Source organism: Streptomyces sp. NPDC058373, assembly GCF_042723275.1.
In the GTDB taxonomy this organism is placed as follows: domain Bacteria; phylum Actinomycetota; class Actinomycetes; order Streptomycetales; family Streptomycetaceae; genus Streptomyces.
Window position 1 is genome coordinate 57,672 of the sequence record NZ_JBHXJE010000011.1, and the last position, 55,467, is coordinate 113,138.

Annotated in this window: 52 protein-coding genes (2 of these 52 running past the window's edge); 33 read left to right on the forward strand and 19 right to left on the reverse strand. The window is 74.1% G+C overall.

Translation table 11 applies throughout. The features are described from left to right. From ACFWMZ_RS09900 to ACFWMZ_RS09925, 6 genes are all read left to right on the forward strand, one after another. A protein-coding gene (locus ACFWMZ_RS09900) for an ABC transporter substrate-binding protein (protein ID WP_383182909.1) crosses the window boundary here: on the forward strand, positions 1–1,128 show its 3' portion. Its footprint begins 504 nt before the window's first position; 1,128 of the gene's 1,632 nt are visible here — the last part of the coding sequence; its start codon lies beyond the left edge, outside the window; its stop codon occupies positions 1,126–1,128. An 85-nt stretch (positions 1,129–1,213) separates the two neighbouring features. Beyond that, positions 1,214–2,137, forward strand: coding sequence for an ABC transporter permease (locus ACFWMZ_RS09905; protein WP_383182907.1), 924 nt, complete (start codon positions 1,214–1,216; stop codon positions 2,135–2,137). Continuing rightward, positions 2,130–3,116, forward strand: a complete 987-nt coding sequence (locus ACFWMZ_RS09910) for an ABC transporter permease (protein WP_383200641.1) — start codon at positions 2,130–2,132, stop codon at positions 3,114–3,116. The genes ACFWMZ_RS09905 and ACFWMZ_RS09910 overlap by 8 nt, the downstream gene beginning before the upstream one ends. A gap of 13 nt (positions 3,117–3,129) precedes the next feature. Next, a complete protein-coding gene (locus tag ACFWMZ_RS09915) occupies positions 3,130–4,110 on the forward strand; it encodes an ABC transporter ATP-binding protein (RefSeq protein ID WP_383182903.1) in 981 nt (326 codons plus the stop codon). Next, entirely contained in the window at positions 4,097–5,314 is a 1,218-nt protein-coding gene (locus ACFWMZ_RS09920) for an ABC transporter ATP-binding protein (protein ID WP_383182901.1), read from the forward strand. Before ACFWMZ_RS09915 ends, ACFWMZ_RS09920 begins: the two co-directional genes overlap by 14 nt. A 211-nt stretch (positions 5,315–5,525) precedes the next feature. Further along, positions 5,526–6,509: a hypothetical protein gene (locus ACFWMZ_RS09925; RefSeq protein WP_383200644.1), complete on the forward strand. Its 984-nt coding sequence runs from the start codon at positions 5,526–5,528 to the stop codon at positions 6,507–6,509. Between the two features lie 12 nt (positions 6,510–6,521). Here ACFWMZ_RS09925 and ACFWMZ_RS09930 read toward each other — a convergent pair whose 3' ends face one another. Further along, positions 6,522–8,663, reverse strand: coding sequence for a prolyl oligopeptidase family serine peptidase (locus ACFWMZ_RS09930; protein WP_383200647.1), 2,142 nt, complete (start codon positions 8,661–8,663; stop codon positions 6,522–6,524). 214 nt (positions 8,664–8,877) lie between these two features. Here ACFWMZ_RS09930 and ACFWMZ_RS09935 point away from each other — a divergent pair, with 214 nt between their 5' ends. The 5 genes from ACFWMZ_RS09935 (at position 8,878) to ACFWMZ_RS09955 (ending at position 13,936) form a co-directional block, all read left to right on the forward strand. Then, entirely contained in the window at positions 8,878–9,072 is a 195-nt protein-coding gene (locus ACFWMZ_RS09935) for a hypothetical protein (protein ID WP_383182895.1), read from the forward strand. Between the two features lie 86 nt (positions 9,073–9,158). Beyond that, complete coding sequence (mshB, locus tag ACFWMZ_RS09940; RefSeq protein ID WP_383182893.1) at positions 9,159–10,097, forward strand: N-acetyl-1-D-myo-inositol-2-amino-2-deoxy-alpha-D-glucopyranoside deacetylase; 939 nt, start codon at positions 9,159–9,161, stop codon at positions 10,095–10,097. Beyond that, positions 10,094–10,561 (forward strand): DUF6113 family protein, encoded by a 468-nt coding sequence (locus tag ACFWMZ_RS09945; RefSeq protein ID WP_383200649.1) that lies wholly within the window; start codon positions 10,094–10,096, stop codon positions 10,559–10,561. Before mshB ends, ACFWMZ_RS09945 begins: the two co-directional genes overlap by 4 nt. Before the next feature lie 222 nt (positions 10,562–10,783). Continuing rightward, entirely contained in the window at positions 10,784–12,871 is a 2,088-nt protein-coding gene (locus ACFWMZ_RS09950) for a hypothetical protein (protein ID WP_383182890.1), read from the forward strand. Between the two features lie 201 nt (positions 12,872–13,072). Then, positions 13,073–13,936, forward strand: coding sequence for an ABC transporter substrate-binding protein (locus ACFWMZ_RS09955; protein WP_383182888.1), 864 nt, complete (start codon positions 13,073–13,075; stop codon positions 13,934–13,936). An 81-nt stretch (positions 13,937–14,017) separates the two neighbouring features. Here the strand turns inward: ACFWMZ_RS09955 and ACFWMZ_RS09960 are convergent, their stop codons facing one another. Continuing rightward, complete coding sequence (locus tag ACFWMZ_RS09960) at positions 14,018–16,396, reverse strand: AbfB domain-containing protein (protein WP_383200651.1); 2,379 nt, start codon at positions 16,394–16,396, stop codon at positions 14,018–14,020. Between the two features lie 885 nt (positions 16,397–17,281). Between ACFWMZ_RS09960 and ACFWMZ_RS09965 the strand changes: the two genes are divergently transcribed. From ACFWMZ_RS09965 to ACFWMZ_RS09990, 6 genes are all read left to right on the forward strand, one after another. Next, complete coding sequence (locus ACFWMZ_RS09965; RefSeq protein ID WP_383182885.1) at positions 17,282–18,364, forward strand: ABC transporter substrate-binding protein; 1,083 nt, start codon at positions 17,282–17,284, stop codon at positions 18,362–18,364. A gap of 102 nt (positions 18,365–18,466) precedes the next feature. Continuing rightward, positions 18,467–20,110 (forward strand): sugar ABC transporter ATP-binding protein, encoded by a 1,644-nt coding sequence (locus tag ACFWMZ_RS09970; RefSeq protein WP_383200654.1) that lies wholly within the window; start codon positions 18,467–18,469, stop codon positions 20,108–20,110. Further along, a complete protein-coding gene (locus ACFWMZ_RS09975) occupies positions 20,107–21,123 on the forward strand; it encodes an ABC transporter permease (RefSeq protein WP_383200657.1) in 1,017 nt (338 codons plus the stop codon). Before ACFWMZ_RS09970 ends, ACFWMZ_RS09975 begins: the two co-directional genes overlap by 4 nt. Next, positions 21,120–22,190: an ABC transporter permease gene (locus ACFWMZ_RS09980; protein WP_383182879.1), complete on the forward strand. Its 1,071-nt coding sequence runs from the start codon at positions 21,120–21,122 to the stop codon at positions 22,188–22,190. The genes ACFWMZ_RS09975 and ACFWMZ_RS09980 overlap by 4 nt, the downstream gene beginning before the upstream one ends. Positions 22,191–22,254: 64 nt before the next feature. Then, the gene (locus tag ACFWMZ_RS09985; protein ID WP_383182877.1) at positions 22,255–23,286 is read left to right on the forward strand and encodes a LacI family DNA-binding transcriptional regulator; all 1,032 of its coding nucleotides are present in this window, start codon (positions 22,255–22,257) and stop codon (positions 23,284–23,286) included. Next, positions 23,283–24,386, forward strand: a complete 1,104-nt coding sequence (locus tag ACFWMZ_RS09990; protein ID WP_383182875.1) for an aldose epimerase family protein — start codon at positions 23,283–23,285, stop codon at positions 24,384–24,386. The genes ACFWMZ_RS09985 and ACFWMZ_RS09990 overlap by 4 nt, the downstream gene beginning before the upstream one ends. 68 nt (positions 24,387–24,454) lie before the next feature. On the opposite strand, the gene ACFWMZ_RS09995 is transcribed toward ACFWMZ_RS09990, so the two are convergent. Both ACFWMZ_RS09995 and ACFWMZ_RS10000 read right to left on the reverse strand, forming a co-directional pair. Then, positions 24,455–25,288, reverse strand: coding sequence for a tetratricopeptide repeat protein (locus ACFWMZ_RS09995; RefSeq protein WP_383200660.1), 834 nt, complete (start codon positions 25,286–25,288; stop codon positions 24,455–24,457). Continuing rightward, on the reverse strand, positions 25,288–26,346 hold the full coding sequence (locus ACFWMZ_RS10000; protein ID WP_383200663.1) for a GNAT family N-acetyltransferase: 1,059 nt from the start codon (positions 26,344–26,346) through the stop codon (positions 25,288–25,290). The genes ACFWMZ_RS09995 and ACFWMZ_RS10000 overlap by 1 nt, the downstream gene beginning before the upstream one ends. A 113-nt stretch (positions 26,347–26,459) precedes the next feature. Here ACFWMZ_RS10000 and fdxA point away from each other — a divergent pair, with 113 nt between their 5' ends. Both fdxA and dapC read left to right on the forward strand, forming a co-directional pair. Next, positions 26,460–26,780 carry a ferredoxin gene (fdxA, locus tag ACFWMZ_RS10005; RefSeq protein ID WP_003950669.1) on the forward strand — a complete coding sequence of 107 codons (321 nt, stop codon included), beginning with the start codon at positions 26,460–26,462 and terminating at the stop codon, positions 26,778–26,780. Positions 26,781–26,925: 145 nt separating this feature from the next. Continuing rightward, entirely contained in the window at positions 26,926–28,047 is a 1,122-nt protein-coding gene (dapC, locus tag ACFWMZ_RS10010) for a succinyldiaminopimelate transaminase (protein WP_383200666.1), read from the forward strand. A gap of 104 nt (positions 28,048–28,151) precedes the next feature. On the opposite strand, the gene ACFWMZ_RS10015 is transcribed toward dapC, so the two are convergent. From ACFWMZ_RS10015 to ACFWMZ_RS10025, 3 genes are all read right to left on the reverse strand, one after another. Next, on the reverse strand, positions 28,152–28,565 hold the full coding sequence (locus ACFWMZ_RS10015; protein WP_383181610.1) for an ATP-binding protein: 414 nt from the start codon (positions 28,563–28,565) through the stop codon (positions 28,152–28,154). A gap of 362 nt (positions 28,566–28,927) precedes the next feature. Beyond that, entirely contained in the window at positions 28,928–29,335 is a 408-nt protein-coding gene (locus ACFWMZ_RS10020) for a pyridoxamine 5'-phosphate oxidase family protein (protein ID WP_383181608.1), read from the reverse strand. Positions 29,336–29,416: 81 nt separating this feature from the next. Then, complete coding sequence (locus ACFWMZ_RS10025) at positions 29,417–30,340, reverse strand: hypothetical protein (RefSeq protein ID WP_383181607.1); 924 nt, start codon at positions 30,338–30,340, stop codon at positions 29,417–29,419. Positions 30,341–30,410: 70 nt separating this feature from the next. Between ACFWMZ_RS10025 and dapE the strand changes: the two genes are divergently transcribed. Together dapE and ACFWMZ_RS10035 are read left to right on the forward strand one after the other, a co-directional pair. Continuing rightward, entirely contained in the window at positions 30,411–31,487 is a 1,077-nt protein-coding gene (dapE, locus tag ACFWMZ_RS10030; protein WP_383200669.1) for a succinyl-diaminopimelate desuccinylase, read from the forward strand. 166 nt (positions 31,488–31,653) lie between these two features. Further along, positions 31,654–32,445: a TIGR00730 family Rossman fold protein gene (locus ACFWMZ_RS10035; RefSeq protein WP_383181602.1), complete on the forward strand. Its 792-nt coding sequence runs from the start codon at positions 31,654–31,656 to the stop codon at positions 32,443–32,445. Between the two features lie 61 nt (positions 32,446–32,506). Here the strand turns inward: ACFWMZ_RS10035 and ACFWMZ_RS10040 are convergent, their stop codons facing one another. Beyond that, entirely contained in the window at positions 32,507–33,313 is an 807-nt protein-coding gene (locus tag ACFWMZ_RS10040) for an AraC family transcriptional regulator (protein ID WP_383181600.1), read from the reverse strand. Positions 33,314–33,362: 49 nt separating this feature from the next. On the opposite strand from ACFWMZ_RS10040, the gene ACFWMZ_RS10045 reads away from it, so the two are divergent. Continuing rightward, on the forward strand, positions 33,363–33,797 hold the full coding sequence (locus tag ACFWMZ_RS10045) for a DUF2000 family protein (RefSeq protein WP_383200671.1): 435 nt from the start codon (positions 33,363–33,365) through the stop codon (positions 33,795–33,797). A gap of 15 nt (positions 33,798–33,812) precedes the next feature. Here ACFWMZ_RS10045 and ACFWMZ_RS10050 read toward each other — a convergent pair whose 3' ends face one another. Next, positions 33,813–34,742, reverse strand: coding sequence for an arylamine N-acetyltransferase (locus ACFWMZ_RS10050; protein WP_383200674.1), 930 nt, complete (start codon positions 34,740–34,742; stop codon positions 33,813–33,815). Positions 34,743–34,962: 220 nt separating this feature from the next. Further along, on the reverse strand, positions 34,963–35,823 hold the full coding sequence (gene folP / locus ACFWMZ_RS10055; protein WP_383181592.1) for a dihydropteroate synthase: 861 nt from the start codon (positions 35,821–35,823) through the stop codon (positions 34,963–34,965). A 137-nt stretch (positions 35,824–35,960) separates the two neighbouring features. On the opposite strand from folP, the gene ACFWMZ_RS10060 reads away from it, so the two are divergent. The 3 genes from ACFWMZ_RS10060 to ACFWMZ_RS10070 all read left to right on the forward strand — a co-directional run bounded on the left by ACFWMZ_RS10060 (position 35,961) and on the right by ACFWMZ_RS10070 (position 37,864). Further along, positions 35,961–36,362: a DivIVA domain-containing protein gene (locus ACFWMZ_RS10060; protein WP_383181589.1), complete on the forward strand. Its 402-nt coding sequence runs from the start codon at positions 35,961–35,963 to the stop codon at positions 36,360–36,362. Further along, on the forward strand, positions 36,359–36,982 hold the full coding sequence (locus ACFWMZ_RS10065; protein ID WP_383181587.1) for a DNA-3-methyladenine glycosylase I: 624 nt from the start codon (positions 36,359–36,361) through the stop codon (positions 36,980–36,982). Before ACFWMZ_RS10060 ends, ACFWMZ_RS10065 begins: the two co-directional genes overlap by 4 nt. A 177-nt stretch (positions 36,983–37,159) precedes the next feature. Next, complete coding sequence (locus tag ACFWMZ_RS10070) at positions 37,160–37,864, forward strand: hypothetical protein (RefSeq protein WP_383200677.1); 705 nt, start codon at positions 37,160–37,162, stop codon at positions 37,862–37,864. Between the two features lie 93 nt (positions 37,865–37,957). Here the strand turns inward: ACFWMZ_RS10070 and ACFWMZ_RS10075 are convergent, their stop codons facing one another. Next, positions 37,958–38,758 (reverse strand): enoyl-CoA hydratase/isomerase family protein, encoded by an 801-nt coding sequence (locus ACFWMZ_RS10075; protein WP_383181581.1) that lies wholly within the window; start codon positions 38,756–38,758, stop codon positions 37,958–37,960. Between the two features lie 342 nt (positions 38,759–39,100). On the opposite strand from ACFWMZ_RS10075, the gene ACFWMZ_RS10080 reads away from it, so the two are divergent. Next, a complete protein-coding gene (locus tag ACFWMZ_RS10080) occupies positions 39,101–39,268 on the forward strand; it encodes a DUF3117 domain-containing protein (RefSeq protein ID WP_003966491.1) in 168 nt (55 codons plus the stop codon). Between the two features lie 88 nt (positions 39,269–39,356). Here the strand turns inward: ACFWMZ_RS10080 and ACFWMZ_RS10085 are convergent, their stop codons facing one another. After that, the gene (locus tag ACFWMZ_RS10085; RefSeq protein WP_383181628.1) at positions 39,357–40,130 is read right to left on the reverse strand and encodes an O-methyltransferase; all 774 of its coding nucleotides are present in this window, start codon (positions 40,128–40,130) and stop codon (positions 39,357–39,359) included. Positions 40,131–40,332: 202 nt separating this feature from the next. Between ACFWMZ_RS10085 and sigE the strand changes: the two genes are divergently transcribed. The 5 genes from sigE to ACFWMZ_RS10110 all read left to right on the forward strand — a co-directional run bounded on the left by sigE (position 40,333) and on the right by ACFWMZ_RS10110 (position 46,410). After that, entirely contained in the window at positions 40,333–41,139 is an 807-nt protein-coding gene (gene sigE, locus ACFWMZ_RS10090) for an RNA polymerase sigma factor SigE (protein ID WP_383181576.1), read from the forward strand. Then, positions 41,136–42,032 (forward strand): zf-HC2 domain-containing protein, encoded by an 897-nt coding sequence (locus ACFWMZ_RS10095; RefSeq protein WP_383200679.1) that lies wholly within the window; start codon positions 41,136–41,138, stop codon positions 42,030–42,032. Before sigE ends, ACFWMZ_RS10095 begins: the two co-directional genes overlap by 4 nt. A gap of 1,038 nt (positions 42,033–43,070) precedes the next feature. Further along, a complete protein-coding gene (locus ACFWMZ_RS10100) occupies positions 43,071–44,837 on the forward strand; it encodes a S1C family serine protease (protein ID WP_383200711.1) in 1,767 nt (588 codons plus the stop codon). Positions 44,838–45,020: 183 nt separating this feature from the next. Continuing rightward, positions 45,021–45,464 carry a sec-independent translocase gene (locus ACFWMZ_RS10105; RefSeq protein ID WP_383181570.1) on the forward strand — a complete coding sequence of 148 codons (444 nt, stop codon included), beginning with the start codon at positions 45,021–45,023 and terminating at the stop codon, positions 45,462–45,464. Positions 45,465–45,621: 157 nt separating this feature from the next. Further along, positions 45,622–46,410 carry a hypothetical protein gene (locus tag ACFWMZ_RS10110; RefSeq protein ID WP_383200682.1) on the forward strand — a complete coding sequence of 263 codons (789 nt, stop codon included), beginning with the start codon at positions 45,622–45,624 and terminating at the stop codon, positions 46,408–46,410. A gap of 90 nt (positions 46,411–46,500) precedes the next feature. On the opposite strand, the gene ACFWMZ_RS10115 is transcribed toward ACFWMZ_RS10110, so the two are convergent. From ACFWMZ_RS10115 to ACFWMZ_RS10125, 3 genes are all read right to left on the reverse strand, one after another. Next, the gene (locus ACFWMZ_RS10115; protein WP_383181566.1) at positions 46,501–47,634 is read right to left on the reverse strand and encodes an Mrp/NBP35 family ATP-binding protein; all 1,134 of its coding nucleotides are present in this window, start codon (positions 47,632–47,634) and stop codon (positions 46,501–46,503) included. Positions 47,635–47,837: 203 nt separating this feature from the next. Further along, positions 47,838–48,455 carry a DUF1003 domain-containing protein gene (locus tag ACFWMZ_RS10120; protein ID WP_383181563.1) on the reverse strand — a complete coding sequence of 206 codons (618 nt, stop codon included), beginning with the start codon at positions 48,453–48,455 and terminating at the stop codon, positions 47,838–47,840. Further along, a complete protein-coding gene (locus ACFWMZ_RS10125; RefSeq protein WP_383181560.1) occupies positions 48,448–49,719 on the reverse strand; it encodes a magnesium transporter MgtE N-terminal domain-containing protein in 1,272 nt (423 codons plus the stop codon). Before ACFWMZ_RS10125 ends, ACFWMZ_RS10120 begins: the two co-directional genes overlap by 8 nt. Positions 49,720–50,171: 452 nt before the next feature. Here ACFWMZ_RS10125 and ACFWMZ_RS10130 point away from each other — a divergent pair, with 452 nt between their 5' ends. Continuing rightward, positions 50,172–50,930, forward strand: coding sequence for a hypothetical protein (locus ACFWMZ_RS10130; RefSeq protein ID WP_383181623.1), 759 nt, complete (start codon positions 50,172–50,174; stop codon positions 50,928–50,930). An 18-nt stretch (positions 50,931–50,948) separates the two neighbouring features. On the opposite strand, the gene ACFWMZ_RS10135 is transcribed toward ACFWMZ_RS10130, so the two are convergent. The 3 genes from ACFWMZ_RS10135 to ACFWMZ_RS10145 form a co-directional block, all read right to left on the reverse strand. Beyond that, positions 50,949–51,476 carry a hypothetical protein gene (locus ACFWMZ_RS10135; protein ID WP_383181557.1) on the reverse strand — a complete coding sequence of 176 codons (528 nt, stop codon included), beginning with the start codon at positions 51,474–51,476 and terminating at the stop codon, positions 50,949–50,951. A gap of 53 nt (positions 51,477–51,529) precedes the next feature. Beyond that, on the reverse strand, positions 51,530–52,348 hold the full coding sequence (locus ACFWMZ_RS10140) for a methyltransferase domain-containing protein (protein WP_383200685.1): 819 nt from the start codon (positions 52,346–52,348) through the stop codon (positions 51,530–51,532). Between the two features lie 87 nt (positions 52,349–52,435). Beyond that, positions 52,436–53,551 (reverse strand): magnesium and cobalt transport protein CorA, encoded by a 1,116-nt coding sequence (locus ACFWMZ_RS10145; protein ID WP_383181551.1) that lies wholly within the window; start codon positions 53,549–53,551, stop codon positions 52,436–52,438. Between the two features lie 568 nt (positions 53,552–54,119). On the opposite strand from ACFWMZ_RS10145, the gene ACFWMZ_RS10150 reads away from it, so the two are divergent. Continuing rightward, on the forward strand, positions 54,120–54,737 hold the full coding sequence (locus tag ACFWMZ_RS10150; RefSeq protein WP_383181548.1) for a suppressor of fused domain protein: 618 nt from the start codon (positions 54,120–54,122) through the stop codon (positions 54,735–54,737). 82 nt (positions 54,738–54,819) lie between these two features. Here ACFWMZ_RS10150 and ACFWMZ_RS10155 read toward each other — a convergent pair whose 3' ends face one another. Continuing rightward, positions 54,820–55,467 carry the 3' portion of an MFS transporter gene (locus ACFWMZ_RS10155; protein WP_383181545.1) on the reverse strand. The gene runs 630 nt beyond the window's last position, so 648 of the gene's 1,278 nt are visible here — the last part of the coding sequence; its start codon lies off the right edge, out of view; it ends in the stop codon at positions 54,820–54,822.

The window sequence follows — 55,467 nt, forward strand, 5'->3', positions numbered from 1 at the left end:
ACCTTCACCGTCAAGCTCAACCAGAAGTTCTCCACCTGGCCCGAGACGCTCGGCTACGCCGCCTTCGCCCCGCTGCCCACCGCCTTCTTCGAGGACCACGACAGCTGGCTCGCCAAGCCGGTCGGCAACGGCCCCTACCAGGTGGACAACTACGCCAAGGGCTCCCAGATGTCGCTGCGGACCCGGGCCGACTACCCGGGCGACGACAAGGCGCAGAACGGCGGCGTCGACCTCAAGGTCTACACCGACAACAACACCGCCTACACCGACCTGACCGCGGGCAACCTCGACCTGGTCGACGACATCCCGGCCTCCCAGCTCAAGAACGCCGCGAGCGACCTCGGCGACCGGTACCTCAACACCCCCGCCGGCATCATCCAGACCCTCTCGTTCCCCTTCTACGACGAGAAGTGGGACACCCCGGACGGCGCCCAGCTCCGCAAGGGCATCTCCATGGCGATCAACCGGGAGCAGATCACCAAGACCATCTTCCAGAACACCCGCACCCCAGCCACGGACTGGACCTCACCGGTCCTCGGTGAGGACGGCGGCTACAAGGCGGGGCTCTGCGGCGAGGCCTGCGAGTACAACCCGGCCGAGGCCAAGCGCCTGGTCCGGGAGGGCGGCGGCATCCCCGGCGGGACGATCCGGCTCGGCTACAACGCCGACACCGGCAGCCACAAGGAATGGGTCGACGCGGTCTGCAACAGCATCAACAACGCGCTGGGCCAGGACCGCGCCTGCGTCGGCGACCCCACCGGCACCTTCGCCGACTTCCGTAACAAGATCGGCGAGCGGAAGATGCCCGGCCCGTTCCGCGCCGGCTGGCAGATGGACTACCCGCTGATCCAGAACTTCCTCCAGCCGCTCTACTACACCAACGCCTCCTCCAACGACGGCGAGTGGTCCAACGAGCAGTTCGACAAGCTGGTCGACGAGGCCAACGCGGAGTCCGACACCGCCAAGGCGGTGGAGAAGTTCCAGCAGGCCGAGGAGGTCCTGCGGGACGAGATGGGCGCCATCCCGCTCTGGTACCAGAACGGCAGCGCGGGCTACTCCGACCGCATCTCCGATGTCGAGCTGAACCCCTTCAGCGTCCCCGTCTACAACGAGATCAAGGTCGGCTGAGCGCGCCCGGCCGGCCCGCAGCCCCTGACGGGCGCCGGGCCGGCCGCTCCGTACCGCCCGCCCGATCCGAACCCCGGAGCCGTCCATGGGACGTTATGTGATCCGGCGCCTGCTGCAGATGATCCCCGTCTTCATCGGTGCCACGCTGCTGATCTTCCTGATGGTCAACGTGATGGGCGACCCGGTCGCCGGACTCTGCGGCGACCGGCAGTGCGACCCCGCCACCGCCCAGCGGCTGCGCACCGACCTCGGCCTCGACAAGCCCGTCTGGCAGCAGTACCTGACGTACATGGGGAACGTCTTCACCGGCGACTTCGGGACGGCGTTCAACGGCCAGAAGGTCACCGAACTGATGGGCACGGCCTTCCCCGTGACGATCCGGCTGACCCTCGTGGCGATCGTCCTGGAGATCATCATCGGGATCGTCCTCGGCGTCGTCACCGGCCTGCGCCGGGGCAAGCCGATCGACACCGGCGTCCTCGTCCTCACCCTCGTGGTGATCTCGGTGCCGACCTTCGTCACCGGCCTGCTGGTGCAGCTGCTCCTCGGCGTCCAGTGGGGCTGGATCAAACCGGCCGTCTCCTCCGAGGCCACCTTCGGTGAACTCTTCGTCCCCGGCCTCGTCCTCGCCTCCGTCTCCCTGGCGTACGTCACCCGGCTCACCCGCACCTCCATCGCCGAGAACCGGCGCGCCGACTACGTCCGCACCGCCGTCGCCAAGGGGCTGCCCCGGCGCCGCGTCATCACCCGGCACCTGCTGCGGAACTCGCTGATCCCCGTCGTCACCTTCATCGGCACCGACATCGGCGCGCTGATGGGCGGCGCCATCGTCACCGAGCGGATCTTCAACATCCACGGCGTCGGCTTCCAGCTCTACCAGGGCATCCTGCGGCAGAACACGCAGACCGTCGTCGGTTTCGTGACCGTCCTCGTCCTCGTCTTCCTCGTCGCCAACCTCATCGTCGACCTCCTCTACGCCGTACTCGACCCGAGGATTCGCTATGCCTGACCCGCAGCAGCCGGGCCTCCCGGACGACAAGTCGGCCATCTCGGCGGCCGGGGCGGGCGCCGCCACCGACATGGCGATGAGCGAGGGCATCAGCCTGGAGGGGCAGGACCCCCAGGGCGGCGGGCCGGACACCAGACCGCGCTCCCTGTGGTCCGACGCCTGGCGCGACCTGCGCCGCAACCCGGTCTTCCTGATCTCCTCGCTGATCATCCTCTTCCTGGTGGTCATCTCCATCTGGCCCTCGCTCATCGCCTCCGGCAACCCGCTCTCGTGCGACCTCGCCAAGTCGCAGGAAGGCTCCCAGCCCGGCCACCCCTTCGGCTTCAACCAGCAGGGCTGCGACGTCTACACCCGCACCGTCTACGGCGCCCGCACCTCGGTCACCGTCGGCGTCCTCGCCACCCTCGGCGTCGCCGTCCTCGGCAGCGCCCTCGGCGGCCTCGCCGGGTTCTTCGGCGGTTCCTGGGACGCGGTCCTCTCCCGGATCACCGACATGTTCTTCGCCATCCCGGTGGTCCTCGGCGGGCTCGTCCTGCTCTCCGTCGTCACCTCCACCACCATCTGGCCGGTCATCGGCTTCATGGTGCTGCTGGGCTGGCCGCAGATCTCCCGCATCGCCCGCGGCTCGGTCATCACCGCCAAGCAGAACGACTACGTCCAGGCCGCGCGGGCGCTGGGCGCCTCCCACAGCCGGATGCTGCTGCGCCACATCACCCCGAACGCCGTCGCCCCGGTGATCGTCGTGGCCACCATCGCGCTCGGTACGTACATCGCGCTGGAGGCGACGCTCTCCTTCCTCGGCGTCGGGCTGCGGCCACCGACCGTCTCCTGGGGCATCGACATCTCGGATGCCTCCGCCAACGTCCGCAACGCCCCGCACATGCTGCTCTGGCCGGCCGGGGCGCTCGCCATCACCGTGCTGGCGTTCATCATGCTCGGCGACGCCGTCCGCGACGCCCTCGACCCCAAACTGCGCTGAGGAGCTGCTGCCGATGTTGCTCGACGTGCGCGATCTCCACGTGGAGTTCCACACCAGGGAAGGCGTCGCCAAGGCCGTCAACGGCGTCACCTACTCCGTCGACGCGGGGGAGACCCTGGCGGTCCTCGGCGAGTCCGGCTCCGGCAAGTCCGTCACCGCCCAGGCGATCATGGGCATCCTCGACACCCCGCCCGGGCGGATCGCGGGCGGTGAGATCGTCTTCGAGGGGCGCGACCTGCTGACCCTCAAGGAGGACCAGCGGCGCAAGGTGCGCGGCGCCGAAATGGCGATGATCTTCCAGGACGCGCTCTCCTCGCTCAACCCGGTGCTCACCGTCGGCGACCAGCTCGGCGAGATGTTCACCGTCCACCGCGGCATGTCCCGCAAGGCGGCCAAGGCGAGAGCGGTCGAGCTGATGGACCGGGTCCGCATCCCGGCCGCCACCGAACGCGTCAACCAGTACCCGCACCAGTTCTCCGGCGGCATGCGCCAGCGCATCATGATCGCCATGGCGATGGCGCTGGAGCCCAAGCTGATCATCGCCGACGAGCCCACCACCGCCCTCGACGTCACCGTCCAGGCCCAGGTCATGGAGTTGCTCGCGGAACTCCAGCGCGAGTACAACATGGGGCTCATCCTCATCACCCACGACCTCGGTGTCGTCGCCGACGTCGCCGACAAGATCGCCGTGATGTACGCCGGGCGGATCGTCGAGACCGCCCCCGTCCACGACATCTACCGCGCCCCCGCCCACCCCTACACCCGCGGCCTGCTCGACTCCATCCCGCGCCTGGACCAGAAGGGCCGGGAGCTGTACGCGATCAAGGGGCTGCCGCCCAGCCTGCTGGCCATCCCGCCGGGTTGCGCCTTCCACCCGCGCTGCCCGCAGGCCCGCGAGGTCTGCCGCACCGACGAGCCGCCGCTCTACGAGGTGGACCCGCGCCGCCGGAGCGCCTGCCACTTCTGGAAGGAGACGCTCGATGGAGCCCGATGAGCGGCCCGGCCCCGCCGGCGGCCCCGACGGCACCGACGCACCCGGTGCCACCCGCGACGACCAGACCGTCCGCAACCAGCCCCCGTCCACCGAGGAGCTGCTGACCCGCTCCCGCCTGGAGTCCACCCGCGCCGCCGGGGAACCCATCCTGGAGGTCCACCACCTGGTCAAGCACTTCCCGTTGACCCAGGGCATCGTCTTCCGCCGCCAGATCGGCGCGGTCAAGGCGGTCGACGGGGTCTCGTTCACCCTGAACCAGGGGGAAACCCTCGGCATCGTCGGCGAGTCCGGCTGCGGCAAGTCCACCGTCGCCCGGATGCTGGTCCACCTGGAGCGCCCCACCGGCGGCGAGATCCGCTACAAGGGCGAGGACATCTCCCGGCTCTCGGGGCGGGCGCTGAAGGCGGTCCGCCGCAACATCCAGATGGTCTTCCAGGACCCGTACACCTCGCTCAACCCGCGGATGACCGTCGGCGACATCATCGGCGAGCCGTACGAGATCCACCCCGAGGTGGCGCCCAAGGGCTCGCGCCGCAAGCAGGTGCAGGAACTCCTCGACGTGGTCGGGCTCAACCCCGAGTACATCAACCGGTACCCGCACCAGTTCTCCGGCGGCCAGCGCCAGCGCATCGGCATCGCCCGCGGCCTCGCCCTGCGCCCGGAGATCATCGTCGCCGACGAACCGGTCTCCGCCCTCGACGTCTCCGTCCAGGCCCAGGTCGTCAACCTCCTCGAACGGCTCCAGAGCCAGTTCGACCTCTCCTACGTCTTCATCGCGCACGACCTCTCCATCGTGCGGCACATCTCCGACCGGGTCGCCGTCATGTACCTCGGCAAGATCGTCGAGACCGGCACCGAGGAGGAGATCTACCAGCACCCCACCCACCCCTACACGCAGGCCCTGCTCTCCGCCGTCCCCGTACCCGACCCCCGCGCCCGCGACCGCCGCGAGCGCATCATCCTCACCGGCGACGTCCCCTCGCCCGCCCACCCGCCGTCGGGCTGCCGCTTCCGCACCCGCTGCTGGAAGGCGCAGGACCGGTGCGCCCTGGAGGAGCCGCTGCTCATGGTGCCGCCCGTCTTCCGGGGCCTGGAGGGGCCCGAGGCGCACCCCTCGGCCTGCCACTTCGCCGAGGAGAAGCAGATCGTGGAGCCGGTGGAGGAGGAGCCGGACGGGGAGGGCACCGGTTCGGAGGAATCCTGATTCAAGACGACAAACCCGGATCAACCGCGTTAACGCGGCGGCAACTTGACCGAAGCGGCTCCGATATACGGACGCGCCAGAGTGAACAACGTACGGCCGTGCGGGTGCCGTAGACCAGCCGGGGCGCACCATGTCGCCCCGGCTGGTTGTGCTTCTCCGGGGCGGGGCGCGCCCCCTTGTGGGTGGGTGGGGTTGCCGGGAGGATCGCGGGATGGGGGACATACAGATACTCGGGCGGGGCGGGCGTGTCGCCGGATCCGTCGTCAGTGCCGTGCTCGCCGCGGTGACCCTGGGGTGGATCGTCCGGGATCTCGCTCGCGGGAGCGGGCCGGACGACCTCTGGTGGCAGTGGGCCGGGTGGCCCGGGAGGTACGGGCTCCAGGAGGTGGCCTACACCGCCGGTCAGGACGTGCTGCTGCTCCTGGTGTACGCGGTGGTGGCCGTCAAGGTCATGCGGTCGGCCTCGGCCGCCGTGATGCTGGCCGCCACCGGGGCGCTCACCGTGGCCCTGCGACTGCCCGCCGTGGTGGCGCTGGTGGGGGAGCCCGAAGGGGTCGAACTGTTCGGCGGGCCCACGCCGGGGGCGCTGCTCACCACCGCGGGCTCCGTGCTCGGCGGGGCGGCGCTGATCGTGGTCGCGGCCGCCGGGCGGCGGGCCGCCGGGCCGGAAGAGGCGGTGGTGCCGCCGGGACGCGGGGCCGCCGGGTGGTCCGGTGTGCTGCTGCTGGTCAGCGGGGCGACCATGCTGGCCTGGCCCGCGTACACGGTGGTGGACCACGGCTGGGAGCGGTACGCGGCGATGTACCTGGACACCGGGAGCGCGCCCCGCTCGGCGCTCCTCGGCGGCGTCGGCTGGCAGACGGCGGCGGTGGCGGGCCTCGCGCTGGCGGGCGCCGCCGTCTGCTTCCGGCGGGGCCGGGGCGCCCGGACGCTGGGGCTGTCGGCGGCCGTCCAGATCGGCGGAGCCCAGGTGTTCGTCCTCAGCGCCTACCTCCAAGGACAGGTGTACGTGCAGTTCCGCCACCTCGACACGCACACCCAGCTCATGCTGGTGACCCCGCCGGTCCTCTGCGCCCTCGCGGCCGTCGTGCTCGCCCTGCTCCTGCCGCGGCCGGCCGCCGCGGAGCCCGGGCCCGGCGGGGCGCCGTGGCAGGCACCCGCGCCGGAGCCGTACGGCGCTCCCGGGCCCCGGTAAACACTTGCCGGCTCAGGCGACGCCCAGCGACCGCTTGAGGAAGTCGACCTGGAGCAGGAGCAGGTTCTCCGCGACCTGTTCCTGCGGGGTCATGTGGGTGACCCCGGGGAGTGGCAGCACCTCGTGCGGGCGGCCCGCCGCCAGCAGGGCGCTGGAGAGGCGCAGGGTGTGCGCGGCCACCACGTTGTCGTCGGCGAGGCCGTGCACGATCATCAGCGGCCGGTGCTGCTCGGCGGCGCCGGACAGGCCCTCGTCGGTGACCAGCGAGTTGCGGGCGTAGACCTCGCCGTCCGCCTCCGCCGGGTCGCCGAGGTACCGCTCGGTGTAGTGCGTGTCGTACAGCCGCCAGTCCGTCACCGGGGCCCCGGCGACGCCCGCGTGGAAGACGTCGGGGCGGCGCAGCACGGCCAGGGCCGCCAGGTAACCGCCGTACGACCAGCCGCGGATGCCGACTCGGGCCAGGTCGAGCGGGAACTCCTCGGCCAGCGCGTGCACCGCCTCCACCTGGTCGTCCAGGGTGGCGGTGAACTCGCGGCGGATCGCCTTCTCCCGGGCGGGGGAGTGGCCGGGGGTGCCCCGGCCGTCGGCGACGACCACGGCGAAACCCTGGTCCGCGAACCACTGCGAGGTCAGGTACGCGTTGTGGGCGGCGAGGACCCGCTGGCCGTGCGGGCCGCCGTACGGGTCGAGGAGGACGGGGAGCGGGCCGTCGCCCTCCTGGTAGCCGGTGGGGAGCAGCACGGCGGCGGGGACGCGGCTCTTCCCCGCCTCGGTGAGGGCCGGGCGAGGGGCGATAACCGGACTTTGTGCGTGCGAGGTGACGACGGCGATCTCCTCGCCGTCCCGCAGTACGCGGGCCCGCTGCCCGGGGGTCTCCAGTACCGAGGAGACCAGTACCGTCACCGGGCCGCCGCGGACCGCGCCGTGCACGCCGGGCTCGGTGCTCAGCCGCTCCGTGCCCAGCTCGTTGACGCGCAGGACGTGGATCTGGCCCGTCTCCGCCTCCTTGGCGCCCGGTCCCGCCGAGACCGAGACCAGCAGGTCGTCGGCGCCCACGTCGAGGAGGGCGCGCACGTGGAAGGCGTCCCCGGTCAGCGGCCGGTCGCCGACGGCCAGCACCCGCGCGCCGCCCTCGTCGGCGATCCGCACCAGCCGCCCGTCCGGGGTGCGCGCCGGGGCGCCCGCGTGCAGGTCGAGCCAGCGCGGGTCCTCGTCGGCGTGGATCATCCGGGTCGCGCCGGACTCCTGGTCGGCGGCGAGGTAGAGCTGGCCGCGCTGGTCCCGGGCCTGCACCAGCAGCAGCGGGCCCGTCGCGTCCCACCGGACCCGCGCCAGGTACGGGTAACGGTCCCGGTCCCAGGTGATCTCGGTGCGCTCCGCGCCGTCCAGCGGGTACGCGAAGAGCCGCACCTCGGCGTTGGGGGTGCCCGCCGCTGGGTAAGCCACCCGCGCCGGTTCGGCCGCCGGGCGGGCCGGGTCGGCGATCCACCAGCGGGCCACGGCGGCGTCGTCGGCCCGCTCCACCAGCAGCGCCGTACTGTCCGGCGCCCACCAGAAGCCGCGCGAGCGGTCCATCTCCTCGGCCGCCGCGAACTCCGCCAGGCCGTACGTCACCGACTCCGACTCCGGCTCGGCCACCGGCCGGTCGCCGCTGCCGTCGGCCGCCACCACCCGCAGGGCGCCGCGCACCGTGTACGCGACGTACCGGCCGTCGGGCGAGGGGCGCGGGTCGATCACCGGCCCGGGAACGTCGAGTTGGCGCACCGGTGCGGGGGAGTCCCCCTCGGCGCGCAGGTCCGCCACGTACAGCCGCCCCGAGAGGGTGAACGCGGCAGTCTCCACCGCCTCGTCCACGGCGTACCCGACGATGCCCGCGCCGCCCTCGCGGCTGCGCTCCCGGCGGGCCCGCTCGGCCGCCGACAGCTGCTCACCGGCGCCCGCCAGCAGTGCCGCCGGGTCGGCGACGGGGCGCTCGTGCGGGGCCTGGTCCAGCTCCAGCACCCAGAGAGCCTGGGCCCGTTCGGTGCCGGAGGAGGAGCGCAGGAAGACGACGCGGGAACCGTCGGGGGCCACCGTGAAGGCCCGGGGCGCCCCGAGGGTGAACCGCTGGGTCCGCGCGTGCTGCCGCGGGAAGCTGAGGTGTTCGGTAGACATGCCAGGAGACTATGGCTCAAGCGCCCCCTTGTGCTGCCGTGCGCCGATCCATGCGCGTGTACGGATAGTTATGATCCGTAGCGCCCGGTGGGTATGCATCTCCTGACCGGGCTGTTCCGCCCTGCCCGCACACGAGTTGACCGCGTCGCCCCGCCGGGGACGGCGCCGCAGATTTAAGAGATCGGTCCACCGAGGAAACCGGAGGTGATCCGCCGTGGCACTCTCGATTTCGGCGGTGGTGCTGCTGCTGATCGTCGTCGTCCTGCTGATCCGCAAGTCGGGTCTCAAAGGCGGCCATGCCCTGGTCTGCGTCCTGCTGGGCTTCTACCTGGCCAGCTCGTCCGTGGGCCCGATGATCGGGGACTTCACCTCGAACGTGGCGGGCATGATCGGCGGCATCAAGTTCTGACCCGCGCGGCGGCGCACGGGCCCCGGCCCGGCGCCGTCCACGTGGCCTGCTCCGTCGTGCGCCCGGCCGCCTCGTAGGGTGGGCGCATGACGGATCTGCCCGCCCGCCGACTCCTGCTCGTCCACGCGCACCCGGACGACGAGTCCATCAACAACGGCGCCACCATGGCCCGCTACGCCGCCGAGGGCGTCCACGTCACCCTGGTGACCTGCACGCTCGGCGAGGAGGGCGAGATCATCCCGCCCGACCTGGCGCGGCTCGCCGCCGACCGGGACGACACGCTCGGCCCGCACCGGGTCGGTGAGCTGTCCTCCGCCATGAGGGAACTCGGCGTCCAGGACCACCGCTTCCTCGGCGGCGCCGGACGCTACCGCGACTCCGGGATGATGGGCCTGCCCCAGAACACCGCCCCCCGCGCCTTCTGGAACGCCGACGTCGACGAGGCCGCGCTCCACCTGGTCGAGGTGGTCCGCGAGGTCCGCCCGCAGGTCCTGGTCACCTACGACCCCGACGGGGGGTACGGCCACCCCGACCACATCCAGGCCCACCGGGTCGCCCACCGCGCCGCCGAACTCGCCGCCGACCCCGGCCTGCGCCCCGACCTCGGCCCGGCCCACCGGATCACCCGGATCTACTGGAACCGCCTGCCGCGCTCGGTGGCCGAGGGGGCCTTCGCGGCCCTTCCCGAGGCGCTGGCCGGCTCCCCGTTCACGCGCATCGCCGCGATCGCGGACCTCCCCGGCGTGGTCGAGGACGCGCAGGTCACCACCGTCGTGGACGGCACCGCGTACGCCGGGGCGAAGGCGGCCGCGATGCGCGCGCACGCCACCCAGATCACCGTCGCGGAACCGCTCTTCGTCCTCTCCAACGAGCAGGCGCAGCCGCTCTTCACCGTCGAGTACTACGAGCGCGTGGCCGGGCCGCCCGGCGCGCCGGACGGCGAGCGGGAGACCGATCTGTTCGCGGGGCTCGCCGACACCGGCAACGCCGACGAGGCCGCGGCCGGCCCGGGGAGCGCGCGATGAGCCCCGCCCAGGGCGCCCCCGGCCCCCGCCCGTCCGGCGCCACGCCCCCCCGCTCCCAGGCCGCCGCGGGCCGGCCGCCCTCCGCGGCCCAGCTGCTCGGTTTCTCCGGCGGCGGGTTCTCCGCACGCCGACTGGTGCTGTACGTCCCGCTGTTCCTGCTCGGCGCCGTGGTCGGGGTGGCGGGGAGCCTGCTCCAGGCGGCCTGGTTCCCCGGCGGGCTGCTGCTGGCGCTCGTCGCCGCCGTGGGGCTCTTCACCGGATCGGGGCGGGTGGCCAACGCGCGCGGCGGGGCCGTCTCGACGGCCGCCGGATGGATGCTCGCGGTCATCCTGCTCACCACCACCCGGCCCGAGGGCGACTTCGTCTTCGCGGCGGGCGGCGGATCGTACCTCTTCCTCCTCGGAGGGATGGCGCTGGCTGTGATGTGCGCCACCATCTGGCGGCCGAGCCCCGAAGACGGGTGACGGTCCGGCTCCGGGGCGTCCGAGGCGTCCCAGTTGAGACCGGACTTACCACTTCCCCCACACGGGCACCATGAGCCCCACGGATGGTTTGAACGCCGGGCGCACGTTGCCGACCGGTGGCGGCCAGTATGGTGGTGCGCGCCGCCGAACCGCCCTAGGGGGTGTCTGACAGACCCCGAGCAAGGCCGACAGGGGCGGTGGAGCCGATCGGGAGAACCTGCCTTGAGTCGTGAAACTGACAGTTCGTCGTCCGGACCCCAGGGCCGCGACAACACCGCCTATCCCTCGGGGACGCCGCCGTACGGCGCGTCCGCCGCGGACGGCGCCGACGAGCGCGGCTCCGCCGACGCCGAGCGGAAGACCGAGACCACGCTGACGACGCGTATCCGGATCAACATCCCCGGATCGCGGCCGATCCCGCCGGTCGTCATGCGCACCCCCGTCGCCGACAAGGACACCGGCGAGGTGAGCGAGACCGCGCCGCCCGAGGCCGCCGCCGAGCGGTCCGCGCCGCCTGCCCCGGCCGCCGGTGAGCGCCCCGGCGGCCACGCCGGTGCCGAGGCACCCGCCGACGAGGCCCCCCGCACCGAGAAGCCCACCAGCGACTGGTTCGCCCCGCGCAAGGGCGGCAACCGCCCCGCCGGTACGGGCGCCGGCGCCGGTACCGCGGGCGCCGCGCCGCGCGGTGCCGCCGCCTCGGCGGGGCAGGGCGGCGGCTCCCCCGCCTCCGCCTCCACCGGCGGCGGTCCCGCCGGGGCCGGTTCCGGCCCGCGCCCGGGCGGCTCCGGGCAGGCGCCCTACGGCTCGGGCGCCACCGGCGACACCGGCCCGACCGGCACCCCCGGACGGAACGGCACCACCGGCTCGTTCGACGTCTCCCGTGCCGTCGCGCAGGGCCCGCTCGGCCCCGGCCCCGGTCGGCCCGACGGCCCCACCGGCGGCCCGGTCAGCGGCGATTCGACGGTCCGCCCCGTCCTCTCCGACGGCGGGCGGCCCACCGGCCCCGGCGACACCGGCGGCCACCCCCGCGTGGGCGACACCGGGAACACCCCGGGCCCCGGCGGCCCCCGGGGCCCGGTGCCGCCGCCGATGAGCGACGACACCGCCGTCCTCACCCCGCAGAAGCCCGCACCGGAGCCGCCCGCCGACCGCGGCCACGTCTCCGGCGACACCCTCACCAGCGGCCTGCCCGTCGTCCCGCCCGGCCCCGCCGCGGGCGGCCCGGGCGGACCCGGGGTCCCCGGCGGACCGTTCGGCCCCGGCGGCCCGGGCGCCCACCGCGACGGGCCCCTGCCGCACACCCCACCCCGGTTGCCCGAGCCGCTGGCCGACCCCGAGCCGGAGCCGTCCGGCCCGGCGAAGAAGAAGGGCCGCAGCAAGCTGGTCCTGCTCGGGGTGGGCGTGGTCGTGGTCGGCGCCGGACTGTACGGCGCGGGACTGCTCATGGGCCACGCCGACGTGCCGAAGGGCACCACCGTCCTCGGCGTGGACATCGGCGGCTCCACCCACGACGAGGCGGTCAAGAAGCTCGACGCCGCCTTCGGCGAGCGCACCGCCCTGCCGCTCGCCCTCGACGTCGACGGCAAGAAGGCCGAGCTGAAGCCCGCGCAGGCGGGCCTCGCGCTGGACAGCGAGGCGACCGCCCGGGCCGCCGCCGCCAGCGACTACAACCCGGTCACCGTCATCGGCTCCCTCTTCGGCCAGGAGCGCGTGGTCGAACCGGCGATGCCGGTCGACCAGGAGAAGCTGGCCGACGCCCTCGACCGGCTCGCCGGCACCGCCGGGAGCGCCGTGGAGGGGTCGATCTCCTTCCAGACCGGCAAGCCCGTCCCGGTCTACGGCAAGGCCGGCAAGACCCTCGACGTCAAGGGCTCGGTCAACGCCGTCGAGCAGGCGTACCGGACGCAGGTGGCGACCGGGAAGACGGCGCCGGTGGCGGTGCCGATGGCGACCCGCGAACCGACGGTCTCCAAGGCCGAGGTGGACCGCATGATGAAGGAGTTCGCCGTCCCGGCGATGTCCGGCATCGTGACGGTGAAGGCGGAGAACGCCTCCATCCCGTTCGGCCCGGAGCGCTCGCTCCCGCAGATCCTCAGCGTGCAGGCGGTCGACGGCAAGCTGGTCGAGAAGTACGACCAGGCGGCGCTGAAGAAGCTGTACGGCAACACCTTCGACGGGGTCATGATCACCCGCGGCACCGGCGGCAAGACGGCCGTCACCCCCGAGGACGTCATCGGCGCGATGCGCCAGGCGCTGCTCGGCAAGACGCCCGAGGAGCGCGTCGGGGTCATCGAGACCGACGCGAGCTGACCCGCCCGCGCCACCGCGGCGACGGCCGCCCGCCCCTGTGGGGGACCGGGCGGCCGTCGCCTTTTCACGCCCGAGCGGATCTGCCAACTCGTTGGCTGATCAAGGGGGTTGAGCGGCAGGCGGGGGTTGTGCGGAGCCACGGGCGGGCGGATGGTGGGGACCGGGAAGAACCGGGCGAGTGTGCGAAGGGGCGGGTGGCGTATGGCGTGGGAGTTCACCGACGACCGGGGCGTGACGGTGCGGTCGGAGCGCAGGCCGGAGCGGGTGGCGGCTTATCTCAGGGCGGGCTCGGCCCTGGCCGACCTCGGGGTGCGGCCGGTCGCCGTGTTCGGTTCCGGGCACGACGGGGACCGGCCGGATCCGGCCAAGTGGGGCGCGGACGCCCCCGCCTCGGTGCCCTACCTCGGGCCGTCCGGCGCGCTGGACGAGGAGCGGCTGCTGAGCGAGCGTCCCGACCTGATCGTGGACGTGACGTACGACGGCAAGCACGCGTACGCCGTGGACGACGGGACGGCCGAGCGGGCCCACCTGCCCGTCCTGGCCCTGTCGGTGGCGGGTGAGGTGCCGCAGGCGCGGCTGCTGGAGCGGTTCGCGGAGCTGGCGGTGGCCCTCGGCGGGCGGGCCGAGGAGGACGCGGACCGGCTGTCGGCGGCCGAGGACCGGCTGCGCCGGGCCGCGCTGCACGCGCCCGGCGTCCGGGTGCTGGCGCTCTCCCCGGCGGGCGAGGAGCGGGTGCACCTGGCGCGCCCGCTGGCCTGGCCGGAGCTGCGCCGCCTGGTCGACCTCGGGGTGCGGCTCACCGACCCCGGCGAGGAGGGCGGCGTCAACTGGCGTACGGCGGGCTGGGACCGGGCCGTCGGGCTCACCCCCGACCTGGTCCTCAGCGACGCCCGCGGCAACGCCGACCAGCCCTCCGCGCTGGCGGGGCTGCCCGCCTGGCGGACGCTGACCGCGGGGGCGCCGGTGCTGCCGTGGAACCCGGAGCTGCCGTGCAGCCGCCGGGCCACCGCGGCTTTCCTGGAGCGGGTGGCCGAGGCGCTGGAGGCGCTGGCCCAGGGGGCCTGAACCGCGACGTGCCCCGCCCCCGGTACCAGGACCGGTACCGGGGGCGGGGCCGTCTCGTCTCCTGCGGGAGGCGGGGAAGGGTCAGGGGGCCCAGGGGGCTTCCAGGGCCCAGGTGGTGTCGGCGGTGAACCTGTCCAGGGTGTCGTACGGCTCCTTGCCGCCCGGGGTGGAGAGCCAGACCTCGGAGGCGTGGTGGCGCAGGTAGCTGCCGGACATGTTGAGGCTGGAGAGGCGGACGCCGCCCTCGCCCGGGACGGCGCACCAGGTGGCGTCGTCCTTGAAGAGCTGCGAGCCGTCGTCGGCGTCGAGGCGGACCCGCGACTCGCGGTGGCGCAGGTACTCGCCCGGGTGGTTGCGGGATTCCAGCGAGTAGCAGTTCTCGTCACCGAGGCCGGGGACCACCTGGTAGGTGGCGTCGGCCTTGAGGTCGGCGCCGCTCTCCTCGGAGACCGGCGCGGTCCAGGCGAGGCCGTCCTGGTTGCGGAGGAACTTCTCGGTGTGGCCCTCGGTGGTGACCTTGAGGGAACGGTTCTCGCCGGTGGGCAGGGTGACGGCACCGGGCAGGGAGCGGGAGGCGTCGATCAGCGCCTGGTTGGCGGCGGCGACGCGGGCCTGGTCGACCTTGACGACCTGCCGGTCGTAGGTGAGCAGGCCGTTGACCTCGTTCTCGACGTCGGTGATCTCGGTGTAGACGGAGGCGGAGAGCCCCGCCGGCATCTGGCCCTCGCGGATGCCGTCGAGGAGCCCCACGAAGCGGTCGTTGAGCGCGTCGGTGTCGGCCTGGTCCTCGTAGCTGAAGCCGCCGCCCGGGTACCACTCGTGGCCCTCGGTCCGCAGGCCCAGGCCGCCGAACTCGCCGAGGACGGCGGCCCGGTCGGGCTCGGGGGCGGTGTTGCCGGGGCCGACGTAGACGTGGTTGTCGACCACGTCGCCGTTACCGCCGTCGACCGAGCCGCAGCAGTTGACCCCGCTCATGTTGTTGACCAGGCGGGACGGGTCGGCCTCCTTGACCTCGTCGGCGATGCGGGCCTGGTCGTACTGGCCCCAGCCCTCGTTCTGGTTGACCCACATGACCACCGACGGCGAGGAGCGGTGCTGGTCGATGATCGCGTGGTACTCCTTCTCCCACTGCTCGCGGGCGCCCGCGTCCGGGACCTTGTCGGTGTCCATCGACGGCATGTCCTGCCAGACCAGCAGGCCCAGCTTGTCGGCCCAGTGGAACCAGCGCTGCGGCTCCACCTTGATGTGCTTGCGGACCATGTTGAAGCCGAGGTCCTTGTGGGCCTGGAGGTCGTACTTGAGGGCCTCGTCGGTCGGGGCGGTGTAGAGGCCGTCGGGCCAGTAGCCCTGGTCCAGGGTGCCGGTCTGGAAGACGAACTCGCCGTTGAGGACCGGGCGCTGGACGCCGTCGATCTTCTTCAGGCCGACGGAGCGCATGCCCGCGTAGCTGCCGACCGCGTCGCCGGGCGCGCCGTCGGCCTCGAGCAGCTCGGCCTTCACGTCGTACAGGAACGGGTCGTCCGGGGACCACAGGTGCGGGTCGGGCACGGAGACGGAGAGCTCCTCGCCCGCCGCGCCGGTGGCGGTGCCGACCTCCTCACCGCCGTCCAGGACGGTGACCTTCACCTCGCGCCCGGCGGCGCCCTCGGCGTGCACGGTGGCGCGCAGGGTGTCGTCGTCCAGCTCGGGGGTGAGGTCGAGGCGGCTGATGTGGGCGGGGGCGACCGGCTCCAGCCACACCGTCTGCCAGATCCCGGAGGCGGCGGTGTACCAGATGCCGCCGCCCGGGTGCGGCTCGATGTCGTGCTCGTCGTCCTGGCGCTGCTTGCCGACGGCGCCGCCGCCGTGCTGCGTCGGGTCCCAGACCGAGACGGTGACGGTGTTGGCGCCCTCGGTGAGGTGGTCGGTGATGGTGAAGTCGAAGGCGTCGAAGCCGCCCCGGTGCTCGCCGGCCTTCTCGCCGTTGACCCAGACCGTGGTCTCCCAGTCGGAGGCGCCGAAGTTGAGCTTCACGTCCCGGCCGTCCCAGTCCTCGGGGACGGTGAAATCCCGCTGGTACCAGAGCTTGTCACCGGGGGTGATCTTGCGCTGGATGCCGGAGAGCGCCGACTCGGCGACGAACGGCACGCGGATCTGCTCGTCGAACCGGTCGGGGACGCCCGCGTCGGCGCCGGTGACGGCGAAGTCCCAGATGCCGTTGAGGTTGGCCCAGTCCGGGCGGGTGAGCTGCGGGCGCGGATACTCCGGCAGCGGATCGTCGACGGAGACCTCGTCGGTCCACGGCGTCGTCATCGGGGCGGGCTTGGGCTCCCAGGCGGCCTGGGCGGCGGCTCCGGCGGGCGATGCGGCCAGGCCGGTCGCGGCCAGCGCGCAGGCGGCCAGCGCGGTGGTCAGCCGCCGCCAGGGCCGTGAGCGCGGGCGGGCGCCCTGGCCGGGGTCGGGGGTGCGGGTGTCGGTCACCGGTCGGTCTCCTTCTCGGGCGGTGGGGGTCGCCCCGGCCGGGCGGCCGGGGTCGGTCCTGTGGAGGAGGTACGGGACGGGGTGCGGGCCCGCCCGGCGGCGGTGGCGGGGCAGGGCCGGGGAGCGGGGGCCGGCGGTCCGGGGCGCGGCGTGTCCCGGGCGGTGGGGTGGGCAGGGCGCGGTGGTGCGGCTCTGGGTGCTCGGGCGGTGCGGTGCGCAGGGGGCGCGGGCGGTGCGGCTCTCGGCGCCGGGCAGGGCGGACCGCGCCCCGTGCCGGACGGCGGCGGGGCCGGGGCCGGTTGTGCAACGTTGGAAATCCGGCGCTCGGCGGTATGACAGCACGGCGTGCGACGGCTGTCCAGAGATGCGGCAGGGGTCGGTGTGAGACGCCGTCACTCCGCTGGGAGGGGACCCCGAAGGGGCCGGGGCAACCGCCGGGAAATCTCCCGGCAACGGTCTTGCCGCCCTGTCCGGCCGCCTGTATAACGTTGTAAATCGAGCAGCCGGACGGCCCGAACTCGCCGCTGACCAAAGGTTTTCCGGCGCCGAGGGCCACGTCGGCGCGTCCTCGGCCGCACCCGGACCGACCCGAGCCGGAGGCGGCCCCGCCGCGCCACCGCACCGCACCGCGTACGACCGCACCGCCCGTACGACCCGCACCGCGTTCCACCGCACCGCCCGTACGACCCGTACGACCCGTACGGCCCGCGCCCTGCCGCAGGACCGCGTCGTCGCACCGCGCACCGTCCCGTACCGCCGCACCACCCCGTACCGCGAGCCGCGTCCGCCCCGCCGGGCCCGCGCCCCGTACGTCCCGCCCCGCCCAGCCCCCTCGGCCCGCCCGACGACCGTGCCGGCCGATCGTCCGCCAAGGAGCGTTCGAGGATGAACACCCAGCGCCGCACCCGTAACCTCGCCCTGGCCTGTCTGCTCGCCGCCACGGCCACGCTGGCCGCCTCCGGCTGCTCCAAAGCGGAGACGACCGACACCTCCAAGGGCGACGCCGCCGCGGGCGCCCAGGCCACGCAGCCCGCCGACTCCTCCGGAAAGGGCTGCTCCCTCAAGACCTACGGGGCGCCCAAGCTCGACCTGAAGGACGCCGTGGTCGGCTTCTCCCAGTCGGAGAAGGAGGCCAACCCGTTCCGGATCGCCGAGACCCAGTCGATCAAGGACGAGGCGGCCAAGGTCGGCGTGAAGAAGCTGCTCACCACCAACGCCCAGTCCCAACTGCCCAAGCAGATCAGCGACATCCAGGACATGCTGGCGCAGGGCGCCCAGTTCCTCATCGTCGCGCCGCTCAACTCCGACGGCCTGGAGCCCGCGTTCAAGGCCGCCGCCGCCAAGAAGGTCCCGGTCCTCACCGTCGACCGCAAGGTCAACGCCGACGCGTGCGAGGACTACCTGGCCTTCCTCGGCTCGGACTTCGTGGAGCAGGGCAAGCGCGCCGCCGACGCGATGATCGAGGCGACCGGCGGCAAGGGCCAGGTCGCGATCCTGCTCGGCGCCTCCGGCAACAACGTCACCACCGACCGCACCAAGGGCTTCGTCGACCGGGTGAAGGAGAAGGCCCCGGACCTGGAGATCGTCGCCCAGCAGACCGGCGAGTTCGCCCGTGACAAGGGCCAGCAGGTCATGGAGCAGCTCATCCAGTCCAAGCCCGGCATCACCGGCGTCTACGCCGAGAACGACGAGATGGGCCTCGGCGCCGTCACCGCCCTCAAGGCCAACGGCAAGAAGCCCGGCGAGGACGTCAAAGTCGTCTCCGTCGACGGCACCCGAAACGCCGTCCAGGCCCTCGCCAAGGGCGAGATGAACGCCGTCATCGAGTCCAACCCGCGCTTCGGCCCGCTCGCCTTCGACACGGCGAAGAAGTTCTACGCCGGTGAGTCGATCCCCGAGAACGTGCTGATCACCGACCGGGAGTACGACCAGGACAACGCCGAGAAGTCGCTCGGCGGCGCCTACTGAGCCGCGGCGGGCCCGCGCCGGGACGACCCCGGCACGCGCCCGCCGACCGACCCGGCCCCCGTACCAGCCCAGCCTCCTCGCGCACCGGAAGGTCAGCAGCCCATGGCACCACCCGAAGCAGCCACCCCCGGGGCGCGGAAGGAGACCGGCCCCGACGGCGCGCCGCCGCCCGAGGGCGCCGGGCCGCCGGTCCTGGCGGCCCTCGGGGTCGGCAAGCGGTTCCCCGGGGTCGTCGCCCTGGACGAGGTCTCCTTCGACCTGCGGCCCGGTGAGGTGCACGCCCTGGTCGGCGAGAACGGCGCGGGCAAGTCCACCCTCATCAAGGTGCTCACCGGCGTCCACCGGCCCGACAGCGGCGAACTGCGCCTGGCCGGGGAGCCGGTCCGCTTCCAGCGGCCCTTCGAGGCGCAGCAGGCCGGGATCTCCACCATCTACCAGGAGGTCAACCTCGTCCCGCTGATGAGCGTGGCCCGCAACGTCTTCCTCGGCCGCGAACCGCGCACCCGCCTGAAGCTCATCGACTTCCCCCGGATGAACCGCGAGGCCGCCGCCCTCCTCGACGGCTTCGGCGTCCGGGTCGACCCGCGCCGCCCGCTGCACACCCTGGGACTCGGCACCCAGCAGATGGTGGCGCTCGCCCGGGCCGTCTCCGTCCGCGCCCGCGTCGTCGTCATGGACGAGCCGACCTCCTCGCTCGAACCCCGCGAGGTGGAGACCCTCTTCCGGGTCATCGAGGAACTGCGCGCCCGCGACGTGGCCGTCGTCTACGTCAGCCACCGGATGGACGAGCTCTACCGGATCTGCGACCGGGTCACCGTGCTGCGCGACGGCCGCCACATCCACACCGGCCCGCTCGCCGGTCTGGAGCGGATGCGGCTGGTCTCGATGATGCTCGGCCGGGACATGGCCGAGGTGCGCCGGGACGGCGTCACCGGCTTCGCCGCCGACGGCCACGACGCCGCCCGCACCCCGGTGCTCACCGCCGACGGCCTCACCCGCCGCCACAAGCTCGACGGCGTCTCGCTGGCGCTGCACGCCGGGGAGGTGCTGGGGCTCGGCGGGCTGCTGGGCTCCGGCCGCAGCGAGACCGCCAAGGCGCTCGCCGGGGGCCTCGGCCTGGACTCCGGCGAGGTCACCGTGGCGGGGCGGGTGCTGCGCCGGATCACCCCGGCCGCCGCCGTCGCCGCCGGGATCAGCATGCTCCCCGAGGACCGCAAGGCCGAGGGGATCGTGCCCGGCCTCTCCGTGCGGGAGAACATCGTGCTGGCCGCGCTGCCCCGGCTCTCGCGCGCCGGGATCGTCTCCCGCGCCCGCCAGGACCGCGTCGTCGAGCTCTTCATGAAGCGGCTGCGGATCAAGGCCTCCAGCCCCGAGCAGAAGGTCGGCGAACTCTCCGGCGGCAACCAGCAGAAGGTCCTCCTCGCCCGCTGGCTCTGCCTGGAGCCGCGGGTGCTGCTGCTGGACGAGCCGACCCGCGGCATCGACGTCGGCGCCAAGGCCGAGGTGCAGGGCCTCATCGACGAACTGGCCGGTGAGGGGCTCGCCGTGCTGCTCATCTCCTCCGACATCGAGGAACTGGTCGAGGGCGCCGACCGCATCGTCGTCCTGCGCGCCGGCAGCCTCGCCGGAGAGCTGTCCGGCGGCGCCGTCACCGAACCCGCCCTGCTGGAAGTCCTCGCCGACGGCACCCCGCGCCCCGAACCCGCCGCCACCCCCCGCCCCGCCGAGGAGGCCGAGCCCCGATGACCCAGGCCCCCGCCACCGCGCCCGGCCCCGCCGCCGCGCCCGCGCCCGCACCGCCCGCCCCGGCCGCCGGTCAGGCGCGGCCCTGGTACCGGGACCCCGCCTGGTACCAGGCGTACGGCGTGTACGTCGCCGTCGGCGTACTGCTGCTCTTCAACGCGCTGTTCACCGACCGCTTCCTGACCGCCGACAACCTCACCACGCAACTGGTCCAGGTCGCCCCCATCGTCATCGTGGCGCTCGGCATGGCCCTGGTCATCGGCACCGAGGGCGTCGACCTGTCGGTCGGCTCCGCGATGGCGCTGGCCGCCGCCCTGCTCCCGCTCTACCTCGGCTACGGCCTGGTCCCCGCCCTCGTCCTCGCCCTGCTCGCCGGAGCCGTCACCGGGCTGGTCAACGGCGTCCTGGTGTCGGTGGTCGGGCTCCAGCCGATCGTGGCGACGCTCGCCCTCTTCGTCGGCGGCCGGGGTCTGGCCCTGGTCCTCGCCGACGGCCAGCTCAAGCAGATCATCAACCCCGACCTGCTCTCCCTCGGCACCGCGAGCCTCCTCGGCGTCCCCGTGGTGGTGCTCATCGCCGCCGGGCTCGCCCTCGCCGTGGCCTTCCTCGTCGCCCGCACCACCTTCGGCCGCCAGATCGTCGCGGTCGGCGGCAACCGCAAGGCCGCCGTCCTCGCCGGACTGCCCGTCAAACGCGTCCTGACCGGGGTCTACGTCCTCTGCGGCACCTTCGCCGCGCTGGCCGGGATCCTCGCCACCGCCCGGCTCACCGCCAGCGACCCCTCCTCACTCGGCACCCTGATGGAGCTCTCCGCCATCACCGCCGTCGTGGTCGGCGGGACCCCGCTCAGCGGCGGCTCCGTCCGGGTGCTGGGCACCGTCGCCGGAGCCGTGCTCATGCAGCTGCTCCGCGCCACCCTCGTCAAGCACGACCTGCCCGACTCCACCGCCCAGATCGCCCAGGCGGCCATCATCGTCGCCGCCGTCTACGTCGCCCGGGAGCGCCGGTCCCGATGAACGCACCCCGCCCGGCGGAACCGACCGCCGCCCTCGCCACCGCCGACCCGAAGGCGGCCCCCGCGCCGCTCGGCGACGCCCCCTCGGTCCGCGTCGAGACCGAGGACCCCAGCCGCCGCGAACGGCTTCTCGGCCTCGTCCAGCGCCAGGGCGTCCTCGCCGTGCTGCTCGCGGTGATCCTCGTCGCCTCGTTGCTCTACCCGTCCTTCGCCACCCTCGACAACGCGCGCGGCGTCACCGTGCAGGCCAGCTTCCTCGCCATCGTCGCCCTCGGCATGACCCTGGTCATCATCACCGGCGGCATCGACCTCTCGGTCGGCTCCGTCTTCGCCCTCGGCGGGGTCCTCGCCGCCTGGGCCTCGCAGTGGGGCCTGCTGCCCGCCCTGCTCGTACCGCTGCTGGTCTGCGGCGCCATCGGCCTGCTCAACGGCGTCCTGATCGGCAGGGCGGGTCTCGCCCCGTTCATCGTCACCCTCGCCACCCTGCTCGGCGCCCGCGGCCTGCTGCTCGCCTTCACCGACGAGGGCGCCACCACGTACCTCGTACCGAAGGACTCCGCCTTCTCCTGGCTCGGCGGGGGCACCGTCTGGGGGTTCGGCGTCCCGCTCATCGTCGCGCTGGCGCTGTTCGGCGGGGGAGGGGTGCTGCTCCAGCGGACCTCGTTCGGGCAGACCCTCTTCGCGGTCGGCGGCAGCAGCGACGCCGCCACCCTGATGGGGCTGCCGGTCGCCCGCGCCAAGGTGCTGGTCTACACGCTCAGCGGGCTGCTCGCCGGGTTCGCCGGCGCCCTCAACGCGGCGCGCCTGAACTCCGGTGTCACCATCCTCGGCGTGGGCATGGAACTCGACGCCATCTCGGCGGTGGTCATCGGCGGCACGCTGCTGGTCGGCGGCGCCGGATCGGTCAGCGGCACCCTGTGGGGCGTGCTGCTGCTCGGCGTCATCCAGAACCTCATCAACCAGATCGGCTCGCTCAACTCCTCGTACCAGTCGGTGGTCAGCGGCGGCTTCCTCGTCGTGGTCGTGGTGGCCCAGCGCTACCTGGCCCGGGGCCGCAGATCGACCTGAGCGGCCGCCCGCCGCCGAGGAGTTCCCCAGAAGCAGCCGGAAGCAGTCAGAAGCTAGGAGTGCCGTGGGCGTCAGTCTCAAGGACGTTGCGCAGCGTGCGGGCGTGTCCGTCAAGACCGTGTCGAACGTCGTCAACAACTACCAGCACGTCACACCCGGCATGCGGGCCAAGGTCCAGCAGGCCATCGACGAACTCGGCTACCGCCCCAACCTCACCGCCCGCCACCTGCGCAAAGGCCGCACCGGCATCATCGCGCTGGCCGTCCCCGAGTTCGGCAACCCCTACTTCGCCGAACTCGCCGGAGCCGTCATCGACGCCGCCGCCCGCCACGACTACACCGTCCTGGTCGACCACACCGCCGGGCTGCGCGAGAACGAACTCCTGGTCAGCCAGGGCTTCCGGTCCCACGTCATCGACGGCCTGATCCTCAGCCCCATCCACCTGGAGACCGAGGACCTCACCGGCCGCTCCGGCGCCGCCCCCCTCGTCCTGCTCGGCGAACGCGAGTACGAGGCGCCGTACGACCACATCGCCATCGACAACGTCGCCGCCGCCCGCGAGGCCGTCCGCCACCTGCTCGGCCTCGGCCGCCGCCGCATCGCCTTCCTCGGCTCCCGCACCGGCCGCGAACGCCAACCCGCCCACCTGCGGCTGCGCGGCTGGCGCCAGGAGCTGGAGGCGGCCGGGCTGCCCGCCGACGACTCGCTGGTGGTCGTCACCGACGGGTACGGCCGCGCCGACGGCGCCCACGCCATGGCCGCCCTGCTCGACCGGGGCGCCGCCCCCGACGCCGTCTTCGCCTACAACGACCTCATCGCGGTCGGTGCCATGCGCACCCTCGCCGAACGCGGCCTCTCCGTCCCCGGCGACGTCGCGGTGGTCGGCTTCGACGACATCGAGGAGGCCCGCTACGGCGCCGTCTCCCTCACCACCGTCTCCCCCGACAAGGAGGCCATCGCCCGCCTCGCCGTGGACAGCCTCGTCGCCCAGCTCACCGACGGCGCCCCGCCGCCCGAACCGCGCCGCCCCCGCCCCGGCTACCGTCTCGTCGTCCGCGAGTCCACCGCCGCCGCCCGCCCCGGCGGCCACCGGTGAACGCCCCCACCGCCCCCGCCGTCCGCTACGAACCGCACGGCTACGCCCCCGACGGCAGCCCCGTCCAGCGCTGGCACCTCGACTCCGGCACCGGCACCACAGCCGCCGTCCTCACCTACGGCGGCATCCTCCAGCACCTCACCGTCCCCGCCACCGACGGCACCCGCGCCTCCGTCGTCCTCGGCCTGCCCACCACCGAGGCGTACGCCGCCGCCCGCGGCCCCTATCTCGGCGCGCTCGTCGGCCGGTACGCCAACCGCCTCGCCCACGGCCGCTTCCCGCTCGACGGCGCCGACCACACCGTCCCCGCCAATGACCGGGGCCACGCCCTGCACGGCGGCCCCGACGGCTTCGACCGGCGCGTCTGGCGGGCCACCCCGGTCCCCGACCCGCACGCCGCCGCCGTCCGCCTTACCCTGCGCAGCCCCGACGGCGACATGGGCTTCCCCGGCGCCCTCGACGTGGCCGTCACCTACCGGCTCGGGGCCGACCACACCCTGACCGTCGACTACGAGGCCCGCACCGACCGGCCCACCGTCGTCAACCTCACCCACCACGCCTACTTCGACCTGTCGGCGGGCGAGGGCGGCCTCGCCGCCCACACCCTGCGCGTCCCCGGCGGCCACTACCTGCCCGTCGACGCCGGCGCCATCCCGGTCGGCCCGCCCGCCCCCGTCGGCGGCACCCCCTTCGACCTGCGCGAGGCCACCCCGCTCGGGGCGCGCCTCGCGCCGGAGGCCGTCGCCGCCGACCCGCAGCTCGCCGCCGCCGGCGGGTACGACCACACCTGGCTCCTGGACGGCGATCCCGCCCCCGACGGCCTGCGGCCGGCCGCCGCCCTCGCCGCCCGCGACGGCAGCCGGACCATGGAGGTGTGGACCACCGAACCCGCCGTGCAGGTCTACACCGGCAACCAGCTCGACGCCTCCCTCACCGGCGCCGACGGCCGCCCCCTGACCCGCCACCGCGCCGTCTGCCTGGAGACCCAGCACCTGCCCGACTCGCCCAACCACCCGGAGTACCCCACCACCGTCCTCCGCCCCGGCCAGCACCTCCGCAGCCGCACCGCCTACCGCTTCCCGCACCTGGGGAGCGCCTGACCGGCGCGGTGGACGGGAAGCGCCCGGACCGGCCCGCACAGGGGGCGGGCCGGTCCGGGCGGACGGGCTCAGTTCAGCCGCGCCCGTGCCGCCCGCGCCTGCCCGCGGATCAGTTCGGCCGCCTCCGGGTCGACGGCGGCGACCACCTCGGCGTACGACTCCAGTTCGCGGGCACCGCGCACGAAGTCGCCGCACTTGACGAGGAGTTGCGCGTGCTCGTAGCGCAGGTCGGCCGAGTGGGAGGGGAGCAGCAGCGACAACTCGACCGCCCACAGCGCCACGTCGGTCCGCTCGGGCCTGGCCGCCGCCCAGGCGCGGATGTTGTTGAGGACCCGGCGGATCACCTCCAGCGGGTCGGCCGGGCGCATCAGCGACGGGTCGAGCGGCGACCCCGTCACGCCGGTCACCAGGAGCGAGGCGTCGGCGGGGGAGAGGAGCGTGCCGCCGTCGAAGGGGTCGGCCAGCACCAGGTCGTCCGGCGGGCCGAAGCCGACGGTGAAGTGGCCGGGCAGCGCCACGCCGTGGACCGGGGCGCCCGCGCGGCGGGCCACCTCCATCCACACCACCGACAGCAGGATCGGCAGCCCCCTGCGGCGCCGCAGCACCTCCTGGAGCAGCGAGGACTCCAGCCGCCGGTAGTCGGACTCGGTGCCGTGGAAGCCGTACCGGGTGCCCAGCAGCTCGGCCAGGGCCAGCGCCCAGTCGCGCGGCGAGCCGGGCCGGTGCGGCAGCTCACCGGCGAGCCGGTCCAGCTCCACCTCGGCCGCGTCGATGCCGTGCTCGCCGCGGTCGGGGTCGGCGACCGCCCCGACGAGCAGGCAGAGCCGGGCCAGGCCCGGCCGCTCGGAGCGGGCCTCCTCGGCGAACTCGGTACGCAGCCGCAAGGGGTCGGGCAGCTCCATCAGCACCGGTCCCCGGGGTCCGCCGCGCCCGCTCCGGGGGCCCGGTGGTGGTGGTAGTGGTGGTGCACGGTGAACCCGGCCCGCTCGTACATGGCGCGGGCCGCCGTGTTCTCCCGCTCCACCTGGAGCCAGGCCGCCGAGGCGCCCTCGTCCAGCGCGCGGGCCGCCAGCGCCGCCATCACGTCCGAGGCGAGGCCTTGGCGCCGGTGCGCCGGGTCGACCTCGACGGCGGCGAACCCGGCCCAGCGGCCGTCCACCACGCACCGCCCGATCGCCCGCGCCGGGCCGCCGGGCTCGCCGTCGACGGTGGCGAACCAGACCGAGGGCCCGCCGGTCAGCACCGCCGTCACCTCCGGCCGTACCGCGCCGACCCGCTGATAACGGCTCAGCCACGCCGCGTCCGGCTCCCGTGCCAGCCGGACAGCCGCGCCAGGCGCCCGGTCGGCGAGCGGGGCCAGCGCGCCGGTGCGCAGCTCGGCGGAGACCTCCCGGGCCCAGCCCAGTGCCTCCAGCTCGGCCGCCAGCCGCTCCTGCGTCCCCGCGCCGCCGGTGGCCGTCTGGACGTACGCGGGCAGCCCGTGCGCGGCGTACCAGCGGTCCACCGCCGCCAGTGCCTCGGGCAGCTCCCTGCCCGGGTCGCCCAGCGGCAGCACCGAGTTGGCGCGCCGGGTGAAGCCCGCGGCCGCCCGCAGCGTCCACGCGCCGAGCGGCTCGCTCTCCACCGGCGGCCAGCCGCGCGCGGCGACGCGGGCCAGCTCCGGGTAGGAGGCGGCCGGGCCGCGGCGGCGGGCCGGAGCCGCCGGAACCGTCTTCGCGGCGGCCAGGGCCGCCTCGGCGACCTGGACCGACTCGCCGGAACGGCGTGTGATTCGCAGCACGCCGCCGGTCCATGATGTGAGAACACCCACCGTGTCGGTGAACCGCGCGTCCCCCGTTCCGGTATCGGTGAAGGCTCGTACCGAGACGCGTTTTCCCACGTCATCGGGGGTGATACGGACTTCGAGCTGTCCGCCGGCAGTGAATTCCACGGCTCTGGCCGCCCCTCCTGTTCGGATCATCTCCGGGAACGGAGATACTAGGGGTGGGCATCGACGACGCCGCGCTCCCGCGCGCCAGGCGGCGGAGCCTGTAGAGACGGCCCGCCAGCGCCCTATCGAGGAGGAACGACAGCGTGACCTACGTCATCGCGCAGCCTTGTGTCGACGTGAAGGACAAGGCGTGCATCGAGGAGTGCCCGGTCGACTGCATCTACGAGGGCCAGCGGTCCTTGTACATCCACCCGGACGAGTGCGTCGACTGTGGAGCCTGTGAGCCGGTCTGCCCGGTCGAGGCGATCTTCTACGAGGACGACACTCCCGAGGAGTGGAAGGACTACTACAAGGCGAACGTCGAGTTCTTCGACGAGCTGGGTTCGCCCGGCGGGGCCAGCAAGCTCGGTCTCATCGAGCGCGACCACCCCTTCATCGCCGAACTGCCGCCGCAGAACCAGTAGGACTCCGGTCCGGTTCCGCCCACGCAGTCCGTACGAGGTCCCGCCGGTTCCGCACCGGCGGGACCTCGTCGTTTCCGGTGCGCCGCCCCTGGGCGGACGTGCCCCGCGACCCATCCCACCGCACCAGGACCCGAAAAGAGCAGCCGTGTCCGCAGCCGCGTCCTCCCCCGTCTCCGCGCTTCTCCCCGCGTTCCCGTGGGACAGGCTCCAGCCGTACAAGGCGACCGCCGCCGCCCACCCGGACGGCCTCGTCGACCTCTCCGTCGGCACCCCGGTCGACCCGGTCCCGCAGCTCGTGCGCGACGCGCTGACGGCCGCCGCCGACTCGCCCGGCTACCCGACGGTCTGGGGCACCCCTGAGCTGCGCGCCGCCATCCTCGGCTGGGCCGGCCGCCGCCTCGGCGCGGAAGGGCTGACCGAGCACAACGTCCTGCCGGTGGTCGGCTCCAAGGAGCTCGTCGCCTGGCTCCCCGCCCAACTGGGCCTGGGCCGCGGCGACACGGTCGCCTTCCCGCGGCTGGCCTACCCGACGTACGAGGTCGGCGCCCGGCTGGCCCGCGCCGAACCGGTGGTCTACGACGACCCGGTCACCGATCTCGACCCCGGCCCGCTCAAGCTGCTCTGGCTCAACTCGCCGTCCAACCCGACCGGCCGCGTCCTCGGCAAGGACGAGCTGACCCGCGTCGTGGCGTGGGCGCGCGAGCACGACGTCCTGGTCGTCAGCGACGAGTGCTACCTGGAGCTGGGCTGGGAGGCCGACCCGGTCTCGGTCCTGCACCCGGAGGTCTGCGGCGGGAGCCACGAGGGGCTGGTCGCCGTCCACTCGCTCTCCAAGCGCTCCAACCTGGCCGGTTACCGGGCCGCGTTCATCCTCGGCGACCAGGCCGTCCTCGGCGAGCTGCTGCAGATCCGCAAGCACGGCGGCATGATGACGCCCGCTCCGGTGCAGGCCGCCACCGTCGCCGCCCTCGGCGACGACGCGCACGTGGCCGAGCAGCGTGAGCGGTACGCGGCCCGCCGCACCGCCCTGCGCGAGGCGCTGTTCGCCCACGGCTTCCGCGTGGAGCACAGCGAGGCCAGCCTCTACCTGTGGGCCACCCGCGACGAGCCCTGCTGGGACACCGTCGCCCACCTGGCCTCCCTCGGCATCCTCGCCGCCCCGGGCGACTTCTACGGCGCGGCCGGGGACCGCTTCGTCCGGATCGCCTTCACCGCGACCGACGAGCGCGTCGCGGCGGCCGTCGCCCGGCTCACCGCGGCCGGCTGACCGCGCCGCGTCCCGCCGTCCGCCGGCGGCCGGACACGCCGCAGGGCCCGGGGAGTCCGCGCTCCCCGGGCCCTGCGTGCTCGGCCGCCGACGCGGCGGGAGGGTCAGCCGATCGGCAGGCCGCCGGTGGGCAGGCCCTTGCCGGTCAGGCCGCTCTGGGCGGCGGAGCCGGCCGTGTCGCCGACCGCCTTGCCCGCGGAGCCCGCGAGGGTCCCGGCGGCGTCCTGGGCGGCCGGGGCGACGGTCTTGCCGGTCTGGCCGACCGTCTTGCCCGCGGCGGGCACCGCGGTGCCGACGGCCTCGCTGCCGGTCTTCCCGGCGGCGCCGGTGACACCCTGCGCGGCGCCGTCGACGGTGTTGCCGAGGCCCTCGCCGTCCAGGGCGGTCAGCCCGCCCAGGTTCGACGTGGTGGGCAGCTCCACGGCGTTGGCGGCACCGGCCGCGCCGACCACGGGCGCTGCTGTGGCGGCGACGAGCAGGGCGGCACGGGCGATCCGACGGCTCAGGGGGAGGGACATGTTGCTCCTTCTAGCGGGACGTGGGGGCGCGGGCCTGAGGTGTCGGCCGACGCCGTCCGGGCCGGTCCGCCCGGCCCTGCGACGCCGTGACTACCGCGCCAGACCGGCGAAGGTTGCGGCACGGGCGGATCACGAATCGATAACGCGTCACATTGTCGTCCTCCCCGACAAGCGGCCCGGCGGCTCATCAGGTGAATGCTTTCCGCAGCCTCTGAACTAGGCGTTCGCTCCCCCGCCGACGTCCGCGGAGCCCTCCCGCGCGCCCCGCTGCCGGCCCCCGCACACCCCACCGTCCGGGTGACCCGCTCGCACGGGCGTGCACCGCCCCTCGTCAACGCGCGGGTGCCGCCCACCGCGAGCCGTCACCACGACAGGTCGCGCAGCACCGGCGGGCGGGCGGGGACGCACCGCACCAGCCGCGTCGCCGGGTCGTCCAGGGGCGCCGAGAACCGCTCAGGCCAGCCCTTCTCGGGCCCCAGGTAGCGGGTCAGCTTGCGCACCGCCCGGCCCCGGTCCAGCGGGACCACCTCGGCGGTGCCCCGGCAGGTCACCGAGAGCACCCGCCCGGTGGCGAGGTCGCAGGTGTCCACCACCAGGGCCACGGACGGGTCCGCGACAAGCCGCCGCCCCAGCCCGGCGTACGCGCCGGTCAGCCACCAGAACGCCCCGTCCTCCCAGAGGAACCACACCGGCCGCACCGTCGGCCCGGCGGTGGCGACCCGGGCCACCAACGGCCGGGCGAGGAAGGCGTGCACGTCGAGACCGGTCATGCGGGGACGGTAACGGCGGCCGGCGACCGGGGGCAGCCCGCAGGAGTTCCTCACCGACTCCGCCTCGAAGACGGGCCGGGGTCAGCTCCCGGAGCCCCCGGTCACCACGATCCGTACCTCCTGGGCGCCCTCGCGGGCCTTCGCGCCGTCCTCCGTGGTCTCCCAGCCGCCGCCGGTGCGCCAGGTGCGGCCCGCGTGGGCGACCTCCGAGACGCCGAGCCGGGTGGCGTTGGCCACCGCCCAGTGGGCCAGCTCCCAGCCGCGGCGCTTGCCGTCCGCCGAGGAGACGGGGACCTGGACCACCCGGCGGCCGTCGGCGCCCTCGGCCGCGCCGGCCCCGGACCCGGCCGCGCCCGACGCGGGCAGCACGTCCTTGCCGAAGTCCCGGGTCAGCGCGGCGCGCACCGCCTTCTCGTCGCCGGGCTCCTCGGTGGCGCCGCCGCAGGTCAGGGTCTCGGCGGCGCGGCCGGTGAGGGCCGCCGCCAGCAGCGAGGCGTCCCGCTCGTGCTTGGCGTACGCCTGCGGGAAGCCGCTCTTCTGGACCCGCTGGGCCGCGACGGTCAGCGGCAGCCGGGAGTAGCCCGGGACCTCCGCCAGGTCCTCGTAGAACTTCTCCGAGGAGTAGACCGGGTCCATGATCTGCTCGGGGGTGCCCCAGCCCTGCGAGGGCCGCTGCTGGAAGAGGCCGAGCGAGTCGCGGTCGCCGTAGTCGATGTTGCGCAGCGAGGACTCCTGGATGGCGGTGGCCAGCGCGATCGTCACCGCCCGCTCGGGCATGCCCTTGCCGGTGCCGACCGCCGAGATGGTCGCGGCGTTGACCGCCATCACCGCACTCAGCTCGTACGTCTCGGCGGGGTCGTCGGCGGAGCGGACCACGCACCGGGCGTTGGCCGGGGCACCACCGCGCTGCTGCACCGCCAGGTACCCGGCGAGCGCCAGCAGCACGACCAGGGCCGCGGCGACGCGCAGCACACGGCCACGCCGGAAGAAGGAGGGCTCAGACACGCTGCCCAAGGTACTGGAGCGGTGCGGGGGAGTGCCGGGGCGCCCGCTGTGACCCTTTAGGGTCGCAGCCATGGCTCAGACTCTTGACCTCACGCTCGACGCCGCCGCCCTCACCGCCGCCCTCGTCGACCTGCCCTCCGAGAGCGGCGACGAGCGCGCCCTCGCCGACGCGATCGAGGCGGCGCTGCGCCCGCTGCCGCACCTGGCCGTCGAGCGGTACGGCAACAACGTCGTCGCCCGCACCCGCCTCGGCCGCGCCGAGCGGGTCATCCTCGCCGGGCACATCGACACGGTGCCGATCGCCGAGAACGTCCCCTCCCGGCTGGACGAGGACGGCGTCCTGTGGGGCTGCGGCACCTGCGACATGAAGTCCGGGGTCGCCGTCCAGCTGCGCATCGCCGCCACCGTCCCCGAGCCCAACCGCGACCTCACCTTCGTCTTCTACGACAACGAGGAGGTCGCCGCCGACCTCAACGGCCTCGGCCACGTCGCGGACGCCCGCCCCGACTGGCTCGAAGGCGACTTCGCGGTCCTCCTGGAGCCCTCCGACGGCCAGGTCGAGGGCGGCTGCCAGGGCACCCTGCGGGTGCTGCTGCGCACCACCGGCGAGCGCGCCCACTCGGCCCGCTCCTGGATGGGGTCGAACGCCATCCACGCCGCCGCGCCCATCCTGGACCGGCTCGCCGCCTACCAGCCGCGCTACCCGCTCATCGACGGCCTGGAGTACCGCGAGGGCCTCAACGCGGTCGGCGTCGAGGGCGGCGTCGCGGGCAACGTCATCCCCGACGCCTGCACCGTCACCGTCAACTTCCGCTACGCCCCCGACCGCACCGAGGAGGAGGCCCTCGCCCACGTCAAGGAGGTCTTCGCCGACTGCGGCGTGGCCGAGTTCGTGGTGGACGACCACAGCGGCGGCGCCCTGCCCGGCCTCTCCCACCCGGCGGCCGCCGCCTTCGCCGAGGCGGTCGGCGGCACCCCGATGCCCAAGTACGGCTGGACCGACGTGGCCCGCTTCAGCTCCCTCGGCGTGCCCGCCGTCAACTACGGGCCGGGCAACCCGCACCTCGCCCACCGGCGCGACGAGCGGGTCGACACCGCCAAGATCCTGGACGCCGAGAAGCGCCTGCAGAGCTGGCTCACCGCCTGAGGCGCCGCGCCGGGCCCCCGCCGCCCCTCTCCGCCCGTTCACCGCTTCCGGGCGGCCACGTCCGCTTCCGCCCGCCGTAACAGCGCTCCGCCTAGGCTGACATGGCCAGACGTCCGCCGGGACCCCCGGCGGACGGCGCCGAAGTACCGGAAGGGAAGGGGAGTACATGGCCACTCCACAAGCAGCGGATGTGCCGGAGGAGCAGCGGCTCGGCCCCGTCGTGCGGCGGCGCGAGCAGATCCAGCCCGGCACCACAGACCAGCGGCTGCTGGACACCAAGAGCGACTCCAGCTGGGTGCACACCGACCCCTGGCGGGTCATGCGCATCCAGTCGGAGTTCGTGGAGGGGTTCGGCGCGCTGGCCGAACTTCCCAGCGCCATCAGCGTCTTCGGCTCGGCGCGGACCGGCCCGGAGTCCTTCGAGTACCAGACCGGCGTGGAGCTGGGCAAAGCCCTCGTGGAGGCCGGGTTCGCGGTCATCACCGGCGGCGGGCCCGGCGCCATGGAGGCCGCCAACAAGGGCGCCCGGGAGGCGGGCGGCGTCTCCGTCGGCCTCGGCATCGAGCTGCCGTTCGAGCAGGGCCTCAACCGGCACGTCGACATCGGCGTGAACTTCCGCTACTTCTTCGTCCGCAAGACGATGTTCGTGAAGTACGCGCAGGGGTTCGTGGTCCTCCCCGGCGGCCTCGGCACGCTGGACGAGCTCTTCGAGGCGCTGACGCTGGTGCAGACCCGCAAGGTGACCCGGTTCCCGATCGTGCTGTTCGGCCGGGAGTACTGGGGCGGGCTGGTCGACTGGCTGCGGGACACCGTGGTGGCGCAGGGCAAGTGCGCCGCCAAGGACCTGCTCCTCTTCCACGTCACCGACGACGTCGAGGAGGCCGTCGCCCTGGTCACCAAGGAGACCGAGCCGCGCCGCCACCCCGGCTCGGGCCCGGCCGTCGCCATCGGCTCCTGACCGCGCCCCGGCCCGCCGCCCCGGCACCGGCCGGGGCCGGCGGGGGCGGGGCGCGCCGGCGTCACCCGCCGGGGACGCCGGTGCGGGCGAAATGGCCCGGGGTGGTGCCCACCAGCCGTTTGAAGTGCCGGTTCAGGTGCGACTGGTCGTAGAACCCAGCGGAAGCCGCCACCTCGCCCGGCGGCACCCCGTCGAGCAGCAGCCGCCGCGCCCGGTCGACGCGGAGCGTCGTCAGGTACTGGTGCGGGGCGATGCCGAAAGCACCGCTGAAGGCGCGCACCAGGTGGGCGGGGTGGGCGTGCAGCAGCGCGGCCGCCTCGCCGAGTGGGAGCCCCTGGAGCAGCCGGGCGTCGAGGAGTTCCCGCAGGCGGCGGGCGACGCCGTGGTCCGGCGCGGGGGCGCGGTCGGTGAGCCGGGGCCGCAGGTGGGTGTGGAGCCGTTCGCGGATCAGGGCGAGGCGGCTCTCCGCCTCCAGCTCGTCGCCCGGGGCGGCCAGCGCGGTGTGGAGCCGGCCGACGCGTCGGCGCAGCCGGGCGTCGACCAGGTCGGGCCGGTCCACGGCCGCGCCGATCAGCTCGCCGCCGAGCTGGCTCTCGTCCAGGTAGATCACGCGCTTGCGGAAGCCGTGCGCGGTGGCGGGCGAGCCGTTGTGCGGGACCTGCGGCGGCAGCAGGGAGACCGTGTCGGCGGGAGTGCCGTGCGGGTGCCGGTCCAGGTCGTAGCGGACCGCGCCGTCGTCCACGATGAGCAGGGTCCACACGTCGTGGACGTGCATCGGGTAGGCGTGCTCGGTGAAGCGCGCGTGGAAGACCTCCGCCACCCCGGGGACCCGGGGGCGCCACGCGTAAACCTGCTGCCGGGCCGCCATGCAAGAAACGTACAAGACCGGGCGCGGGGCCCCTCGGCAGGCTCGGGGCATGACGACGAACGACACCGCACCCGTCCGCTTCGACACCAGGATCGCCGTGCTGCTCCGCGAGGACCTGGCGGTCTGGCAGCGGCTCAACGTGACCGCCTTCCTGGTCAGCGGGCTGGGAGCCGACCACCCCGAGGTGGTCGGCGAGCCCTACCAGGACGCCGACGGCACCCGGTACCTGCCGATGTTCCGCCAGCCCGTGCTGGTCTTCGAGGGGACCAAGGAGACGCTGACCGCCGCCCGCGGCAAGGCGCTCACCCGCGCGCTGCCCCGGGCGGTCTTCACCTCCGACCTCTTCAGCACCGGCAACGACCGCGACAACCGCGCCGCCGTGCGGGCCGTGCGGACGGACCAGCTGGACCTGGTGGGCCTCGCCGTCCACGGCCCGCGCAACGCGGTGGACAAGGTGCTCAAGGGTGCGCGTATGCACCCCTGACACCCGGCTGTCCGGTCAGGCCCCCGACGCCGCCGCTCGCCGGGCGGCCAGCCCGCGGAGTTCCTCCTCGGTGAGGGCGATCCCGAACACCTCGCGCAGGGTCCCGTCCAGCGCGCCCGGGGCGATCTCCTCGGTGGTGCTGGTCCCGTCGACGCGGGTGGTGACGTGCGTCAGGCCGTCCAGGCTGTGGTGGGCGTCCGGGGTCATGCGCTGTGCGAAGAGCCGCCGGACGAAGGGGGAGTGCGCGTTGGTGCCCACGAAGTGGCTGGCGACGACGTAGTCGACCGGGTACTGGGCGGTGAGCGTGAAGGTGTGCCGGTCGATCCACGAGCCCGGGGGCCCCTCGGTGCCGGGAGCGGTCTGGTACAGCCACCACTGGTCGATCCCGTGGGTGCCGGGCCGCCGCTCCAGCCGGTACCGCCAGCCGTCGTACGTCGCACCGGCCCCGTCGGCGAGTTCGACCGGCCCGAGCGGACCGGCGCCGAAGCCGACGTCGCACAGCCACACGCGCTCGTCGTCGCGGGCGGTCACGGCGAGCAGGCCGTGGGTGGCGGGCAGCACCTTGGGCGCGCCGAGGCTGATCCGCCCCGTCATGCCGGTGACGTGGAACCCGAGACGTTCGACGGCGGCCGCGAAGAGGCCCACGTGCTCGAAGCAGTAGCCGCCGCGCCGGCCGTGGACGAGCCGGGCCTCCACGGAGGGCAGGTCGAGCGGCAGCTCCCGGCCGAGGACGGCGTGCACGTTCTCGAAGGGGATGCCGGTGGTGTGGGCGCGCTGGAGGTCGCGCAGCACGGCGAGGGTGGGCTCGCGGGGGCCCTCGTACCCGATCCGCGCCAGATAGGCGTCGAGGTCGAGCAGCCCACCGGACCACCGGTCGGGCCGGTGGTCGGTCGGGCTGGGGGCGGCGGCCGGGGCGCCCTGCGTGTCGGTCGGCGGAATGCTCATGGCCCTAGCCTCCTTCCTCAACTCGCCTTGAGGTCAAGCGATAGGGGGCGGGGACGCGACGGCGTCCACCCGGGTGGCGTCGCCCCGGGCAGCCGCACCTCCTCGCCGCGGCATGAGCACCACCTCCAGGTGCGGCCAGACGCGGCAACGGCGCGGTGTCGGCCCGGCACCAGGCAGGCCGTCGCGGACATGTCCTGACCCGGGGCTCCTCCGACAGGCCCTATGCCAGCCCCCGCCGCGCCACCGCCGGCTCCCGGTGCCCGGCGATCGACGCCACCATGTCCAGCACCTGCCGGGTCTCGGCCACCTCGTGCACCCGGTAGACCTGGGCACCGAGCCACGCCGAGACGGCCGTCGTCGCCAGGGTGCCGAGCAGCCGCTCCTTGACCGGGCGGTCCAGGGTCTCGCCGACGAAGTCCTTGTTGGAGAGCGAGACCAGGACCGGCCAGCCGGTCGCGGCCAGCTCGCCCAGCCGCCGGGTCGCCTCCAGGCTGTGGCGGGTGTTCTTCCCGAAGTCGTGCCCGGGATCGATCATGATCCTGTCGCGCCGCACCCCGAGGGCCACCGCCCGCTCCGCCAGCCCCACCGTGACGTCGAGGATGTCGGCGACCACGTCCTCGTACGCCACCCGGTGCGGCCGCGTCCGCGGGCGCGCCCCGCCCGCGTGGGTGCAGACCAGCCCCACATCGTGGCGGGCGGCCACCTCCGCCAGCTTCGGGTCGACCCCGCCCCAGGCGTCGTTCAGCACGTCGGCCCCGGCCTCGCAGACCGCCTCGCCGACCTCGTGGCGCCAGGTGTCGACGCTGATCACCACGTCGGGATGGCGCTCGCGGACCCGGGCGACGAAGCCCACCGTGCGGCGCGCCTCCTCCTCGGCGTCCACCTCGTCGCCGGGACCGGCCTTCACCCCGCCGATGTCCACGATGGCGGCACCCTCGGCGACTGCCCGGTCCACCCGTTCCAGCGCGGGCAGATCGTCGAAGGTCGCCCCCTGGTCGTAGAAGGAGTCGGGGGTCCGGTTGACGATCGCCATGATCACCGGCTCGTGCGGCCCGAACTCACGCCGTCCCAGACGCAGCATCCGTCGTACTCCCTCTCGCTGGTGGTCGCCTGCGACCTTAACCGCCGCCCGCGCATGGCACGATCGGGGTCCGACGCGTGGCGGGCCCCGGGCCGCGCGCGTGATCCTCACAACGTACGAGCGGTGGAGTCCCCGAGATGGTCATGTTCGTGTTCCTGGTCATCGCGCTGGTCGTGGTGGTGGCGGCGGTGACGCTCGTCGTGGTGGGCGGCGGCTCGCGCGCCGTGCTGCCCGAGGCGGGGCCGGAGACCGTCGCCGACGCGTTCCCCGAGGACCGGCCGCTGGCCCGCGCCGATGTCGACGCGCTGCGCTTCCCCGTGGCGCTGCGGGGTTACCGGATGACCGAGGTGGACGACGCGCTGAGCCGGCTCGGCGCCGAACTCGCCGAGCGGGACGCCCGCATCGCCGAACTGGAGAGCGCCCGCGCCGGGGACCAGGCGCACGCCGTCGGCGGCGCCGGACTCCTGGAGCCGCCCCCTGAGCCGGGCGCCACCGAGGCAGGCCCCGCCGACCCGCGGGACGAGGGGGACCGGCGATGACCGACGCGACGACCACGCCCGCCGCCCCGGCCGAGGGGGCCCTCCCCGGACCCGACGGGGCGCTCCGCTGCCCCTGGGGCCTGTCCACCGACGACTACCTCGTCTACCACGACACCGAGTGGGGCCGCCCCGTCCACGGCGACGACGCCCTCTTCGAGAGGCTCAGCCTGGAGGCGTTCCAGTCGGGGCTCTCCTGGATCACCATCCTGCGCCGCCGGGAGACCTTCCGGACCGCCTTCGCCGGGTTCGAGATCGCCGCCGTCGCCGAGTTCACCGAGGCCGACCGCAGCCGGCTGCTGGCCGACCCGGGCATCATCCGCAACCGCGCCAAGGTCGACGCCACCCTCGCCAACGCCCGGGTCCTCGCCGGTTGGTCCGAGGGCGAACTCGACGCGCTGATCTGGTCGTACGCCCCCGAGCGCGCGGGCCGCCCGGTGCCGCGCACCCTCGCCGACGTGCCCGCCGTCACCGATGCCTCGACCGGCCTGGCCAAGGCCCTGAAGAAGCGCGGCATCCGCTTCGTCGGCCCGACCACCGCCTACGCCCTCATGCAGGCCTGCGGCCTGGTCGACGACCACCTCGCCCACTGCGTGGCACGAGGGGCGGCCGGAACGGCGTAGGACCGCGTACACGCACGGGCCGGCCCGCCCGGCCGGCGACCACGCTCTCAAGCCCGACCTCTCCGCCCCCGGCGTGGAGATCCTCGCCGCCCGCTCGCGCCTGGCCGCGGGCGAGGGCGACTACCTCCGGATGAGCGGCACCCCGACTGGGGCTGGCGGGAGCTGAAGGACGCCCTGATGTCCTCGGCCGAGGAGCTGGACGCCTCCGCGTACACCCTCGGCGCGGGACGGCTCTCCGCGGCCGGGGCGACCGGCGCGGAGATCACCGCCACCGGCAGCGCCGACCTCGGCGACTCCGGGCCCGACCACACCGGCTTCGGCGACGTCTGGAACAGCGACGCGATGACCCAGACCACCGAGGTGTTCGTGGACGGCCTCAGCGCCGCCGCGCAGAAGAGCTCCGGGATCAACCTGTGGGTCATGGACCCCGCCGAACGCACCTACAAGATCGTCACCGACACCGCGCTCGACCGCGAGGTCTGGGGCCTGGGCACCAAGGGCCACGCCGCCTGGCAGGTCCGCTCCGCCGAGACCCCCGGCGACCGCCGCACCCACCTGCCGATGACCAACCTCGGCTTCTCCGTGGACACCGCCCTCGACGGCACCGTCAAGGCGGGCAGGCGGCTGCCGGTCGGCATCGACGCGGAGTACGTCGTCGGCGCCTCCGGCACCGGGACGGTCACCGCCGGCGCCCTCGCCGTCTCCTACGACCGGGGCAGGAGCTGGACCCAGGTCGCCCTGCGGAACAAGGGCGCCTCCTGGACCGGCGCCCTGTCGGTGCCCCGCTCCGCCGACTCCGTCTCGCTGCGGGCCTCGGTCCGCGACGACCAGGGCGGCGCCGTCACCCAGGTCCTCACCGACGCCCTCGACGTCCGACGTTAAAGATCAAGCTGGGGGACCACGCCGGAACGCACGCGTGGCCGCCTCCGCGGAGAGCCGGGGAAGGCGGCCAGGCGTGCGGACGGGACGGCCGGTTCAGCGGCCGAGGTACTGGGGCTCCTCCTTGGCGAGGAAGGCGCGGACGGCGATGACGTGGTCCTCGGAGGTCCCGGCGCGGGTCTGGAGCTCGTCCTCCTTCTCCAGGGACTCCTCCAGGGTGCGCCCGGCGCCGAAGGCCACCGCCTCCTTGATCGCGGCCAGCGCCACCGTCGGTCCGGCCGCCAGCCGCCGGGCCAGCTCCAGCGCGGCCTGGGCCAGTTCGTCGGCGGGCACCACGCGGTGCAGGATGCCCAGCTCCAGGGCGCGTTCGGCGGTGATGTTCTGCGGGAAGAACAGCAGCTCCGTGGCGCGGGTGGTGCCGATCACACGGGGCAGCGTCCAGGACAGGCCCGAGTCGGAGGAGAGCGCCACCCCCGCGAACGAGGTGTTGAACTTGGCGGTGTCCGCGGCGATCCGGTAGTCGGCGGCGAGGGCGAAGCCGAAACCGGCCCCGGCGGCGGCGCCGTTGACGGCCGCGACGACCGGCTTGCGCATCCGCGTGATCGCCAGCGTGATCGGGTTGTAGTGCTCCCGGACCGTGGTCATGGTCAGCTCGGAGCCGGACTCCTTGTCGGACATGAGGTTGCCGACGTGCTCCTTGAGGTCCTGGCCCACGCAGAACGCCCGCCCGTTGGCGGTCAGCAGCACCGCGCGCACCGCCTCGTCGGCCTCGGCGGCCAGCAGGGCCTCGCGGAGGGCGACCTTCGCCTCGGTGTTGAGGGCGTTCATGGCCTCGGGTCGGTTCAGCGTGATCATCGCGAGTCCGTCGCTGACCTCGTACAGCACGGCGTCGGCCATGAGCCTGCTCCTCACCAGTTGTGCGGTTGCGTCCCGGCCCGGCACCGGGTTCCCGGGCAAGCATCTCCCAGGGCGCGCGGGCTCGTACGGCGCGGGGGTGTGTGACCTGCGTCAAAGAAAATCGCGGCGCCAGGGTGTATGCGGCGGCGCAGTATCGCAGCCGCATCGCCGAATTGGGTGGTTTTGCTCAAGGGCGTTGCGCAAGCGATGCCGACCGATGTTGGTCATCGGGTCCGGGGATGCGGGATAATGGCGGAGAAGCAATGTGTTCGATGCCGGTGACACAGCGCCTGTCATGGGGCCGCCGGCTGCGACGAGCTGGTTTCAGGAAGGGGAACGAGCATGGCGGCCATGAAGCCGCGGACGGGTGACGGCCCGCTCGAGGTGACCAAGGAGGGGCGGGGCATCGTCATGCGGGTTCCGCTCGAAGGTGGCGGGCGACTCGTGGTCGAGCTGACCCCGGACGAGGCGGACGCATTGGGCGATGCCCTCAAGAAGGTCGTCGGCTGACACACATAGCGATGGGCCTGTGACGCCGCCCCCGGCACCGTACGCGGTACCGGGGGCGGTGTCGTGTCCGGGGTGCGGCCGGGGGGCGTCAGCGCTTGACGCCGCAGAGCAGGCCGTCGCCGACCGGCACCAGGGAGGGGATCAGCTCCGGGCTCTCCCGCACCGCGCGCACCAGCTCGCGCAGCCGCACCACCTCCACCGGCTGCGGCCCGGACTCCACGGTCCGGCCGTCCGCGAGGACGCCCTCGAAGCAGACGAGGCCGCCCGGGCGCAGCAGGCGCAACGATTCAGCGAGGTACTCCAGCCCCTCCATCCGGTCCCCGTCGCAGAAGACCAGGTCGTACCCGCCGTCGGCGAGGCGGGGCAGCACGTCCAGGGCGCGGCCGGGGATGAAGCGGGCGCGGTTGGCGGCGAAACCGGCGGCGCGGAAGGCCTCCCGGGCGAACTGCTGGCAGTCCGGCTCGGTGTCGACGGTGGTGAGGACCCCGTCGGGGCGCATTCCGCTCAGCAGGTGGATGCCGGAGACGCCGGTGCCCGTGCCGATCTCCGCCACCGCTTTGGCGTCGACGGTCGCGGAGAGCATCCGCAGCACGGCGCCCGTACCAGGGGAGACCGGACGCAGGCCCGCCGCGTGTGCCTGGTCCCGGGCCCACAGGAGCGCCTCGTCCTCGGCTACGAAGGCGTCGGCGAACGTCCAGCTCGTCTGCCGGTTGCCGGTAATGGCCCTCTCCTGTCCCCAAAGTTGCCTGGCGGTGACTGTATCCGTTGGCGTCGGGAACCCGCAGATGGGACCGGGCGTTGGGGAGGGGAGAGAGCGGAACGCCTGAGGCGTTCCGGCGGGCGGACGCGAGGAGTGGCCCATGACGGCGGTGGCGGAGGCGGTGACGACGGCCGGTCGCACGGCGCCCGGAGCGCCCCGGGCGGCTGTGACCAGCGCGTTCGCGCTCCCCTGCGGGCCCGAGGTGGTCGGCGGCGGCACCGCCGGGTCCGGCCGGTCCGCTCTCCCGTGGTCCGCACCAATTCCTGGTAAAAACTCTTATCCCGAGCTAACGGCGGGGGTGGCTATGGTAGGGGCTCCACTGGACACCACCAGAGCCGACAGGGGAGGTGCGGCTGCGGCCGGTGACCGGGGAGGTGTGATCAGACGTCTTCTCAGGTCGGCCGGCGAGCCGAGATCCGTGACCGACACCGCTGACCGAAGCCTTCCGCGCCGTAGTACGGCCCAGGGGGGTGCGCCCGCCGCCGAATCCGTGCAGACCGCGACCTTCGCCGCCGACGCGGACTCGCCGACGTGGACACCTCCCAGCTGGGAGGAGATCGTCAGCACCCACAGCGGTCGCGTCTACCGCCTCGCCTACCGCCTCACGGGCAACCAGCACGACGCCGAGGACCTCACCCAGGAGGTCTTCGTCCGCGTCTTCCGCTCGCTGTCGACGTACACGCCCGGCACCTTCGAGGGCTGGCTGCACCGCATCACCACCAACCTCTTCCTGGACATGGTGCGCCGCAAGCAGCGCATCCGCTTCGACGCCCTCGCCGAGGACGCCGCCGAGCGGCTGCCCAGCCGCGAGCCGTCGCCGCAGCAGGTCTTCCAGGACACCCACTTCGACGCCGACGTGCAGCAGGCGCTGGACACCCTCGCCCCCGAGTTCCGGGCCGCCGTCGTCCTCTGCGACATCGAGGGCCTGTCGTACGAGGAGATCGCCGCGACCCTCGGGGTGAAGCTCGGCACCGTCCGCAGCCGCATCCACCGGGGCCGCTCCCAGCTGCGCAAGGCGCTCAAGCACCGTTCGCCCGAGGCCCGTGCCGAGCGCCGTTCCCTGACGGGGGCGGTGGCTCCGATGCTGGGAGGAGGAGGCGCGTCCACGTGAGCGGTTCACGTCCGACACCTGTCGAGCAGCACCTGGGGGACCGCCTCGCCGCGCTCGTCGACGGCGAGCTCGGCCACGAGGCCCGCGAGCGGGTCCTCGCCCACCTGGCGACCTGCTGCAAGTGCAAGGCCGAGGCCGACGCCCAGCGACGCCTCAAGTCGGTCTTCGCCACGGCAGCGCCGCCGCCCCCCTCCGAAAGCTTCCTCGCCCGCCTCCAAGGCCTTCCGGCCGCCGGCCCCGAGGGGCCGACCGACGCCGGCTCAGGTTTCGGCTCCGGACAGCCGTTCGGAGCCTCCGACTTCGGCGCGGCCCCGGGCGCCTTCCGGTACGCACCGGTGGCGCCGGTGCTGCCCGACGAGCCGCGGACCGGCTTCCGCATCCACGACATCGGCCGCACTGAGGCCGAGCGCTCCGCCTCGCGGGGCCGCCGGTTCGCCTTCGCCGCCGCCGGAGCCGTCTCGCTGGCCGCGCTGGCACTCGGCGGGGTCGCCGCGGGCACCCCGGTCGACACCGCGGAACGCTCGGGCGGCGGCAAGAGCAACGTCACACCGCTGCGCACCCAGGCCGGCACCGGCCAGGCCGCCCCCGACTCCCGAGGCCGCCGCGGCGCCCCGCCGCTGGCCTTCTCCGCGCAGGGTGAGACCCGATCCGGCCCGCAGGACCGGGTCGGTGACGCCGCCCCGCGCCACCCGGGCGCCCCGCCCTCCCTGGAGGACCTGGAGCCGTACCCGTACTCCGCGGCCCTGCTCAAGGCGCCCGGCAGGCCCGCGCCGTTGATACCCCGCTCCGTGCCGCTGCCCCTCGCCGCGCCGCAGGACTCCGCCCGCCCCGGGATCGCTGCCGCGCCGCCGGCCGGTGTCCCCGGCGTCACCGGGCTCTCCGCCGCGCCCTGACAGGCACTCAGCCCCGCCCGGGCGGAGCCCGGTACGCCCCCTCGGAGAACCTGGTTGAATTCTCCGAGGGCCGCGCCCGGCCGCCGACGGCCGGTGCGGGCCCGGCACTCGATCCGACGGAGCAGGCCGCCGCGCGTCCGCCGCAGGCCCCGCCCGTCATCAGGCTGCGGGGAGACCATGGACCAGGCGAAGCCCACCGGAACGCCCGACGAGGCCGTGCCCGACGTGGCCGCTCATGGCGGGACCGCGTCGAAGGAGGGCACGCCCGGCGGGGCCGCGCCTCGCACCGGTGTGGCCGATGCGGCGGCTTCGGGCGGGGCCGGGGGTGACGCGGTCGCGCATGCCGGGGGCGCGCGGGACGCGGCGGTGCCGGACGAGGTGGTGCGTGACACGGCTGTGCACGACCAGGCTGCGCCGGGCGGGGCTGGGTCTGTCGAGACCGCGCGTGCGGGGGCTTCGCCGGGCGGATCCGCCTCGGACGTGGCTGCGCGTCATGAGGCCGCATCGGATACGGCCGAGCGTGACGAGGTCGCGCGGGACGGGGGCGCGCCTGACGTGGCTGTGCCGGACGGGGCCTCGTCCCCGGAGCTGAGCGGGCAGGGCCTGCCGCATCCGGCGGGCGGGACGGCCGGGACCGACGCCGGACCGGCCGCCGAGGGGCCCGGCGTGGACGCGCCCAGCGAGCCCGATGGTGGCGAGTCGCCCGCCGCCGTGCCCGTGCCCCGGGTCGACCACCCTCTTTCTCGTCCGACAGGCGGGAGCACGGCGCCGGCCGGCGGTCCGGCCCCCAGTGAGGCTCCGGCTCCTGCCGAGAGCGTGTCCGGGCACGACCCGGCCACCGACGGTGCCGACCCCTCCGAGGACGACCCGGCGGTGCGCCTCTCCAGGAACTCCGGTGCCGCCCCCGCCAAGTCCGGCGCCACTCCTGCGCCGTCGACCACCACGGCGACGGCCTCCAACGCTTTCCAGACGGCCCCGGGCGGGTCCGCGAATGCCCCGGCCACGGGCGCGTCCGTGAACACCCCGGGCGGCACCGCGATGGCTGCCGACGCCTCCGCGAAGGCGGCTCAGGCTCCGGAGCGGGGCGAGGCGGTCCCGGCCATCCCCGGTTCGCGTACGGGGAGTTCCGTGGAAGCCCCGGCCTCGGCCCGCTCGGCTCCCGGAACTCCGGCCCCCGAGCGGGCCGAGGCAGCCGCCGAGGCGCCCCTGCCCGGCACGGGGGAACCCGTAGGAACGGCGTCCGAGCCGGCGGCCCCCTCCGCCCCCCGCGGCGCCGCGGCCCCCGCCGCCGTCCCCGCCCCCCGCGCCGAAGCATCGCCGGAAGCCGCCGCCCCGGTCCCCACCGACCGCCCCCGCCCCCTGCACGCTCCGGATCCGTACAGCACTCCGCCCTACGGCGAACCCGGCCCCTGGGCCCCCGCCCCGCCGGTCCAGCGCCCGGTGCCGACCCCGGCCCACGGCACCTACCTGCCACCGGGCCCGCCTCTGGGCACCCCGGCCCACGGCACCCACGCCCCGGCTCAGCCCGGCACCCCGCCCCACGGCACCCCGGCCCCGGGCCTCGTACCCCCGGCGCCCCCCGCCCCTGCCACCCCCGGCCCCCACTGGGCCCGTTACGACCCCTGGTCGGCCCCGGCCGCCCCCGGTGCGCTGGTGGCGGACTCCGTGGACGGGCCCGGTCGGCGGCTGCGGGAGCGGCGGGCGGGGCGGGGGCGGTTGGCGGGGGCGGCGCTGGTGCTCGCGCTGGTCGCGGGGACCGTCGGCGGGTACGTCGGGATGCGCCTGGAGCGGCACGGCGGGCTCGGGACGGTCGAGCTGGAACAGGCGGCCGGGGAGGCCGGGGAGCGGTCCCCGGAGAGCGTCGCGGGGATCGCCGCGCGGACCCTGCCCGGCGTCGTCACCCTGCACGTCAGCGGCGGTGACGGGGGAGCGCTCGGCACCGGGTTCGTGCTGGACGCGCGCGGCCACATCCTCACCAACCACCACGTGGTGGAGTCCGCCGAGGAGGGCGGCACGATAAGGGTCACCTTCAACGGCGGGGAGACCGCCCGCGCCCGCCTCGTCGGCGGCGACCCCGGCTACGACCTCGCCGTGGTGAAGGTCTCCGGCGTCTCCGGCCTCTCCCCGCTGCCGCTCGGCGACTCCGACGACGTCCGCGTCGGCGACCCGGTGGTAGCCGTCGGCGCCCCCTTCGACCTGGCCAACACCGTCACCTCCGGCATCATCAGCGCCAAGGAGCGGCCCATCACCGCGGGCGGCGAGAAGGGCGACGGCAGCGACATCAGCTACGTCGACGCCCTCCAGACCGACGCCCCGATCAACCCGGGCAACTCCGGCGGCCCCCTCGTCGACGGCCGGGCCCGCGTCATCGGCATCAACAGCGCCATCCACGCCCCCGGCGGCCCCGCCCGCCAGGACGACTCCGCCGGCAGCGTCGGCCTCGGCTTCGCCATCCCCGTCAACCAGGCCAAGCGGGTCGCCGAGGAACTGATCAACCACGGCCGGGCCACCCACCCCGTGATCGGCGTCACCCTCGACATGGGGCACGACGGTGAGGGCGCGCGGGTCGGCGGCGAGGGCGCGGGCGGCGGCGCCGCCGTCACCCCCGGCGGGCCCGCCGACCAGGCGGACATCGCCTCGGGCGACGTGATCACCGAGGTCGACGGCGTCCCGGTCGCCTCCGCCGAGGAACTGATCATCAAGATCCGCTCCCACCGGCCCGGCGACCGCCTCGACCTCACCGTGGAGCGCGACGGCGACGCCCGCCAGGTCACTCTCGAACTGGGCTCCTCGGACGCCTCCTGAGCCGCCTGGTGCCCCGCGCCCCCGGGGCGTACGGGACGCGGCGGGGCGGCGAACGCCGGGTGGACGGTGAGGCGGGTGGGGCGGCACGGTACCGCCCGCCGGGGAGGGCCGGGTAACGTGGACCGGGCCCCGGTCGAGTGACGTCCCGCCGTGGGGCCGCGGACCGCCGCAAGGAGCTGCTAGGTGTTCAACGACATTGGTCTACTCGAAGTCCTGACGATCGTCGTGCTCGCCGTGCTCATCTTCGGCCCCGACAAGCTGCCCAAGGTCATCCAGGACGTCGCGGGCTTCGTCCGCAAGATCCGGGACTTCTCCGACAACGCCAAGCGCGACATCCGTGAGGAGCTCGGCCCCGAGTTCAAGGACTTCGAGTTCGAGGACCTGAACCCGAAGACCTTCATCCGCAAGCAGCTGGAGAGCGACGACCTGGGGCTGAAGGACATCCGCGACAGCTTCGACCTCCGCAAGGAGATGGGCGACGTCGCCGACGCGGTCAACGGCCGCGAGGAGGCCGAGTCCGTCGCAGGGCCCGCCTCCGGCGGCGCCGTGGACCTCACCAAGCGCCCGGAGAAGGGCACCCCCGTGGCGGCGGGCGAGCGTCCGCCGTTCGACATCGACGCCACCTGATCGCCTGGCGTCCGGGCCAACCCGGCGCCCGCCCGGGCCGTTCAATCCCGTGTCCCCGTAGCGGGGTGGCTATTCTCGCTTGTTGTTGTCCGGACCGAGGACGCCCGAGGGGGGCGGGCCGCTCCGGACGGACGAGAGCGAGGAAGGCGGTCCGCAGATGGAGACCACGAGACAGGCCGAGAGCGAGGCGGCGACGGCCCTGGACGGTGCTGGTGCCGACGGCGCGAGCGACGAGGCCCCCGAGACCCGAGCGCCCGGCGGCGACGGGGCCGCCCCCGACGACACCGGCGGCGGACCGGCACCGGAGAAGGAACGGCCCGCCCCGGCGCGCCCCCGGCGCCGGGTCCCGGTCGACGGCTTCCTGACCGCGCCGTTCCCCTGGTACGCACTGGACGAGGCGTACACCGGGCCGCGCCGGCTGCACCACATCGGGCAGGGCGCCGACGGCACCGTCGAGCACGGCTCGCTCGGCCACGGCGACGAGCCCGTGGTCCGGGCCGACCTCGGCGACGCCGACAGCCCCCGCGAGCGGTTCGCCGTGGTGGTGACGGTCGGCGACAGCCCCGTACGCCGCAGCGCCGACGGCACCGGCGTCCTGGAGGCCACCTCCGAGGCGTCGGCGGCCTGGCTGGCAGGGCAGGGCCTACTCGCCGTGACCTGGCCCGCGCAGATGGACCACACCCTGCGCGACGACTGGCTGGAGCAGCAGACCGAGACGGCGTGGGCGCTCGCCGACGACCTGGAAGGCCCGGCCTGGTCGACGCTGATGCTCCCGGTCGACGGCGTGCCCACGCCCTTCCGCTACCGCGAGTCGGAGTTCGGCTGGGTGCTGGCCGGCTCCACCCCGGGCGGCGTCCACCTCGGCGCGTACGGGCGCGGGCTCAGCGCGTACGGCCTCGGGTTCGCGGCCGTCAAGGACGTGGCGGCCTACGCCGACACGGAGTGACGCCGTGCCCGCGCTCCCCGGAGCGCGGGACGGGGCGCCTCCCCGGTGGGAAGGCGCCCCGGTAGTCCGCGGCCGCGGTGACGGCCGCGGTCAGAACTTGTTGCGCGGGGTGATTCCCAGCGAGAGGCCCGACAGGCCGCGCTGACGGCCGCCCAGCTTCCCGGCGATGGAGCGCAGCGCGCTGCCCGCGGGGGACTCGGGGTCGGTGAGCACCACGGGACGCCCGTCGTCGCCGCCCTCGCGCAGCCGCACGTCGATCGGGATGGAGCCTAGGACCGGCACGGTGGCGCCGGTGGTCCGGGTCAGGCCGTCGGCGACGACCTGGCCGCCGCCGGTGCCGAAGACGTCCACCATCTCGTCGCAGTGCGGGCAGGGCAGCCCCGACATGTTCTCGACCACGCCGACGATCTTCTGATGGGTCTGCACGGCGATCGAACCGGCCCGCTCGGCGACCTCGGCGGCGGCCTGCTGCGGCGTGGTCACCACCAGGATCTCGGCGTTCGGCACCAGCTGGGCCACGGAGATGGCGATGTCACCGGTGCCCGGCGGCAGGTCGAGCAGGAGGACGTCCAGGTCGCCCCAGAAGACGTCGGCCAGGAACTGCTGGAGCGCCCTGTGCAGCATCGGACCGCGCCACACCACGGGTGCGTTGCCCGGGGTGAACATGCCGATCGAGATGACCTTCACGCCGTTGGCCGACGGCGGCATGATCATGTCCTCGACCTGGGTCGGGCGGCCGTCCACACCGAGCATCCGGGGCACGCTGTGGCCGTAGATGTCCGCGTCGACCACGCCGACCTTGAGGCCGTCGGCGGCCATCGCGGCGGCGAGGTTGACCGTCACCGAGGACTTGCCGACACCGCCCTTGCCGGAGGCCACCGCGTAGACCCGGGTGAGCGAGCCGGGCTTGGCGAAGGGCACCTCGCGCTCGGCGGTGCCGCCGCGCAGGGCGCTCGCCAGCTCGCGGCGCTGCTCGTCGCTCATCACGTCGAGGGTCACCTCGACGGCGGTGACGCCCTCCACGGCCTGGACCGCGTCGGTGACCCGCTGGGTGATGGTCTCGCGCATGGGACAGCCGGAGACGGTGAGGTACACCGTGACAGCGACCGTTCCGTCCGCGCCGATGTCCACCGATTTGACCATGCCGAGTTCGGTGATCGGCCGGTGAATCTCGGGGTCGTCCACTGTCGCCAGTGCTTCACGCACCGCGTCTTCCGTAGCCATACCCCCGATAGTACGGGGGTCGTCCAGGCTTTCCGGAAGGGCGGGGGAGGGGCACGAGCAAGTACGGGGGCGCGATGCTACTGGTCAGTAGGGCTGTGGGCCCCGGTCACGGCCGCAGGGCGCCGTCGTCGACGGGGCGGTGTCTGATGCGTCACGCTCTTCCGGCGCGGCGTACGCCAGGGCGGCCACCAGCTCACGCCCGGTCAGGAACCGGGCGTGCCGCCCTCGCCGGAACGGTTCTCCGCAGAGCCGACGCGCTCCTCGGCCGGGCGGCCCCGCTCGTCCAGCTCGCGCAGCAGGTCCTGGAGCTCGGAGCGGATCCAGTCGCGGGTGGCCACCTCGCCGAGGTTCTGCCGCAGCGCCGCCACCTCCCGGCTCAGGAACTCGGTGTCCGCGATCGACCGCTCGTTCTGCTTGCGGTCCTGCTCCAGGTTGACCTTGTCCCGGTCGTCCTGCCGGTTCTGCGCCAGCAGGATCAGCGGGGCGGCGTACGACGCCTGGAGGGAGAGGGCCAGCGTCAGGAAGATGAACGGGTACTCGTCGAAGCGCACCGAGTCCGGGGCGGAGACGTTCCACACCACCCACATGATGATGATGACCGTCATCCAGACGATGAACCGGCCCGTCCCCAGGAACCGCGCGATCCGCTCGGAGAGCCGCCCGAACGCGTCCGGGTCGTACTCCGGCAGCACCCGGCGCCGCGGCGCCCGCGGCACGTCCAGGCGGATCCGGGGCCGCGCCGACTCGTTCACCCGGCGCTCCCGCTCCCGGTTCTCCCGGGCCTCCCTGGCCTCGCGCGTCTCCTTGCCCCGCTCACTCATCGTCGCCCTCCCCCGACAGCAGGAACTCCGTCTCGCGCCAGTCTTCCGGCAGCAGGTGGTCGAGGACGTCGTCCACCGTCACCGCGCCCAGCAGCGACCCGCTCTCGTCCACCACGGCCGCCGCCACGATGTCGTACGTCGCGAAGAACCCCGCCACCGCGCGCAGCGGCGTGTCCGGCGACAGTGGCTGGAGATCGTCGTCGAGCATCGCGCTGACCAGCGTGTACGGCGGGTCGCGCAGCAGCCGCTGGAAGTGCACCGTGCCCAGGTACTTGCCGGTCGGCGTCTGGTCCGGCGGGCGGCAGACGTAGACCTGCGCGGCCAGCGCCGGGGAGAGGTCCGGATTGCGCACCCGGGCCAGCGCGTCCGCGACCGTCGAGTCCGGCCGCACCACGACCGGCTCGGTGGTCATCAGACCGCCCGCCGTCCGCTCCTCGTACGCCATCAGCCGCCGCACGTCGGCCGCGTCGCCCGGCTGCATCAGGGTGAGCAGCCGCTCCTTCTCCTCCTCCGGGAGCTCCGCCAGCAGGTCCGCCGCGTCATCCGGGTCCATCGCCTCCAGGACGTCGGCGGCCCGCTCCTCCTTGAGCTTGCCGAGGATCTCGATCTGGTCGTCCTCGGGCAGCTCCTCCAGCACGTCGGCGAGCCGGTCGTCCTGGAGCGCCGCCGCCACCTCCGCCCGGCGCTTGGGCGTCAGGTGGTGCAGGACGTTGGCGAGGTCCGCCGGGCGCAACTGCTCGAAGGAGGCCAGCAGGCTCTCCGCACCCTGCCCCTCCTCCTCCAGCGAGAAGCCGGTGACCGCCGACCACTCGACCGTCAGTGTCTCCCCCCGCCGCCGCAGTGCCCCGCCGCGCCCCTTGCGGACGAAGACCCGGTCGATCTCCCAGTCCCGGCGGGCCGGGAGCTGGCGGACCGACACGTCGAGGACGGTGGCCTCCTCGTCGGTCTCCAGCAGCCGCACCCGCCGGTCCAGCAGCTCGCCGATGACGAGCCGCTCGGTGGGGCGCTGCTCGAACCGCCGGACGTTGAGCACGCCGGTGGTGATGACCTGGCCGGACTCGATGCCGGTGACGCGGGTGATGGGAAGGAAGATGCGGCGGCGCGTCGCCACCTCCACCACCAGACCGAGCAGCCGCGGCGGCCTGCGCCCCACCCGCAACATCGCCACCAGGTCCCGCACCCGGCCGACCTGGTCGCCGTTGGGGTCGAAGACGGCGACACCGGACAGGTGCGAGACGAAGATCCTCGGAGTGCCTCCCGCCATGGACCGCGCCACCTCCTCCTCGGGGGACCGATACGTACAGCTCGTTCCCCATGATCGGGAACGGAATCAGGCTAGTGCCTCGGCAGGCAATGTTCGTCCGTGAAGGAGCGGCATCCGGTGCGTGCTCCCGGCGTGCCGCCCGAACGCCCTCGTACTGGACCTACTCGGGCTCTCGGCCGGTGCGGCGAGAGTGCGTGCCGGACGCCGTGGACGCCGTGCGGCACTTTGCGCACATCCCCTAGCCCGTCCGGGGCCCCGCCGCCCTCCCACAAGCTCGTACGGCCCGGAACGCGGGCGGTGCGAGCCGGCCCGGCGAGCGGCGGAAGGGGGAGCTCCGGACGGACTCCGTGACCCCGGGTACGCTGCCGTACTGCCGCGTACGGCATTCGGCCCATCCCCGACGTCCGGACTCCCCCGACGCCCCCCGACGAGAGGCAGCGACCGACGTGACTGTGACTTCCCTGGGCCGTGCCCGCAAGGCCGCGCCGCGGACGACGGCCCTGTGCGCGGGGCTGCTCGCCGGGATCACCGCGCTCACCGGCTGCTCCTCGCCCGACCCCGACGAGGGCACCAACGGCGTCGGCAAGCTCTCCGCCGCCCAGATCCACGCCAAGGCCAAGAAGGCCGCCGCGGCCTCGGTGACGGTCCGCCTCACCGGCTCCCTGATCAGCGAGGGCGAGACCTTCAAGCTCGACATGCGGCTGAAGAAGAACGGCGGGCTCGGCAAGGTCACCTCGAAGAACGGCGAGTTCCAGCTCATGCGGGTGGGCGAGCAGCTCTTCCTCAAGGCCCGCGCCGACTTCTGGACCCACGACAAGGGCGGGGACAAGCCCACGGAGGCCGACTCCGAGGCCGCCGACAAGCTGGACGGCATGTTCGTCAAGGTCCCCGAGGGCGACCCCGCCTACAAGCAGCTGACCACCTTCACCGACAAGGATGTCCTCCTCGGCGGCCTGCTCACCCTGCACGGCAAGGTCGCCACCGGCGACCGGGGCAGCGTCGGCGGCGTCCGCACCATCGCCGTCTCCGGCGACAGCGGCGCGGGCGGCACCCTCGACGTCTCCCTGGAGGGCACCGCGTACCCGCTGCGCCTCACCCGGGCCGGGGACGCCGGGGCCCTGCGCATGAGCGACTGGAACCAGGCCTTCAGCCTCAAGGCGCCGGCCGAGGACGAGATGGTCGACTACGGCCGCGAACTCCCCAGCGACTGACCTGGCCCCGCGGAGGCGTCAGCCCTTCTTACGGGCCTTGCGACGCCCCAGCCCGAACAGCAGCCGGGGCAGCGCCGCCGGGACCGCCTGCCGCGTGGTCACCGCGGTGGCGGCGGGAGGTACGGCGAGGCTGGAGTCGGGGAGCGGCTCGGTCGCCCCGGTCGGGGTGAGCCGCACCACGCGGCAGCTCTCGGCCCACCGCTCGGTGAGGCGGTCGCTGTCGGGGGCGTTGAGCCGCTTCCCCTTCAGCTCGGCGACCGCCGCCTCCCACGCCTCGGTCCCAGGGGCCACCTCGGCGACCGCGGCCCGCCAGGTCAGCAGGCGCCCGCCCTTGTCCTTGCTGCGGACCGTCACCGACGCCTCGCCGCCGTCCGCCAGCTCCGGCAGCGGCTGCTCGCCCGGCCCGTCGCCGACCAGCACCGCGGCGCCGTCCAGCCACGCGTGCCACACCGGCCGGGGGGCCCGCGTCCCGCCCTGGACCCAGATGAGCCCCGACTTCTTGGTGGCCTCCTCGATGAGGGCCCGCTCCAGCAGCGTCTGCGTCATACCGGTAAGCGTAGGCCCTGGCCGTACCCCTGGCGGGGCCGGTACGGCGGCGCTCACGCCGGGCGGCGGGCCTCGACCAGGGTGCGGGTGGAGTGGGCGACGAAGGGCCCCTCGGCGGTGATCCGCTCGTGCAGGGCGCGCAGCCGGTCGCGGTGGGCCTCGACGGTGAACCCCGGCACCGTCCACACCACCTTGCGCAGGAAGTGGACGACGGCGCCGATGTCGTGGAACTCCATCCGCAGCCGCTCGGTGCGCTGCTCCACCACTTCCAGCCCCGCCTGCTCGGCCTGGGCCTGCTCGACCTCGGGGTGGCGCAGCCTGCGGACCTCGCCGCCGAGCGGGCCGAGGAAGAACTCACTCAGCTCGAAGACGGTCTCCGGGCCGACGTGCTGGGCGAAGTACGTCCCGCCGGGCGCCAGGACGCGGGCGATCTCCGTCCACCACACGGTGGCCGGATGGCGGCTGGTGACGAGGTCGAAGGCGCCGTCGACGAAGGGCAGCGGCGGCTCCTCGGGACCGGCGACGACCACCACGCCGCGCGGCTGGAGCAGCCGGGTGGCGCGGGCCAGGTTCGGCGGCCAGGACTCCGTGGCCGCCATCGCGGGCGGGAAGGGCCCGGCGCCGGCGAGGACTTCGCCGCCGCCGGTCTGGAGGTCGAGGGCGGCGCGGTGGGCGGGGTCGGAGAGCCGCGCGGCCAGCAGCCGCTGGTAGCCCCAGGAGGGGCGCTCCTCTGTGGCCCGGCCCTCGAACCAGGAGAAGTCCCAGCCGTCGACCTCCGCCGCCTCGCCCTCGGCGACCAGCGCGTCGAAGTCGGGGGAAGGGGGCCGGGGGCCGGGGCCGTGGCCGGGGGCTGCGGGAGAGCTGTGGGACATCAGGCCATCATGGCCGCGACCCGGGCCCCGGACCACCGCTTTCCCGCGGTCCGGGGCCTCCGCCTCCTGCCCGCTTCCCCCGCCCGCTCAGAGCCAGCCGTTCCGCTTCAGCGTGCGGTGGATGGCGACACAGGTCCCGAAGATCACGCCGAGCACCAGCGGATAGCCGAACTTCCACTCGACCTCGGGCATGTACTCGAAGTTCATGCCGTAGACGCCGCAGATCATCGTGGGGACGGCGATGATCGCCGCCCACGAGGTGATCTTCCGCATGTCCGCGTTCTGGGCGAGGGTGGCCTGCGCCAGGTTGGCCTGGAGGATCGAGTTGAGGAGTTCGTCGAAGCCGAGGACGTGCTCCTGGACCCGGGTGAGGTGGTCGGCGACGTCGCGGAAGTACTTCTGGATGTCCGGGTCGATCAACCGCATCGGCCGCTCGCTGAGCAGTTGCAGCGGCCGCGACAGCGGCGCCACCGCCCGCTTGAACTCCAGCACCTCCCGCTTGAGCTGGTAGATGCGGCCGGCGTCGACGCCGCGCGAGGTGCCCTTGCCCGGCGCCGTGAAGACCTCCGTCTCCACCTCGTCGATGTCGTCCTGCATCGCGTCGGCCACCGCGAGGTAGCCGTCGACGATGTGGTCCGCTATGGCGTGCAGCACCGCCGAGGGGCCCTTCGCCAGCAGCTCCGGGTCCTCCTGGAGGCGGCGGCGGAGCGCCCGCAGCGAGCCCTGGCCGCCGTGCCGGACGGTGATGAAGAAGTCCCGGCCGGTGAAGCACATCACCTCGCCGGTCTCCACCACCTCGCTGGTGGCGGTGAGTTCGGCGTGGTCGACGTAGTGGATGGTCTTGAAGACGGTGAACAGGGTGTCGTCGTACCGCTCCAGCTTCGGCCGCTGGTGGGCGTGGACGGCGTCCTCCACCGCGAGCGGGTGCAGCCCGAACTCGGCGGCGATCCCGGCGAATTCCTCCTCGGTCGGCTCGTGCAGGCCGATCCAGGCGAAGCCGCCGCCGCGGCGGACCCGCAGCATCGCCTCGTGCGGCGTGAGCGGCTCCTCGTGGATCAGGCGGCGGCCGTCCCGGTAGACGGCGCAGTCCACCACGGCGGAGTGGGTGGAGGCGGAACGGGTGGCGTCATAGGTGGCGCCGGACGGGCTGGCCTTGCGCAGTGAGGGCCGGACGGCTGCGCGCAGGTCACGGATCATCGACATGGGCTGGCTCCTTGCGACGGGGCCGCCGCCGACGGGTGGAACTACCCGGAATGGGGACGTCCGGACCAGGGCGGCCGGCTCATCCGCAAAGCGGGGAGCACCGCACCGGCATGCTGGCGGCCAACGCGGCTGTACGGGAAAAGGGCTGGGTGCCTGAAGCCCTTCCGTCGAGCCGCGCAGAGGGAAAGCCGAGAGGTTTGACCGGGCCTGGCCCGGGTAGTTCGGCTTCGGTTCCGCGGAGAGCAGCTAGCGGCGGCGACGTTGCCGCCGGAGGGAAGGGCGGGTCGTACTGCACGGTCGACTTCGATCCATGACAGCCCCACCTCCTCCGGCCGGTCCCCCTTGAGGGATGACGATGTCGGGCGAGAAAGCGCGCTCGGCGCGCTGCCCTGACCGGCGGCCAAGACTAGCAGCAGGTCACCGTGTCAAGTCCCACTTTGCCTGTTCCATACGCGCCACTTCACGCCTGTGGCCCGCCTCACGTACGCGGTTCCGCCACCCGGCCGAACCCGTCCCCGCGGCTCCTCCCGCTCCGGGGCCGTGCGGGGGTGCCGGTTAAGGTCGCGGCATGGCTGATGTACTCCCGCTGGTCGAGGCCCGGCTGCGCAGCGCGCTCGGCGAACCGGACGCTCGCGCCGCGATCACCTTCCTCGGCACCGACCGCGTCGAGGTGCTCCGCTTCCTCGACGCCCAGGCCTCCGGACCCGCCGCCGAAGCCGACCGGCCGCTGGTGCGGTACGCCACCCTCGGCATGGCGGCCCAGCCGATGGCCGACCCCACGGCGACCCTGGCCGACCCGGTGAAGGGACCGCGCGCCGAGCTGGTGCTGACCGTGCAGGCCGGAGTGGCCGACACCGACAAGGTGCTCCGCCCGCTGGCCGTGCTGGCCGCCTCCCCGCAGGTGGAAGGGGTGATCGTGGCTCCCGGCGCCTCGCTGGACGTGGGCGAGCCGCTGTGGCCGGGGGCGCCCTTCAGCTCCGTACTGGTCGCCGAGCCGGGCGGGCTGGTGGAGGACCTGGAGCTGGACGCGCCGATGGAGCCGGTCCGCTTCCTGCCGCTGCTGCCGATGACGCCCAACGAGGCCGCCTGGAAGCGGGTCCACGGCGCGCAGGCACTCCAGGAGCGGTGGCTGACCCACGAGACCGACCTGCGCGACCCGCACCGCACCTCGGTCCCGCTCGACTAGGGGCCCCCTCACACACGTACGCGGCGGGCCGCCCACCCCCCCACGGAGGACGGCCCGCCGTGCTGTCGCCACGGTGCGGCATCTACTCGGCGAAGACGGCGACCCCGTCCTCGACGGCGTGGCGCGGCTCCTCCTCGACAACCTCCTCGGTCAGCGCCCGGCGGCGTACCAGGACGACGCCGGCGCCGAGGACGGCGGTGACCGCCGCCACCACGAAGGGGATGTGCACGTTGGTCCACTCCTCGATCTTCGGGGCGAAGAAAGGGGCGGCCGCCGCCGCGAACCAGCGCACGAAGTTGTACCCGGCGCTCGCCACCGGCCGCGGCGCGTCCGAGACGCCCAGTGCCAGCTCGGTGTAGACGGTGTTGTTGACGCCGATGAAGGCACCGGCGAGGACGGTGCAGACCACGGCCACGGTGTGGTTGCCGTAGCCGAGCACGAGAACGTCCACGGCGAGCAGCAGCAGCGAGCCGCCCAGCACCTTCAGCGAGCCGAACCGCCGCTGGAGGCGCGGGGCGACCAGTACGGAGAAGACCGCCAGCAGCAGGCCCCAGGCGAAGAAGACGGCGCCGGACTTGTAGGGCGTCATGTCCAGCACGAACGGGGTGAAGGCCAGCACCGTGAAGAACGTGTAGTTGTAGAAGAACGCAGAGGCGGCGACCGAGGCGAGTCCGCCGTGGCCGAGCGCCTTCAGCGGATCCAGCAAGGTCGTCCTGCGCGCGGGCTTCGG

Excerpts from the sequence above, each read along its gene's own strand:
- ACFWMZ_RS09905 (WP_383182907.1), top strand. The coding sequence starts at position 1,214 with ATGGGACGTTATGTGATCCGGCGCCTGCTGCAGATGATCCCCGTCTTC.
- ACFWMZ_RS09910 (WP_383200641.1), top strand. The coding sequence starts at position 2,130 with ATGCCTGACCCGCAGCAGCCGGGCCTCCCGGACGACAAGTCGGCCATC.
- ACFWMZ_RS09915 (WP_383182903.1), top strand. The coding sequence starts at position 3,130 with ATGTTGCTCGACGTGCGCGATCTCCACGTGGAGTTCCACACCAGGGAA.
- ACFWMZ_RS09920 (WP_383182901.1), top strand. The coding sequence starts at position 4,097 with ATGGAGCCCGATGAGCGGCCCGGCCCCGCCGGCGGCCCCGACGGCACC.
- ACFWMZ_RS09925 (WP_383200644.1), top strand. The coding sequence starts at position 5,526 with ATGGGGGACATACAGATACTCGGGCGGGGCGGGCGTGTCGCCGGATCC.
- ACFWMZ_RS09930 (WP_383200647.1), bottom strand. The coding sequence starts at position 8,663 with ATGTCTACCGAACACCTCAGCTTCCCGCGGCAGCACGCGCGGACCCAG.
- mshB (WP_383182893.1), top strand. The coding sequence starts at position 9,159 with ATGACGGATCTGCCCGCCCGCCGACTCCTGCTCGTCCACGCGCACCCG.
- ACFWMZ_RS09945 (WP_383200649.1), top strand. The coding sequence starts at position 10,094 with ATGAGCCCCGCCCAGGGCGCCCCCGGCCCCCGCCCGTCCGGCGCCACG.
- ACFWMZ_RS09955 (WP_383182888.1), top strand. The coding sequence starts at position 13,073 with ATGGCGTGGGAGTTCACCGACGACCGGGGCGTGACGGTGCGGTCGGAG.
- ACFWMZ_RS09965 (WP_383182885.1), top strand. The coding sequence starts at position 17,282 with ATGAACACCCAGCGCCGCACCCGTAACCTCGCCCTGGCCTGTCTGCTC.
- ACFWMZ_RS09970 (WP_383200654.1), top strand. The coding sequence starts at position 18,467 with ATGGCACCACCCGAAGCAGCCACCCCCGGGGCGCGGAAGGAGACCGGC.
- ACFWMZ_RS09975 (WP_383200657.1), top strand. The coding sequence starts at position 20,107 with ATGACCCAGGCCCCCGCCACCGCGCCCGGCCCCGCCGCCGCGCCCGCG.
- ACFWMZ_RS09980 (WP_383182879.1), top strand. The coding sequence starts at position 21,120 with ATGAACGCACCCCGCCCGGCGGAACCGACCGCCGCCCTCGCCACCGCC.
- ACFWMZ_RS09995 (WP_383200660.1), bottom strand. The coding sequence starts at position 25,288 with ATGGAGCTGCCCGACCCCTTGCGGCTGCGTACCGAGTTCGCCGAGGAG.
- ACFWMZ_RS10000 (WP_383200663.1), bottom strand. The coding sequence starts at position 26,346 with ATGATCCGAACAGGAGGGGCGGCCAGAGCCGTGGAATTCACTGCCGGC.
- ACFWMZ_RS10015 (WP_383181610.1), bottom strand. The coding sequence starts at position 28,565 with ATGTCCCTCCCCCTGAGCCGTCGGATCGCCCGTGCCGCCCTGCTCGTC.
- ACFWMZ_RS10020 (WP_383181608.1), bottom strand. The coding sequence starts at position 29,335 with ATGACCGGTCTCGACGTGCACGCCTTCCTCGCCCGGCCGTTGGTGGCC.
- dapE (WP_383200669.1), top strand. The coding sequence starts at position 30,411 with ATGGCTCAGACTCTTGACCTCACGCTCGACGCCGCCGCCCTCACCGCC.
- ACFWMZ_RS10035 (WP_383181602.1), top strand. The coding sequence starts at position 31,654 with ATGGCCACTCCACAAGCAGCGGATGTGCCGGAGGAGCAGCGGCTCGGC.
- ACFWMZ_RS10040 (WP_383181600.1), bottom strand. The coding sequence starts at position 33,313 with ATGGCGGCCCGGCAGCAGGTTTACGCGTGGCGCCCCCGGGTCCCCGGG.
- ACFWMZ_RS10045 (WP_383200671.1), top strand. The coding sequence starts at position 33,363 with ATGACGACGAACGACACCGCACCCGTCCGCTTCGACACCAGGATCGCC.
- ACFWMZ_RS10050 (WP_383200674.1), bottom strand. The coding sequence starts at position 34,742 with ATGAGCATTCCGCCGACCGACACGCAGGGCGCCCCGGCCGCCGCCCCC.
- folP (WP_383181592.1), bottom strand. The coding sequence starts at position 35,823 with ATGCTGCGTCTGGGACGGCGTGAGTTCGGGCCGCACGAGCCGGTGATC.
- ACFWMZ_RS10060 (WP_383181589.1), top strand. The coding sequence starts at position 35,961 with ATGGTCATGTTCGTGTTCCTGGTCATCGCGCTGGTCGTGGTGGTGGCG.
- ACFWMZ_RS10065 (WP_383181587.1), top strand. The coding sequence starts at position 36,359 with ATGACCGACGCGACGACCACGCCCGCCGCCCCGGCCGAGGGGGCCCTC.
- ACFWMZ_RS10070 (WP_383200677.1), top strand. The coding sequence starts at position 37,160 with ATGTCCTCGGCCGAGGAGCTGGACGCCTCCGCGTACACCCTCGGCGCG.
- ACFWMZ_RS10075 (WP_383181581.1), bottom strand. The coding sequence starts at position 38,758 with ATGGCCGACGCCGTGCTGTACGAGGTCAGCGACGGACTCGCGATGATC.
- ACFWMZ_RS10080 (WP_003966491.1), top strand. The coding sequence starts at position 39,101 with ATGGCGGCCATGAAGCCGCGGACGGGTGACGGCCCGCTCGAGGTGACC.
- ACFWMZ_RS10085 (WP_383181628.1), bottom strand. The coding sequence starts at position 40,130 with ATGGGCCACTCCTCGCGTCCGCCCGCCGGAACGCCTCAGGCGTTCCGC.
- sigE (WP_383181576.1), top strand. The coding sequence starts at position 40,333 with ATGGTAGGGGCTCCACTGGACACCACCAGAGCCGACAGGGGAGGTGCG.
- ACFWMZ_RS10100 (WP_383200711.1), top strand. The coding sequence starts at position 43,071 with ATGGCTGCCGACGCCTCCGCGAAGGCGGCTCAGGCTCCGGAGCGGGGC.
- ACFWMZ_RS10110 (WP_383200682.1), top strand. The coding sequence starts at position 45,622 with ATGGAGACCACGAGACAGGCCGAGAGCGAGGCGGCGACGGCCCTGGAC.
- ACFWMZ_RS10115 (WP_383181566.1), bottom strand. The coding sequence starts at position 47,634 with ATGGCTACGGAAGACGCGGTGCGTGAAGCACTGGCGACAGTGGACGAC.
- ACFWMZ_RS10120 (WP_383181563.1), bottom strand. The coding sequence starts at position 48,455 with ATGAGTGAGCGGGGCAAGGAGACGCGCGAGGCCAGGGAGGCCCGGGAG.
- ACFWMZ_RS10125 (WP_383181560.1), bottom strand. The coding sequence starts at position 49,719 with ATGGCGGGAGGCACTCCGAGGATCTTCGTCTCGCACCTGTCCGGTGTC.
- ACFWMZ_RS10135 (WP_383181557.1), bottom strand. The coding sequence starts at position 51,476 with ATGACGCAGACGCTGCTGGAGCGGGCCCTCATCGAGGAGGCCACCAAG.
- ACFWMZ_RS10140 (WP_383200685.1), bottom strand. The coding sequence starts at position 52,348 with ATGTCCCACAGCTCTCCCGCAGCCCCCGGCCACGGCCCCGGCCCCCGG.
- ACFWMZ_RS10145 (WP_383181551.1), bottom strand. The coding sequence starts at position 53,551 with ATGTCGATGATCCGTGACCTGCGCGCAGCCGTCCGGCCCTCACTGCGC.
- ACFWMZ_RS10150 (WP_383181548.1), top strand. The coding sequence starts at position 54,120 with ATGGCTGATGTACTCCCGCTGGTCGAGGCCCGGCTGCGCAGCGCGCTC.